General features: G+C 71.5%; 53 protein-coding genes (2 of these 53 only partly in view). 35 read left to right on the top strand and 18 right to left on the bottom strand.

All coding sequences use genetic code 11. The features are described 5' to 3' along the window. Positions 1-1,238, bottom strand: the 5' portion of a protein-coding gene (locus ABD140_RS07970) for a histidine kinase (protein WP_344238361.1). It extends 487 nt beyond the left edge of the window; 1,238 of the gene's 1,725 nt are visible here — the first part of the coding sequence; its start codon is at positions 1,236-1,238; its stop codon lies beyond the left edge, outside the window. 133 nt (positions 1,239-1,371) lie between these two features. Between ABD140_RS07970 and ABD140_RS07965 the strand changes: the two genes are divergently transcribed. The 4 genes from ABD140_RS07965 to ABD140_RS07950 all read left to right on the top strand — a co-directional run bounded on the left by ABD140_RS07965 (position 1,372) and on the right by ABD140_RS07950 (position 6,959). After that, on the top strand, positions 1,372-2,280 hold the full coding sequence (locus ABD140_RS07965) for an ABC transporter ATP-binding protein (protein ID WP_344238359.1): 909 nt from the start codon (positions 1,372-1,374) through the stop codon (positions 2,278-2,280). Next, positions 2,277-3,338: an ABC transporter permease gene (locus ABD140_RS07960; RefSeq protein ID WP_344238357.1), complete on the top strand. Its 1,062-nt coding sequence runs from the start codon at positions 2,277-2,279 to the stop codon at positions 3,336-3,338. The genes ABD140_RS07965 and ABD140_RS07960 overlap by 4 nt, the downstream gene beginning before the upstream one ends. Positions 3,339-3,741: 403 nt before the next feature. After that, entirely contained in the window at positions 3,742-4,272 is a 531-nt protein-coding gene (locus ABD140_RS07955; RefSeq protein ID WP_344238355.1) for a pyridoxamine 5'-phosphate oxidase family protein, read from the top strand. 173 nt (positions 4,273-4,445) lie between these two features. After that, positions 4,446-6,959 carry an excinuclease ABC subunit UvrA gene (locus tag ABD140_RS07950; protein WP_344238353.1) on the top strand — a complete coding sequence of 838 codons (2,514 nt, stop codon included), beginning with the start codon at positions 4,446-4,448 and terminating at the stop codon, positions 6,957-6,959. Between the two features lie 170 nt (positions 6,960-7,129). On the opposite strand, the gene ABD140_RS07945 is transcribed toward ABD140_RS07950, so the two are convergent. Further along, positions 7,130-7,507: an ATP-binding cassette domain-containing protein gene (locus ABD140_RS07945; protein WP_344238351.1), complete on the bottom strand. Its 378-nt coding sequence runs from the start codon at positions 7,505-7,507 to the stop codon at positions 7,130-7,132. A gap of 111 nt (positions 7,508-7,618) precedes the next feature. Here ABD140_RS07945 and ABD140_RS07940 point away from each other — a divergent pair, with 111 nt between their 5' ends. Further along, positions 7,619-8,284, top strand: coding sequence for a VOC family protein (locus ABD140_RS07940; protein ID WP_344238349.1), 666 nt, complete (start codon positions 7,619-7,621; stop codon positions 8,282-8,284). A gap of 66 nt (positions 8,285-8,350) precedes the next feature. Here ABD140_RS07940 and ABD140_RS07935 read toward each other — a convergent pair whose 3' ends face one another. After that, positions 8,351-9,541 carry a glycosyltransferase 87 family protein gene (locus tag ABD140_RS07935; protein WP_344238346.1) on the bottom strand — a complete coding sequence of 397 codons (1,191 nt, stop codon included), beginning with the start codon at positions 9,539-9,541 and terminating at the stop codon, positions 8,351-8,353. 196 nt (positions 9,542-9,737) lie between these two features. On the opposite strand from ABD140_RS07935, the gene ABD140_RS07930 reads away from it, so the two are divergent. The 5 genes from ABD140_RS07930 to helR all read left to right on the top strand — a co-directional run bounded on the left by ABD140_RS07930 (position 9,738) and on the right by helR (position 16,895). Further along, a complete protein-coding gene (locus ABD140_RS07930; protein ID WP_344238344.1) occupies positions 9,738-10,955 on the top strand; it encodes a sensor histidine kinase in 1,218 nt (405 codons plus the stop codon). Beyond that, positions 10,952-11,614 carry a response regulator gene (locus tag ABD140_RS07925; protein WP_344238342.1) on the top strand — a complete coding sequence of 221 codons (663 nt, stop codon included), beginning with the start codon at positions 10,952-10,954 and terminating at the stop codon, positions 11,612-11,614. Before ABD140_RS07930 ends, ABD140_RS07925 begins: the two co-directional genes overlap by 4 nt. Before the next feature lie 333 nt (positions 11,615-11,947). Continuing rightward, positions 11,948-13,675: a thiamine pyrophosphate-binding protein gene (locus ABD140_RS07920; RefSeq protein WP_344238340.1), complete on the top strand. Its 1,728-nt coding sequence runs from the start codon at positions 11,948-11,950 to the stop codon at positions 13,673-13,675. Between the two features lie 171 nt (positions 13,676-13,846). Continuing rightward, positions 13,847-14,485 carry a TetR/AcrR family transcriptional regulator gene (locus ABD140_RS07915; protein WP_344238338.1) on the top strand — a complete coding sequence of 213 codons (639 nt, stop codon included), beginning with the start codon at positions 13,847-13,849 and terminating at the stop codon, positions 14,483-14,485. 262 nt (positions 14,486-14,747) lie between these two features. After that, positions 14,748-16,895, top strand: coding sequence for an RNA polymerase recycling motor ATPase HelR (helR, locus tag ABD140_RS07910; RefSeq protein ID WP_344238336.1), 2,148 nt, complete (start codon positions 14,748-14,750; stop codon positions 16,893-16,895). Here helR and ABD140_RS07905 read toward each other — a convergent pair. Then, positions 16,882-17,943, bottom strand: coding sequence for a zinc-dependent alcohol dehydrogenase family protein (locus ABD140_RS07905; protein ID WP_344238334.1), 1,062 nt, complete (start codon positions 17,941-17,943; stop codon positions 16,882-16,884). The genes helR and ABD140_RS07905 overlap by 14 nt on opposite strands. Positions 17,944-18,207: 264 nt before the next feature. Here ABD140_RS07905 and ABD140_RS07900 point away from each other — a divergent pair, with 264 nt between their 5' ends. The 8 genes from ABD140_RS07900 (at position 18,208) to ABD140_RS07865 (ending at position 26,562) form a co-directional block, all read left to right on the top strand. After that, on the top strand, positions 18,208-18,417 hold the full coding sequence (locus ABD140_RS07900; protein WP_344238332.1) for a heavy-metal-associated domain-containing protein: 210 nt from the start codon (positions 18,208-18,210) through the stop codon (positions 18,415-18,417). Between the two features lie 75 nt (positions 18,418-18,492). Further along, a complete protein-coding gene (locus ABD140_RS07895) occupies positions 18,493-20,796 on the top strand; it encodes a heavy metal translocating P-type ATPase (RefSeq protein ID WP_344238330.1) in 2,304 nt (767 codons plus the stop codon). 156 nt (positions 20,797-20,952) lie between these two features. Next, on the top strand, positions 20,953-21,801 hold the full coding sequence (locus tag ABD140_RS07890) for a metalloregulator ArsR/SmtB family transcription factor (RefSeq protein WP_344238328.1): 849 nt from the start codon (positions 20,953-20,955) through the stop codon (positions 21,799-21,801). Next, positions 21,798-22,397 carry a dihydrofolate reductase family protein gene (locus ABD140_RS07885; protein ID WP_344238326.1) on the top strand — a complete coding sequence of 200 codons (600 nt, stop codon included), beginning with the start codon at positions 21,798-21,800 and terminating at the stop codon, positions 22,395-22,397. Before ABD140_RS07890 ends, ABD140_RS07885 begins: the two co-directional genes overlap by 4 nt. A gap of 81 nt (positions 22,398-22,478) precedes the next feature. Beyond that, positions 22,479-23,018, top strand: coding sequence for an ArsR/SmtB family transcription factor (locus ABD140_RS07880; protein ID WP_344238324.1), 540 nt, complete (start codon positions 22,479-22,481; stop codon positions 23,016-23,018). Further along, positions 23,015-24,319 carry an MFS transporter gene (locus ABD140_RS07875; protein WP_344238322.1) on the top strand — a complete coding sequence of 435 codons (1,305 nt, stop codon included), beginning with the start codon at positions 23,015-23,017 and terminating at the stop codon, positions 24,317-24,319. The genes ABD140_RS07880 and ABD140_RS07875 overlap by 4 nt, the downstream gene beginning before the upstream one ends. Before the next feature lie 186 nt (positions 24,320-24,505). Beyond that, positions 24,506-25,252: a hypothetical protein gene (locus ABD140_RS07870; protein ID WP_344238320.1), complete on the top strand. Its 747-nt coding sequence runs from the start codon at positions 24,506-24,508 to the stop codon at positions 25,250-25,252. Positions 25,253-25,818: 566 nt separating this feature from the next. After that, a complete protein-coding gene (locus ABD140_RS07865) occupies positions 25,819-26,562 on the top strand; it encodes a hypothetical protein (protein ID WP_344238318.1) in 744 nt (247 codons plus the stop codon). On the opposite strand, the gene ABD140_RS07860 is transcribed toward ABD140_RS07865, so the two are convergent. Next, on the bottom strand, positions 26,555-26,725 hold the full coding sequence (locus ABD140_RS07860) for a hypothetical protein (protein ID WP_344238316.1): 171 nt from the start codon (positions 26,723-26,725) through the stop codon (positions 26,555-26,557). The two genes, ABD140_RS07865 and ABD140_RS07860, sit on opposite strands and share 8 nt — an antisense overlap. A gap of 383 nt (positions 26,726-27,108) precedes the next feature. Continuing rightward, entirely contained in the window at positions 27,109-27,849 is a 741-nt protein-coding gene (locus ABD140_RS07855; RefSeq protein WP_344238314.1) for a DUF6461 domain-containing protein, read from the bottom strand. A gap of 541 nt (positions 27,850-28,390) precedes the next feature. Between ABD140_RS07855 and uppS the strand changes: the two genes are divergently transcribed. Both uppS and ABD140_RS07845 read left to right on the top strand, forming a co-directional pair. Then, on the top strand, positions 28,391-29,110 hold the full coding sequence (uppS, locus tag ABD140_RS07850) for a polyprenyl diphosphate synthase (protein WP_344238312.1): 720 nt from the start codon (positions 28,391-28,393) through the stop codon (positions 29,108-29,110). Between the two features lies 1 nt (position 29,111). Continuing rightward, a complete protein-coding gene (locus tag ABD140_RS07845) occupies positions 29,112-30,611 on the top strand; it encodes an oxygenase MpaB family protein (RefSeq protein WP_344238310.1) in 1,500 nt (499 codons plus the stop codon). Between the two features lie 319 nt (positions 30,612-30,930). Here ABD140_RS07845 and ABD140_RS07840 read toward each other — a convergent pair whose 3' ends face one another. Together ABD140_RS07840 and ABD140_RS07835 are read right to left on the bottom strand one after the other, a co-directional pair. Beyond that, positions 30,931-32,058 carry a hypothetical protein gene (locus ABD140_RS07840; protein ID WP_344238308.1) on the bottom strand — a complete coding sequence of 376 codons (1,128 nt, stop codon included), beginning with the start codon at positions 32,056-32,058 and terminating at the stop codon, positions 30,931-30,933. A 199-nt stretch (positions 32,059-32,257) separates the two neighbouring features. Next, on the bottom strand, positions 32,258-32,824 hold the full coding sequence (locus tag ABD140_RS07835; protein ID WP_344238306.1) for a TetR/AcrR family transcriptional regulator: 567 nt from the start codon (positions 32,822-32,824) through the stop codon (positions 32,258-32,260). Positions 32,825-32,965: 141 nt separating this feature from the next. Between ABD140_RS07835 and ABD140_RS07830 the strand changes: the two genes are divergently transcribed. From ABD140_RS07830 to ABD140_RS07790, 9 genes are all read left to right on the top strand, one after another. After that, positions 32,966-33,784, top strand: a complete 819-nt coding sequence (locus ABD140_RS07830) for an SDR family NAD(P)-dependent oxidoreductase (protein ID WP_344238305.1) — start codon at positions 32,966-32,968, stop codon at positions 33,782-33,784. Beyond that, positions 33,781-34,752: a DMT family transporter gene (locus tag ABD140_RS07825; protein ID WP_344238304.1), complete on the top strand. Its 972-nt coding sequence runs from the start codon at positions 33,781-33,783 to the stop codon at positions 34,750-34,752. Before ABD140_RS07830 ends, ABD140_RS07825 begins: the two co-directional genes overlap by 4 nt. Positions 34,753-34,756: 4 nt before the next feature. Then, entirely contained in the window at positions 34,757-35,329 is a 573-nt protein-coding gene (locus ABD140_RS07820; RefSeq protein ID WP_344238303.1) for a TetR/AcrR family transcriptional regulator, read from the top strand. 118 nt (positions 35,330-35,447) lie between these two features. Beyond that, a complete protein-coding gene (locus ABD140_RS07815; protein WP_344238301.1) occupies positions 35,448-35,840 on the top strand; it encodes a VOC family protein in 393 nt (130 codons plus the stop codon). Beyond that, positions 35,837-36,301, top strand: a complete 465-nt coding sequence (locus ABD140_RS07810; protein ID WP_344238299.1) for a sigma factor — start codon at positions 35,837-35,839, stop codon at positions 36,299-36,301. Before ABD140_RS07815 ends, ABD140_RS07810 begins: the two co-directional genes overlap by 4 nt. Further along, positions 36,184-36,711: a sigma factor-like helix-turn-helix DNA-binding protein gene (locus tag ABD140_RS07805; RefSeq protein ID WP_344238297.1), complete on the top strand. Its 528-nt coding sequence runs from the start codon at positions 36,184-36,186 to the stop codon at positions 36,709-36,711. The genes ABD140_RS07810 and ABD140_RS07805 overlap by 118 nt, the downstream gene beginning before the upstream one ends. Before the next feature lie 68 nt (positions 36,712-36,779). Then, complete coding sequence (locus tag ABD140_RS07800) at positions 36,780-37,364, top strand: helix-turn-helix domain-containing protein (RefSeq protein WP_344238295.1); 585 nt, start codon at positions 36,780-36,782, stop codon at positions 37,362-37,364. Continuing rightward, positions 37,361-38,290, top strand: a complete 930-nt coding sequence (locus ABD140_RS07795) for an ABC transporter ATP-binding protein (RefSeq protein ID WP_344238293.1) — start codon at positions 37,361-37,363, stop codon at positions 38,288-38,290. Before ABD140_RS07800 ends, ABD140_RS07795 begins: the two co-directional genes overlap by 4 nt. Then, positions 38,287-39,084 carry an ABC transporter permease gene (locus ABD140_RS07790; protein WP_344238292.1) on the top strand — a complete coding sequence of 266 codons (798 nt, stop codon included), beginning with the start codon at positions 38,287-38,289 and terminating at the stop codon, positions 39,082-39,084. Before ABD140_RS07795 ends, ABD140_RS07790 begins: the two co-directional genes overlap by 4 nt. A 21-nt stretch (positions 39,085-39,105) precedes the next feature. On the opposite strand, the gene ABD140_RS07785 is transcribed toward ABD140_RS07790, so the two are convergent. Then, on the bottom strand, positions 39,106-41,286 hold the full coding sequence (locus ABD140_RS07785; protein ID WP_344238290.1) for an excinuclease ABC subunit UvrA: 2,181 nt from the start codon (positions 41,284-41,286) through the stop codon (positions 39,106-39,108). Positions 41,287-41,361: 75 nt separating this feature from the next. Between ABD140_RS07785 and ABD140_RS07780 the strand changes: the two genes are divergently transcribed. Beyond that, entirely contained in the window at positions 41,362-42,333 is a 972-nt protein-coding gene (locus ABD140_RS07780; RefSeq protein ID WP_344238288.1) for a helix-turn-helix transcriptional regulator, read from the top strand. 75 nt (positions 42,334-42,408) lie between these two features. Further along, positions 42,409-42,981, top strand: coding sequence for a hypothetical protein (locus ABD140_RS07775; RefSeq protein WP_344238286.1), 573 nt, complete (start codon positions 42,409-42,411; stop codon positions 42,979-42,981). A gap of 148 nt (positions 42,982-43,129) precedes the next feature. Here ABD140_RS07775 and ABD140_RS07770 read toward each other — a convergent pair whose 3' ends face one another. Then, positions 43,130-43,879 carry a helix-turn-helix transcriptional regulator gene (locus tag ABD140_RS07770; RefSeq protein WP_344238284.1) on the bottom strand — a complete coding sequence of 250 codons (750 nt, stop codon included), beginning with the start codon at positions 43,877-43,879 and terminating at the stop codon, positions 43,130-43,132. A 61-nt stretch (positions 43,880-43,940) separates the two neighbouring features. Here ABD140_RS07770 and ABD140_RS07765 point away from each other — a divergent pair, with 61 nt between their 5' ends. Beyond that, the gene (locus tag ABD140_RS07765) at positions 43,941-45,314 is read left to right on the top strand and encodes an MFS transporter (RefSeq protein WP_344238282.1); all 1,374 of its coding nucleotides are present in this window, start codon (positions 43,941-43,943) and stop codon (positions 45,312-45,314) included. Positions 45,315-45,354: 40 nt separating this feature from the next. Here the strand turns inward: ABD140_RS07765 and ABD140_RS07760 are convergent, their stop codons facing one another. The 5 genes from ABD140_RS07760 to ABD140_RS07740 form a co-directional block, all read right to left on the bottom strand. After that, complete coding sequence (locus tag ABD140_RS07760; protein ID WP_344238280.1) at positions 45,355-46,008, bottom strand: response regulator; 654 nt, start codon at positions 46,006-46,008, stop codon at positions 45,355-45,357. Further along, positions 46,005-47,123, bottom strand: a complete 1,119-nt coding sequence (locus ABD140_RS07755; RefSeq protein WP_344238278.1) for a sensor histidine kinase — start codon at positions 47,121-47,123, stop codon at positions 46,005-46,007. The genes ABD140_RS07760 and ABD140_RS07755 overlap by 4 nt, the downstream gene beginning before the upstream one ends. 4 nt (positions 47,124-47,127) lie before the next feature. Continuing rightward, on the bottom strand, positions 47,128-48,153 hold the full coding sequence (locus tag ABD140_RS07750; protein WP_344238276.1) for an ABC transporter permease: 1,026 nt from the start codon (positions 48,151-48,153) through the stop codon (positions 47,128-47,130). After that, a complete protein-coding gene (locus ABD140_RS07745) occupies positions 48,150-49,004 on the bottom strand; it encodes an ABC transporter ATP-binding protein (RefSeq protein ID WP_344238275.1) in 855 nt (284 codons plus the stop codon). The genes ABD140_RS07750 and ABD140_RS07745 overlap by 4 nt, the downstream gene beginning before the upstream one ends. Before the next feature lie 88 nt (positions 49,005-49,092). Beyond that, positions 49,093-50,328 carry an erythromycin esterase family protein gene (locus ABD140_RS07740; RefSeq protein ID WP_344238274.1) on the bottom strand — a complete coding sequence of 412 codons (1,236 nt, stop codon included), beginning with the start codon at positions 50,326-50,328 and terminating at the stop codon, positions 49,093-49,095. Positions 50,329-50,606: 278 nt separating this feature from the next. On the opposite strand from ABD140_RS07740, the gene ABD140_RS07735 reads away from it, so the two are divergent. Then, entirely contained in the window at positions 50,607-52,124 is a 1,518-nt protein-coding gene (locus tag ABD140_RS07735; RefSeq protein WP_344238273.1) for a serine/threonine-protein kinase, read from the top strand. Between the two features lie 25 nt (positions 52,125-52,149). Here the strand turns inward: ABD140_RS07735 and ABD140_RS07730 are convergent, their stop codons facing one another. Continuing rightward, complete coding sequence (locus ABD140_RS07730; protein ID WP_344238272.1) at positions 52,150-52,638, bottom strand: MarR family winged helix-turn-helix transcriptional regulator; 489 nt, start codon at positions 52,636-52,638, stop codon at positions 52,150-52,152. Positions 52,639-52,676: 38 nt separating this feature from the next. On the opposite strand from ABD140_RS07730, the gene ABD140_RS07725 reads away from it, so the two are divergent. Further along, a complete protein-coding gene (locus ABD140_RS07725) occupies positions 52,677-53,516 on the top strand; it encodes an alpha/beta fold hydrolase (protein WP_344238271.1) in 840 nt (279 codons plus the stop codon). Positions 53,517-53,526: 10 nt separating this feature from the next. Here the strand turns inward: ABD140_RS07725 and ABD140_RS07720 are convergent, their stop codons facing one another. After that, the gene (locus ABD140_RS07720) at positions 53,527-54,078 is read right to left on the bottom strand and encodes a TetR/AcrR family transcriptional regulator (protein ID WP_344238270.1); all 552 of its coding nucleotides are present in this window, start codon (positions 54,076-54,078) and stop codon (positions 53,527-53,529) included. Between the two features lie 94 nt (positions 54,079-54,172). Here ABD140_RS07720 and ABD140_RS07715 point away from each other — a divergent pair, with 94 nt between their 5' ends. Further along, positions 54,173-55,309, top strand: coding sequence for an acyl-CoA dehydrogenase family protein (locus tag ABD140_RS07715; RefSeq protein ID WP_344238268.1), 1,137 nt, complete (start codon positions 54,173-54,175; stop codon positions 55,307-55,309). Positions 55,310-55,343: 34 nt separating this feature from the next. Here ABD140_RS07715 and ABD140_RS07710 read toward each other — a convergent pair whose 3' ends face one another. Then, on the bottom strand, positions 55,344-56,079 hold the 3' portion of the coding sequence (locus tag ABD140_RS07710) for a TetR/AcrR family transcriptional regulator (RefSeq protein ID WP_344238266.1). It continues 119 nt past the right edge of the window; only the last 736 of its 855 coding nucleotides appear in the window; its start codon lies off the right edge, out of view; its stop codon occupies positions 55,344-55,346.

Raw genomic sequence — 56,079 nt, 5'->3', positions numbered from 1 at the left:
GGGGTCGTTTCCCTTGCGGTGGACGCGGCTTCGGGGGCCGGCAATCTGGCCATCACCGCGAAGCCGCCGTCGGGGCATGGTCCGGCGGTGAAATCGCCGTGCAGGAGTGCGACACGCTCGCGCATGCCAGCGAGCCCGTATCCGGTGTCCGTGCCGGTGTCTCCGCCTCTCCCCCGGTCACGGACCTCGATGGCGAGTTCGTCTTCGCGGTAGTCGACGCTCACCCGGCAGGAGTCGGCGCCCGAGTGCCGCACGGTGTTGGTCACCGATTCCTGGATGATCCGGAAAGCGGCGAGGTCGACGTCGCAGGAGAGGGAGCGCGGACTGCCCAGCCAGCACACGTCCACGCGTACTCCGGCGGCCGTGGTCGTCGCGGCGAGCCGTTCCACGTCCGCCAGCCCGGCGGGATTCAGCGGCACCGGTGTCGACCCTTCGGCCGGAGCGGTGTGCTGCCGGTCGGCTTGGCGCAGCGTGCCGAGCATCCGGCGCAGTCCTGCCAGCGTCTCCCGTCCCGCCTTCTCCACCTCGATCATCGCCTCGCGCGCCCTGACCGGCTGGGTCTCCACGACCCGGGCCGCGGCGCCGGCCTGGAGCGCGATGACACCGATGCTGTGGGCGACCGTGTCGTGCATCTCGCGGGCGATGCGCAGCCGCTCGGCGACGACGGCCTGGGCGGCGGCCCGGGCGTGCAGTTCTTCGGTGTGGGCACGGGACTGGGCCATCGAGTTGCCGATGAGCCAGGCGATGACGACGGTGAGCGCCAGGAACGGCTCGGCCGCCGTGCCGGAGTCGTCCCCGGTGACCGAGCGGAGAACGAGATAGCCGCCGAGCATGCCGAGCGTTCCCGCGGCCGCGGTGAGCGAGCTCCGCCGGGGCAGCACCGTCGCGACGTAGCAGAGGGCGACGTCCACGCCGAGGAACTGCAGGGGCGGGATCTCGTCCTGGCGCCAGGCCGCCGTCGAGACGATCGTGCCGACGACCACCAGCCCGTACGCCACCGCGGTCCTGCGGTGCAGCAGCGCGCAGCCGGCCAGCACCAGAACGAAGGAGAGGAGGAGCGGCACCCAGGCCGTCGGCGAGTCCAGACCGTCCCGGGGGTAGCTGAGCGAATAGCCCGGTCGCCGCGGCATGATGACGAACTCGACGATCGGCCACACCGCCATCGTGACCCACACCAGCGCCGTCCACAGGCCTGGCGGTAGGCGCTTGAGCAGCGGCAAGGGCGGTGAGGCGGACATGCTGCGATGGTAATCCCCTGTGACGAGCCCCCACATCGACCTGTGGATGTAAGCCCGGGGACGACACCTGGACCCGGTCATTGTCATCGACGGTTGGACGACGGGACGCGTCGCTCGTCGGCACTGTTGTCCCATGATCGAAGTCAACGGGCTCACGAAGCGGTACGGCGGCACGACGGCCGTCAAAGACCTGACCTTCACCGTGCACCCCGGCCGGGTGACGGGTTTCCTCGGGCCGAACGGCGCGGGAAAGAGCACCACGCTGCGCATGATCCTCGGCCTGCACGAGCCGTCCAGCGGCACGGTCACCGTCGGTGGCCGCCCCTTCCGCGAGCGTCCCCGCGGCCTGCGCCAGGTGGGCTCCCTCCTGGACGCCCACGACGTGCACGGCGGACGCACCGCGATGGCGCATCTGTCCGCCTTGGCCGCCGGCAACCGCATTCCGCGGCGCCGGGTGGAGGAGGTGCTGCGGGAGGTCGGCCTGGTGAAGGCGGCCCGGCGCAGGATCGGCGGCTTCTCCTTGGGCATGAAGCAACGGCTCGGCATCGCGTCCGCGCTGCTCGGCGATCCACCGGTGCTGATCTTCGACGAGCCGCTCAACGGACTCGACCCCGAAGGCGTCAGGTGGGTGCGTGACCTCTTCCGGCGGCTCGCCGCCGAAGGCCGCACCGTGTTCGTCTCCAGCCATCTGATGTCCGAGATGGAGCACACCGCCGACCAGCTGGTCGTGATCGGCCGCGGCGAGCTGATCGCGGCGGAGAGCCTCGCCGAGTTCTCGGCCCGCGGCACCCGGTCCTGCGTCATGGTGGGGAGTTCCGCCCTCCCGGCCCTGGAACCCCTGCTGACGGCCGAGGGCGCGACCGTGCGCAGGGAGGACGGCCTGCTCGCCGTGACCGGTCTGACCGCGGCCCGGATCGGTGAGATCACCCAGCGGCACGGCATCCCGGTCCACCATCTCAGCGCCCGCGCCTCCTCGTTGGAGGAAGCGTTCATGGAATTGACCGCCGACAGCGCCCAGTACCTCGCAGGAGGAACCCGATGACCAACACGAACGCCAGGGCGACCGCAGGCACACCCGCTAACGACGCGCCCACCGCTGGCACGCCTATCGCCGACGCGCCCGCCACCGGAACGCCCACGGCCGGCACGCCTGACGCTGGCACACCCACCACTGGTACGCCTGACGCAGGCACGCCCGGCGCTGGCACACCCACCGCTGATACGCCTGGCACTGTTACACCTGACGCAGGTACGCCCACCGCAGGCACGCCCGGTGTCGGTGCGCTCACCGCATTCGAGCCCCGTGCCCGCTTCCGCGACCTGCTCGCCTCCGAGTGGATCAAGCTCCGATCCCTGCGCTCGACCTGGGTCGCCTACGGCGCCACCGCCTCGGCCGTGATCGCCCTCAACGCCGGCACCGCCTATGACACCTACAGCAATTGGACGCAGCAGGACTCGGAGGGCAGGGCCGCCTTCATCCGGGACGGGATTCCACTGGCAACGGCCTTCAACGCGAACGCCCTCATGATCATGATGCTGGCCCTCGGCGCCATCGGGGCCCTCATGATCATCGGTGAGTACGGCACGGGCACGATCCGTACGACGTTCGCGGCGGTCCCGGCCCGCCGTTCGGTGATGGCGGCCAAGGCGCTCGTCCTCACGGCGGTCACCACCGTCTTCGGAGCCTTCGCCGCGGGCGCCTCGTTCGCCCTGACCCAGCTGATCCTCGAAGGCCGGGACGCGGGAGTCCCGCTCAGCCATCCCGGAGCCCTGCGCGTCGTGCTGGCGTCCGCGCTCCTCGCTCCGGTGAGCGCGCTGGTCGGCATGGCACTCGGCACCGTCCTGCGGAACACCGCCGCCACCATGGTCACCGCGGGGGTTCTCCTCCTGGTCCTGCCCGTAGCCTTCGGCGACGACGGCCACTGGCAGGCGGTCGTCGGGCACGCCACGCTCTACCAGGCATGGATCCGTATCGTCGAGGTCGGTTTCGCTCCGTCGCCCTTTCCCTGGACGGCGAGCGGGGCATGGACCGTCTACGCGGTGTGGGCACTGGCCGCGGCCGTCCTCGCCATCATCAGCGTGCACCGCCGCGACCAGTGATGCGACCGGCACGTCCCACTCCCGCAGCCAGCGCACCGCCCTCGCAGCCCCCGCAGCTCGCGCACGGCACCGGCGGCCGGGGCCACCGCACCCGAAACGACCGAGAACCGTCCCAGCACCGCCCCAGCGCCGTAAGAAACCGGCGTACGCCAGAGCGCCGGCAGGGATCGACGCACTAGGAGCGGAGCAGCAGGACGGCATGTCCGTCGCCGTGTGCCTCGGTCCGTCCGCTGAGTCTGCGGTCGAGACGTGTTTAGAAGACGGACGTCGGCCGACCAGGCGTCACCCAAGAGAACCAGATGAAAACCTGACACAAGATGTCAGTCTTCAAAGCGATCATGGGTTCTCCGGTCGACGCCGATGGTGAGCGCGGCCCGAGCCCTACGGACGGACAAGGAACTCCATGCGCGAAACGAAAGAAGAGCTCGAAGAACTGCAGGCCCTGCTGGACGTCTCCTTGTCCCGCTCTTCCTCGCATCTCCGCTCGATCATCGGCACCGGGAGCACTCTGAACGCAGAGCAGCTCACCGGGGCACTCACCGGCATGCGCACCCTGGCCCTGTCCACCGTGACGGCGAAGGGCGAACCGCGGATCAGCGGTGTGGACGGGCACTTCCTGCACGGCAAGTGGCACTTCGGTACGGCTCGCGGCGCTGCCAAGGCCCGCCATCTGGCCGCCCGCCCGGCCGTCAGCGCCGCGCACATGCGCGGTGAGGACCTGGGCGTGTTCACGCACGGCACGGTGGAGATCCTCAACCCCCGGCACGGCGAGCCGGCCGCGGATTGGCCGGATCTGCTCGCTTACTTCAAGGACTTCTACGGCGCCGACTTCTTCGACTGGGACAACGGCGTGGTCTATTACCGGCTGCATCCGCATTGGATGAGCGTCTACGCATCCAATATCGCCGAGCTCACCGCGGTGTCCCCGTCCTGATCCGCGGCACGGCCGTATCGGGACGGCCGCGTGCCGGCCGGCAGATCTGGTGGAGCGGCCGCCCAGCGCCGTGGTGACGCACGGCCGTCGCATGGTGGCGTGACCGGTTAGTTCGGCATGAGCGGGGGCCTGGCCGGCCATGTCCTACTGCATTGCGAGAGGGGAGACGAAGGTTGACTGCATTCGTACGGGACGTCACGAGCACAGGGTGCGAGACCATCGACGTGGTGGGAGCTCGTACCAACAACCTGCGGGACGTGTCGGTGAGCATTCCCAAGGGACGGCTCGTGGCCTTCACCGGGGTGAGCGGCAGCGGCAAGACCTCGCTGGCCGTCGACACTCTGCACAACGAGGCCCAACTGCGGTATCTGGAAGGGCTTTCGCCGTTCGTGCGGCAGTACATCACCCAGCGCAACCGGCCGAAGGTCGACCGCATCCTGGGACTCGGCGCGACGCTCGCGGTCGACCAGCGCCGCCTGAACCGCAACCCCCGCTCCACGGTCGCGACGATCACCGGCATCGACGGGCACCTGGGGCTGCTGTACTCGCGCCTTCCGGGGATCGTCGCGGCGGCGGAGAGCGGGGACGGGCACCTGACGACGGCTCACTTCGACCGCAACACACCGGAAGGGAGCTGTGCGGACTGCCACGGGGTGGGCGGGCGATGGCAAGCACAGGAGGATCTGATCATCACCCGCCCGGAGCTTCCGCTCTTCGAGGGCGCCTCGCCCTGGTACGCGAAGTGGCGGTCGGGGGAGCACGCCTTCGTGCCGGCCCTCGCCGAGAAGCGGGGCGTGGACCTCGGACGGCCGTGGCAGTCGCTGCCTGAGGAGTTCCGCCGCTGCGTGCTGTACGGCACGGGCGAGGAGAAGGTCGAGGCGACCGTCGACATACCGAACAAGAAGGAGACGGCCCTGATGACCTACACCTCGAGCCAGCCGCTGCGGGGCGCGCTCGCCGAGGTGGAGCGGGTGTTCGTGAACGCCCAGTCCTCCAGTGCCAAGCAGCGCTACCTGCCGTACATGCGCAAGCATCCCTGCGGCACCTGCGGCGGCAGCGGATACGACCGGGTGGCCCGGTCCGTGCGGCTCGGCGGGCTGACCTACCCCGACCTGCTCGCGGTGGAGGTACGGGAGGTGCGCGAGTGGGCGGAGCGCGTGGCGGACGACCTGGACGCCCGGCAGCGCGAGGTGGGCGAGCCGCTGCTGCAGGATCTGGGCCGCAGGCTCGGCATCCTCGAACGGCTCGGTCTGGCCCATCTCCAGCTGTCCCGGAGCGCGGCGACGCTGTCGGGAGGCGAGTTGCAGCGGACCCGGCTCGCCGCGCAGCTCAGCACCGAGCTGAGCGGCATCGTCTTCGTCCTGGACGAGCCCGGGACCGGGCTGCATCCGGCGGACAAGGCGCACCTGCTCGACATCGCCCTGGAACTGCGCGAGGCCGGCAACACGGTGCTCCTGGTCGAGCACGACCCCGAGCTGATCGCCCGAGCCGACTGGGTGATCGATATGGGGCCCGGCGCGGGCCGCCTCGGCGGCGAGGTCATGGTGTCGGGGCCTCCCGCCGATGTGGCCGCCCACCCGGAGTCGCTGACCGGGCGCTATCTGGCCGGTGAGGGGCCGCGGCTGCGCCGGACCGGCCGCCCGACCGAGGACGGCGCCGGCTGGCTGGAGCTGCACGGCCTGCGTGCGCACAACGTGGCCGCGGACTCGGTGCGTTTCCCCGCTGGTCGGCTCACCTGCCTGACCGGGGTGAGCGGCAGCGGCAAGAGCAGCCTGCTCGGCGCGCTCGGGACGGGCGTGGAGGCCGCCCTGAACGGGACCGCGACCGACACGGTGCGGGAGGTGACCGGCCTCGAGGGATTCGGCTGGGTCGCCGTCGTCGATCAGGAGCCGCTCGGGCGAACGCCGCGGTCCAACCCGGCCACCTACAGCAAGGCGTTCGACATCGTCCGCAAGCTGTTCGCCGAGACCGACGCGGCGCGCGGGCGCAGAGTCAACGCCTCCTGGTTCAGTTTCAACACCGCGGACGGCGGCCGCTGCGAGACCTGCACCGGTTACGGCCGCAAGCTGGTCGACATGCACTTCCTGCCGGATGTGTGGGTGGTCTGCGACGCGTGCGAGGGTCGGCGCTACAAGCCGGAGGCGTTGGAGATCAGGTATCGGGGGCTGGCCATCGATCAGGTGCTGGAGCTGACCGTCGCCGAGGCCGTAGAGCGGTTCTCCGAGCCCCGGCAGCTCGCGGAGACCCTGGGAGCCTTGAGCCAGGTCGGGCTCGGCTATCTCCAACTCGGCCAGAGCGCCACGGAGTTGTCCGGGGGCGAGGCGCAGCGGCTGAAGCTGGCGTCCGCGATCCAGCGCGGTGCCGCAAGCCGCAAGGCGGGCCTCGTCGTTCTCGACGAGCCCGTCTCGGGCCTGCACCCGTCCGACGTCCAGCGTGTGGTGAACGCGCTCGACACGTTGCTCGACTCGGGCAACACCGTCGTCGTGGCCGAACATGACATCTCCGTCGCCGCGTCCGCGGACTGGCTGATCGACCTGGGCCCGGGAGCCGGTCCGGACGGGGGCATGCTGGTCGCGGAGGGCGCCCCGGACACCGTCGCGACGATGGACACCCCGACCGCCGGTTACCTCCGCCGGTACACGGCGGGCCTGCCGCTCCTGAAGGTGCGGGAAAACGCGCGCAGCTGAAGGGCCAGAGCGCCCTCTTGCATCACGTCCTGCGCTTGTTCTCGGAATGAAGAGCCCCCCGTTGGCGGGCGGGGCGGGAATTCCCGTGTCACTCGTTGCGGCGGTCTCGGAGCCGGTGATCCGGCTGAGGAGGGGAAGGGCGGTGGCGATGACAAAGCCGAGCAGCAAGATCACCGAGGCCGGACACTGAAAGGCCGCCGGCTCCCGCATCGACTGGCAGCCGGGCCGAGATCCCGTCGGGAGACCAGGGCGCGGGCCAGCGCGACCCGCTGCGCCTGCCCTCCGGACAGCTCTCCGGGCCGCCGCCGTTCCAGACCGTCCAGGCCGAGCTGGCCGAACCACGAACGGGCCTCTGCAGGTGGGCGGGCCGCCGGGCATCGAGACAGGCGGCCGCGTCCCGCCCCGGCATCAGCGCCGGCACGACCTTGGTAACAGCACCGTCTGCAGGTGCGGCTAGGCCTCGGCTGGCTCGGCCTCGGCCGGTTCGGCCGGCCACGTCTCGACCTCGGTCGCGCCGAGCCCGGTGCTGACGTAGCGCCTGCGATCACCGGCCCCGGCTCCGGGTCCCCGGCGACCGCCTTCCCGTCGCGGGCGAGCCGGCTCGGTGCCGGGTACGGATCGTTTGATGGGTCGCGGGTGGGCGGGGAAGGATGTGACCCATGGTTCTCGCGCGATTCAAAGATCTCGCCCTCGACGCGGTCGATCCCGCCGTCCTGGGCGCCTTCCTGGCGGCGGCGGCCGATCTGGCCTGGGTCCCCCTGGACGACGGGGACGGCAAACTGACCGGTTCCACTCCGCAGCACACCATCTGGGTCAACCGGGTGCCCGAGCCCAAGACCGTCAAGAACCGTGTGCATCTGGACCTGTACGCGCGCTCGGTCGCCGGGCTGGAGGCGCTCGGCGCCCGGAAGGTCGAGGAGCTGCCCGAGTGGACGGTCATGCAGGACGTGGAGGGCGGTGAGTTCTGCGCCTTCCTGCGCGACGACCCGCCTCGCGACCGGATCCACGGGCTCGTGGTGGACTCCGCGGACCCGCGCGGGCAGGCCGCCTGGTGGGCGTCCGTCTACGGTGCCGACGTCACGCACCATGACGGCTGGTCGACGGTCGAGAACGTGCCCGGCCTGCCGATCAGGACCTTCGACTTCGTCCCCGTCCCCGAGCCGAAGACCGTCAAGAACCGCGTCCACTGGGACGTGTGCGCCGACGTCGCCGACCTGACCGCCGCGGGCGCCCGCGTGCTGCGCGAGCGGGACGAGGAGATCGCCTGGACGGTCATGGCCGACCCGGAGGGCAACGAGTTCTGCGTCTTCGACCCCGCCGACTGAGACCCGTCGGTGCGGGTGCGGGAGACGACGGCCTTGGGGATGCCGTTCATCCATCGGCAGAGCCCCTTACGGCTGGACGGCGTTCTCCTTCCGGCCGAGGGGACCTCCCCCGTTCGCGATCCGGGGGGCCGGAAGCCGGAGAGGCGGTTCGCTCGCGGCCCGGGTGCGCAGGCGGACCGCCATGAGGAGGAGGAAGGCCAGACCTGCCAGGAGGTAGGAGTTGGCGACGGCCGTCAGCACGCCGTGGAAGCCGTACTCGTCCGGGCCTCCGTCGCGCGGGGTCCACCACGGCGGGGCCAGGAGGAGCAGGAGGAATCCGCCCAGGGCGGGGATCCGGTCACCGGCGCGGACGAGGACGGCGAGGGCGGGCAGGGCCCACACCCAGTGGTGGCTCCAGGAGATCGGGGAGACGAGGAGGCCGGTCACACCGGTCACCGCCGCCGCGGCCAGCCAGTCGCCGCGGCGCGCCCAGGCGGCGGCGACCGCCAGGCCGAGGACGCCGAGCACGAGGGGAACCGCCTGGTACCAGGCGCCGACCTCGTCGACCCCGCCGAGGATCCGGACGGCGGCGGCGTAGGGCGACTGGTTGCTGATGTAGGGGACGCCGAGCCGCGAGGTGTCGTAGAAGGTGTGCGACCAGTACAGCCGTGAGGCGTCCGGGTTGACGAGATAGGCCGCGGCCGTGCACAGGACGAAGGCGCCCGCGGCCGTCATCGCCGCCCTGACGCGTCCGGCGGCCAGGAGCAGGACGACGAAGATCGCCGGAGTGATCTTGATCGCCGCGGCGACGCCGATCCCGAGGCCCGCCCGGCGCCCCTCGGACACGCGCCGGACGTCGGCGAGCACCAGGGCCAGCAGGAACAGGTTGACCTGGCCGAGGAACAGCGTGTGCCACACCGGCTCGAGCAGCAGCCCCAGGGCCACCGCCGCGGCGACCGTCCTCCCGGTCGGCCGGCGGCCGGCCAGCCTCAGCGCCGACACGCACGCCCAGGCGAACGCCGCGACCGCCGCCGACTGCCACGCCATGCGGGCCGCGGTCAGCGGCAGCTCGGACATGGGGGCGAACAGCACGGCCAGGAAGGGCGTGTTGGTGAACCAGAGCCCGGAGTGCCGCTCGCCGTAGAGCTGGGTCCCGTCCGTCACCGCCTGGCCGCCCAGCCAGTAGATGTAGTGGTCCAGGGAGCGGTACGCGGCGGCGAACACCACCACTCCCACGATCTCGATGGCGAGGAGCCAGTACGGGGCATGACGTTTCACGGCACCGCTTCCGTCGTTTAAATCCGGCAGAACGGTCAAAACGGTGTCGTGATCAGCACCCGTCGGGCATCGGGCCACGGGTGACATTAGGCGCGGCGGAAGGTGATCCGCGGGCTTACGTCCACGGGCTTACGCCTGCGGGCTTACGTCCACAGGCCGATGCCGAGGAGGACGGCGCGTCGCTACGATCACACGCATGCCCCCCGTCGAACCACGCGAGCCCTGGTACCGCCGCTCACGCCCGGCCGTGACGGAGCTGCTGGCGTGGTGCGGGGGAATGCTGTATCCCCCCGTCCTGTTCCTGACGGTCGCCCGGGGCCGGCAGGGGTTCGACCCCGTGCTGGTCGTCCCGGCTGCTCTGCTGACCCTGCTGGCGGTCTCCCTGGTGCGGCGCGGGCCGCTGCCGGCGGTGGCGCTGCTGGCGGTCGCCTGGACGGGCGCGGTGCTGGCGATGCCGAAACTGGAGATCGCCTTCCTCGCCGTGGCGATCACGGACGGAACCCTCGCCTACCTCGCGGCGACCCGCCCGCGCCGCGTCTCGCTGCCGGCTCTGACGGTGCTGCTCGCCGCGCAGACCGCCTGCGCCCATCTCACGGCCCCCATCCCGGCGATGCCGAGCACGCTCGGGCTGCTGGCCCTGGCCGCCGCGGTCGCCTGGATGGCCGGCAACTCGGCACGCCAGCGCCGCCTGCACGCCGCGCAGCTGGCCGAGCAGGCCGCGGCCCAGGCCGTCACCGCCGAACGGCTGCGCATCGCCCGGGAGCTGCACGACATGGTGGCCCACAGCATCGGCGTCATCGCCATCCAGGCGGGGGTGGGCGGCCGGGTCATCGATACCCAGCCCGCGGAGGCGCGCAACGCGCTGGGCGTCATCGAGGCCACCAGCCGCGAGACCTTGTCCGGCCTGCGGCGGATGCTCGGCGCGCTGCGCCGCGCCGAACCCGGTGACACGCAGGCGCCGCGCGGTCCCGCCCCCGGCCTGGCCGACCTCGAGGGACTCATCCGGACCACCGGGGACGCGGGGGTCCGCGTGGAGACGAGCCTGCGTGGAGAACACCGCCCCCTGCCCGCCGAAGTCGACCTCGCGGCGTTCCGCATCGTCCAGGAATCCCTCACCAACGTGGTGCGCCACGCGAACACCGACCGCTGCCGCGTATCGATCGACTACGCGGACGAAGAACTGGTCGTGGAGGTCGTCGACGACGGCCACGGCCCCTCCGGCGGCGGCGCCGGATACGGCCTGACCGGGATGCGCGAACGCGTCGCCCTGCTGAGCGGCGGCCTCACCACGGGCCCGCGCCCCGAAGGCGGTTTCCGCGTCGAGGCCCGGCTGCCGATCCCCGCGCGGACCGGAGCGGCGGCGGCCGACCGGAGGGAGACCCAGGACGCCGAAGTGGAGGGCGGAACCCGATGACGATCCGTGTCGTGCTCGCCGACGACCAGCCGCTGGTCCGGGCGGGGCTGCGCGTCCTGTTCACCGACACCGACGACCTCGACCTCGTCGGAGAGGCCGGGACCGGAGCGGAGGCGGTGCGCCTGGCGCGCGAGACGTGTCCCGACGTCGTGGTGATGGACATCCGCATGCCCGGCATGGACGGCATCGAGGCCGCACGCGCGATCACCGCGGACGGCGGGACGACCCGGGTGGTCATGCTCACCACGTTCGACGACGACGAGTACGTCTACGCCTCGCTGCGCGCGGGCTCCAGCGGCTTCCTCGTCAAGGACATGGCCCTGGAGGACATCCTCACGGCGATCCGCGTGGTGGCCGCCGGGGACGCCCTGATCGCCCCCAGCGTGACCCGCCGCCTGATCGAGGAGTTCGCCGCCCGGCCCTCTCCCGCGCCGCCGAACGCCCACCGGTCCCTCGACAACATCACCGAACGCGAACGCGAGGTCCTCACCCTGGTCGGCCGCGGCCTGTCCAACGCCGAGATCGCCACCGAGCTGACGATCAGCACGGCCACCGCCAAGGCCCATGTGGCCCGCCTGCTCACCAAACTCGACGCCCGCGACCGCGTCCAGCTCGTCATCCTCGCCTACGACACCGGCCTGGCCTCCTCCCCTCCCTGACCCGTCCGCATCACCCCTCCCCCCGCCTCGGCACAGAGCGGCGGCACAGAGTGGTGACACGGAGCGTCAGGGCAGAGCGGCGGCAGGGTCCTCGCCGATGGCACCCCCGGGTTCCCGCCGCGGCGGCGGCAGGCCGCCGAGCATGTTCGCGAACCCGCTGCTCACAGCCCTGAACGCACCGCCGGAGCCGATGCACCGGCCGGCATCGCCGCTGTTCCAAGATCCTGCCTCCGCGGCCCGTCGGCACAGGGCAACGAAGAAGTAAGTGACCCCTTGTCCGCAAATTGAGATGGGTGTATCAATTGAGACGATTATCTCGTTCAAGGAGGAATGATGGGTCTGAACGGTGGAGCCCTGCTCGCCCGCGTCCTGGCCGAGGTCGCGCCGGTCGTGTTCACCCTGCACGGCGGCCATCTGGACTCCTTCTTCCGCGCGTGCGGCACGGAGGGCATCGAGCTGCTGGACTTCCGGCACGAGGCGGCCGCCGTCAACGCCGCCGACGGCTACGCGCGGACCACCCGCGGGCTGGGGGTGGCGGCGGTGACCAGCGGTCCGGGCTTCACCAACGCCTACGCGGGACTGGCCAACGCCTACGCCGACGGGGTGCCGCTGCTGCTCGTCACCAGCGCGCCGCCGCTGCGCGAGACCGAGACCAACGAGCTGCAGGGCGGCATCGACCAGATCGCCGCCGCCACCCCGGTCACCAAGTGGGCGCACCGCATCACCACGCCGGAGCGGATCCCCGACCTGGTCGGGCTGGCGGTGCGGCACGCGGTGTCGGGACGGCCCGGCCCTGTCCTGCTGGAGCTGCCGATCGACGTGGCGTTCACCCCGGTGGACGAGTCGCGGCTGAAGCCGGCGGGAGCCCCCGCCGTCGGTCCGGCGCCGGCCGCCGCGCCGGAGGCGGTACGCGAGGCCGTCGACCTGCTGCGCTCCGCCGAGCGGCCCGCGATCGTGGTCGGTGAGCAGACGCTGTGGTCGCACGTGGAGGAGCCGCTCGTCCGGTTCGCCGAGACCACCGGCATCCCGGTGTTCGCCACCGGCCCATCCTGGCGCACCCTGCCGATGCGGCACCCGCTCAACGCCCAGAGCGTGACCTCGCTGGCGGTCCTGCCGCTGATCGGCGCGTCCGGCCCGGACACCGTCCTGCTGCTGGGCGCCCGCATGGGCATGTTCACCGGCGGGGGCCCCGGCGTGCTCGTCCCCGCGGACGCCAGGCTGATCCAGGTCGACGCCGACCCCGTCGAGATCGGCCGCATGGCCCCGGTCGACGTGGCGATCACCGGCGACTGCGGCCGCGCCCTCGACGCCCTGCTCGCCGCCGCCGAGCAAGGTGCCTGGCCCGACCGCTCGGCGTGGGCGGAGCAGGCCGTCGGCGCCCACAAGGTGATGGAGGACCTGTTCGCCGACGCGCCTGAGGACATGGACGGCCGGCTGCACCCCTTCCGCGCCGCCTGGGAGGCGCTCGCCGCCCTCGACCCCGGCGCGATCGTCGTCACCGACGGCGGCGAGTCCGCGGCGTGGGCGGAGTCCGCGCTGACCGCGACCGAGCCGGACCTGCTGTTCCGGCTCGGCTACCAGGGCCACCTGGGCGTCGGGCAGGGCTGGGCGATCGGCGCGCAGCGCGCCGAGCCGGAGCGGCGGGTCGTGCAGATCACCGGCGACGGCGCCATCGGCTTCCACATCCAGGAGCTCGACACGATGGTCCGGCACGAACTGCCGATCGTCACGATCGTGTTCGCCAACGACACGTGGGGCATGTCGATCCACGGCCAGGACGCCGTCTTCGGGCCCGGCAACGACGTCATCACCCGGCTCGCGCCGACCCCGTACGAGAAGGTCGCCGAGGCCTTCGGCGCGTACGGCGAACGCGTCGACAAGCTCGCCGACCTCGGTCCCGCGGTCCGCCGCGCGCTGGACACCGGCCGCCCCGCCCTCATCAACGTCGCCGTCTCCAACGACGTCGTCCATCCCGTCACCACCGCGCTGCTCGGCGACCTGACGGCCACCGACGAGATCGTCATCCCCTACTACCAGAACCTCCCGAGAACAGGCGCATGAGCACCTGTATCGACGACCGCCGCCGCCCCCTGCCGGGGGCGGCCCGCACGTCCGGAGCCGGGAGTCCTCCGGCCGGACGGCATCCATGCCGCACCGGCCCCGGACCGGCGACGGATGAGCAGAGAGGTCCGCGCGGACGTCTCCGAAGAAGCGCAAGGGCATACTTATGCCATGAGCGCAGGGCAGGCGACCGGGACACAGGCGACGAGCCTGCGGGAGCGCAAGAAGCAGCGGGCCAGGGACGCGCTCTACGAGGCGGCCCTGGAGCTGCTCGGCGAACGCCCCTACGACAAGGTCAGCGTGGACGACATCTGCGCCCGCGCCGAGGTGGGCCGGGCCAGCTTCTACCGCTTCTACGGCACCAAGGTCGGCCTGGTCACCGAGTTCAACCGCAGGCTCGCCGTCCTCGTCCGCGAGGCCATCGACCGGCGGGCCGCCCGCGGGCAGCACCCGCCCGGCGCCGTCGAGCGGCTCCGCATTCTGCAGGAGACCCTGGCCGAGCACTGGACCATGGCCGACCGGGGCGCGCGCACGATGGCGCTGGCCTTCGTCGCCGAGGGCACCATCGCCATGGTCGGCGACGCCGCCGACACCGTCTACCGGCCCCTGCTCGACCTCGTCATCGCCATCGTCACCGAAGGCCAGGCCTCGGGCGAGCTCACCACGCCCCTGGCCCCCGGCCTGGCGGCCTGGCTCATCATGACCGCCCTCGCCGCGGCCACCTCCACCTGGCTCACCGGGCAGTCCCCGGGCGATCTCCACCGGACCACCGCCGACGCCCTCAACGCCCTGCTGTTCGGCATGTCCTGACACCCGGGCTTCCCGCGCCGGTGGCGGCATATGCGGCACCGCCGCAAGGGAGAGGGGAGAATCCACTCCTCTCCACTTCTAACGTATAGCGCACCCGGGGGCTTGCCACAAGACCCCGGTCATGCCGCAGAATCATCGACCGAGGCCGGAGCCGTCGGGGCGCCTCGCCGTGCACCACGGCGGAAAGCCCCGCGCCCGGCCATGCACTTCGGGCGCCGGAGACCGGGCCCGAGACGATGGAACCGAGATCAGAACGGATGCCGTGAAACCTTCCACCACCAGCGTGTTCGACCTTCCCGATCACCTCCGCCCCAAGGCCGACCCGGCGCTGATCGCCGACGACGAGCGGCACTTCGCGGCCATCGCGGAGAGCCTCGAACAGGCGACCGCCGAGCTGACCGGACGCCTCGACGTCCTGCGCAAGGCACCCGGCGGCAAGGGCCAGGCGGCGCTGGACCGGGATCTGGAGATCCACCGGCTGACCACGCGCCTGCGCACCCTGCGCCGCTTCGGCCTGGACCTGTGCCTCGGCCGCATCGTCGGCGCGGACGGCGCCGAGCCGGTGTACGTCGGGCGGCTCGGCCTCACCGACGAGGCGGGCCGCCGGCTGCTGCTCGACTGGCGCTCCCCCGCGGCCGAGCCGTTCTTCGGGGCGACGCACGCCGACCCGATGGGGCTGGCGAGCCGCCGCAGGTACCGCTGGACCCGCGGCCTGATCAGCGACTACTGGGACGAGGTGTTCACCGCGGACGGGTTCGAAGGGCACGCCGCGCTCGACGACCAGTCCGCCTTCATCGCCAGCCTGAGCGGCCACCGGTCGGCCCGGATGCGGGACGTGCTCGGCACCATCCAGGCCGACCAGGACGCCGTCATCCGCGCGGGCTCCCGCGGCGCCCTCGTCGTCGACGGCGGCCCGGGCACGGGCAAGACCGTCGTCGCCCTGCACCGGTCCGCCTACCTCCTCTACTCCGACCCCCGCCTCGGCCACCACCGCGGCGGCGTGCTGTTCGTCGGTCCGCACCAGCCCTACCTGGCCTACGTCTCCGACGTCCTGCCCAGCCTCGGGGAGGAGGGCGTGCAGACCTGCACCCTGCGGGACCTCCTTCCCGAGGGCGCCGAGGCGCTGCCCGAGGCCGACCCGGAGGCGGCGCGCCTGAAGTCGTCCGCGGACATGGTGAAGGCGATCGAGAAGGCCGTCGCGTTCTACGAGAGGCCGCCCGCCAAGGGGATGACGATCACGACGCACTGGTCCGACGTCCGGCTGGGCGCCGAGGACTGGGCCGAGGCTTTCCAGGCGCCGGATCCCGGCACCCCGCACAACGAGGCGCGCAACCAGATCCTGGACGAACTGGTCACGATCCTGATGGACAAGCACGACGGCGACGTCCCGGCCGAGCCGCTCCGGAGGTCGCTGCTGCGGAGCAGGGAACTGCTCATGGCCCTCAACGGCGCCTGGCCGATGATCGAGGCGACCGACCTCGTCGGCGATCTGTGGTCGGTCCCCGCCTACCTGCGGATGTGCGCGCCCTGGCTCGGCCCCGACGACGTCCGGAGGCTGCAGCGCCGGGAAGCACACGCGTGGACGGTGTCCGACCTGCCGCTCCTGGACGCGGCTCGGCAGCGGCTCGGAGATCCGGAGGAGTCGCGGCGCAAGCGCCGCCAGAAGGCGGCTCTGGCCACCCAGCGCGAGCACATGGCCAGGGTCGTCGACACCCTGATCGAGGCCGACGACGACGGCGAGGGCCTGGTGACGATGCTGCGCGGGGAGGACGCCCAGGTCAGCCTGGTCGACGAGAGCGAGCTGTCCGGGGCCGACCCGGACCTGCTCGCCGGCCCGTTCGCGCACATCGTCGTGGACGAGGCGCAGGAGCTGACCGACGCGGAGTGGCAGATGCTGCTGCTGCGCTGCCCGTCCCGGAGCTTCACCATCGTCGGTGACCGCGCCCAGGCCAGGCACGGGTTCACCGAGACCTGGCGGGAGCGGCTCGAGCGGGTCGGATTCGACCGGATCGACCTGACCTCCCTGACGATCAACTACCGGACGCCGGAAGAGGTCATGGCGGAGGCCGAGCCGGTCATCCGGGCCGCGCTCCCGGACGCCAACGTGCCGACCTCCATCCGCAGCGGGGGCGTCCCCGTCGCGCACGGGTCCGTCGCGGAGCTGGACCCGCTCCTCGACGCCTGGCTCGCCGAGCACGCCGACGGGATCGCCTGCGTCATCGGCGATCCCGGTTTCCGGCCGAGGCCCCGGGTCCGTTCGCTGTCCCCGGAGCTGTCGAAGGGCCTCGAGTTCGACCTGGTCGTCCTCATCGACCCGGAGAGGTTCGGCGAGGGCATCGAGGGCGCGGTCGACCGCTATGTCGCGATGACCCGGGCGACCCAGCGCCTCGTCATCCTCACGAGCCCCTGACGCCGGCCCCGGGCGCCTCCTCGGGCCAGGGCCGGAGGAGCGCCTTGACGGCGCGGCGCTCGTCCATGGCGCGGTAGGCCTCGGCGGCGTCCTCCAGGGGCAGGGAGAGGTCGAAGACACGGCCGGGGTCGATCCGGCGGGTCAAGATCAGTTCGATGAGCTCGGGCAGGAAGCGGCGGACGGGTGCGGGGCCGCCGTGCAGGTGGACGGCGGCGAAGAAGAGCTCGCCGCCGGGGAGCCGGACGTCGTGGGAGACGCCGACGTAGCCGACGTATCCGCCGGGACGGGTGGCGCGGATGGCCTGCATCATGGACTCCTGGGTGCCGACGGCCTCGATCGCGCTGTGCGCGCCGAGGCCGCCGGTGAGGTCCTTGAGCCTGGCGACGCCCTCGTCTCCGCGTTCGGCGATGATGTCGGTGGCCCCGAACTCCCGGGCGAGCCGCTGGCGGTCGGCGTGCCGGCTGAACGCGATGATCCGCTCGGCGCCCAGCTGCCGGGCCGCCAGCACGCCGAGCAGCCCGACGGCGCCGTCGCCGACGACCGCGACGATCCTGCCCGGACCCGCCTGGGCGGCGTCGGCGGCGAACCAGCCGGTGCCCAGCACGTCGGAGGCGGCGAGCAGTGACGGGATCAGGTCGGGGTCGGGCATGCCGGAGGTGGCGACCAGGGTGCCGTCGGCCAGGGGGATGCGGGCGTACTGCGCCTGGGTGCCGATGGCCCCCATGGGCTCGGCGTGCACGCAGCGGGACTGGTAGCCCGACCGGCAGATCTCGCAGGTGTCGTCGGAGGCGAAGAACGACCCGACGACGAAGTCCCCCACGCCGATGTCCTTCACGTCCGGGCCGGTCTGCTCGACCACGCCGACGTACTCGTGGCCCATCGGGGCCACGCCTTCGGTCTTCTCGACGCCGCGGTACGGCCAAAGGTCCGACCCGCACACGCACGCCGCCGTCACCTTGATGATCGCGTCGGTCGGCTCGATGATCCGCGGGTCGTCGCGGTCGACCACGGCGACGTCGCCGGGGCCGTTGAGGACCACTCCACGCATGGAAGATCTCCCTGCTCGGTGTCGGTGGCGCGCTCCGCCCTTCCGAATGGACATTCCTCATTTATCGGTCGAAAGCTCACAACCCGCAGGAATCTTTGCCCACACGGGGCCGCCCTTTGGGGCGGGGCGCCGCCCCGGGGGGGTGTGACGGACCTCTCAGATACCCCTAGGGGGTAGGGGTTGTGCACAGGCGGAACGGGGGGCAGTATGGGCGACGCGAGATACCCCCAGGGGGTATGAAGACCGGAGAGGGAGACGATCCTGATGAGCAGCAGCACGACCTACACCGTCGGCGGCATGACCTGCGGTGGTTGCGCCGGCAAGGTCAAGGGCCTGATCGGCGGCGTCGCCGGGGTCACCGGCGTCGAGGTGGACCTGCCCACCGGACGGGTGACCGTGACCGGCGCGGCCCCGGTCGACGACGCCGCGGTGCGCGGCGTCGTGGAGAAGGCCGGTTACCAGATCAAGGATTGACCGGATGCGACGGCCGGCGGACCCGCCGGCCGTCGCATCCGCCGAACCCACCCCGATGACCAAGAAGGAGGAACGATGACTTCCGGCGCCGCGCCCGGGCGGATCGAACTGGCGATCGGTGGCATGACCTGCGCGTCGTGCGCCGCCCGCATCGAGCGCAAGCTCAACAAGATCGAAGGTGTGACCGCGACGGTCAACTACGCCACCGAGAAGGCCAAGGTCGAATACCCCGAGGGGGTGAGCGTCGAGGAGCTGATCGCCTCGGTCGAGAAGGCCGGCTACACCGCCGAGCCTCCCGCGCCGCCCCGGGCGGAAGGACCGGATCCCCAGGCCGGTGCGGAGGACGAGGGGCTGCGCTCGCTGCGGCAGCGGCTGCTGACCTCGCTGGTCCTGGCCGTCCCGGTGATCGCCATGGCGATGGTGCCCGCGCTGCAGTTCGACAACTGGCAGTGGCTGTCCCTCACACTGGCCGCCCCCGTGGTGGTGTACGGCGGATGGCCGTTCCACCGGGCCGCCTGGGTCAACCTGCGGCACGGGGCGGCGACCATGGACACGCTGGTGTCGGTCGGCACGCTGGCCGCGTTCGGCTGGTCGTTGTGGGCGCTGTTCTTCGGCGCCGCGGGCGAGCCGGGGATGCGGCACGGCTTCGAGTTCTCGATGACGCGGGGCGACGGCTCCATGAACATCTACCTGGAGGCCGCCGCCGGGGTCATCGCCTTCATCCTGGCCGGACGCTACTTCGAGGCGCGCTCCAAGCGCCGTGCCGGCGCGGCCCTGAAGGCGCTGCTGGAACTGGGCGCCAAGGACGTGGCCGTGCTGCGGGACGGACGCGAGGAGCGCATCCCCGTCGAGAGGCTCCAGGCGGGCGACCTCTTCGTGGTCCGCCCCGGGGAGAAGGTCGCCACCGACGGGGTGGTCGCGGAGGGCTCGTCCGCCGTGGACGCCTCCCTGCTCACCGGCGAGTCGGTGCCGGTCGAGGTCCGGCCGGGCGACACCGTGGCGGGCGCGACGGTGAACGCCGGCGGCCGGCTCGTCGTCAGGGCGACCCGGGTGGGCGCCGACACCCAGCTCGCCCAGATGGCGCGGCTGGTGGAGGAGGCACAGAACGGCAAGGCGCAGGTGCAGCGGCTCGCCGACCGGATCTCCGGCGTGTTCGTCCCGATCGTGATCACGCTGGCCGTGGCGACCCTGGGCTTCTGGCTGGGCAGCGGCGCCGGCGGGGCGGCGGCCTTCACCGCGGCGGTCGCGGTGCTGATCATCGCCTGCCCGTGCGCCCTCGGCCTGGCCACCCCCACCGCCCTGATGGTCGGCACCGGCAGGGGCGCCCAGCTCGGCATCCTCATCAAGGGCCCGGAGGTGCTGGAGTCCACCCGCGGGATCGACACCATCGTGCTGGACAAGACCGGCACCGTCACCACCGGCAGGATGGCACTGGTCGACGTCGTCACCGCCGACGGCGTGGACGCCGCCGAGGTGCTCCGCCTGGCGGGCGCGCTGGAGGACGCCTCCGAGCACCCGATCGCGCAGGCCATCGCCCGCGGCGCCGTCGAACGCGTCGGCACGCTGGGCACCGTGGAGGACTTCGCCAACGTCGAGGGCCTGGGCGTGCAGGGCGTCGTGGACGGCCACGGCGTCCTGGTCGGCCGGCCGCAGCTGCTGGCCGAGTGGGCCCAGCACCTGACCCCCGAGCTGGAGCGGGCGATGGCGCAGGCGCAGGCACTCGGCCACACCGCGGTCGCGGTCGGCTGGGACGGGCTGGCCCGCGCGGTCATCACCGTCGCCGACCAGGTCAAGCCCACCTCGGCCGAGGCCATCGCCCGCTTCCGCGAGCTGGGGCTGCGCCCGGTCCTGCTGACCGGCGACAACGAGACGGTGGCGCGCACGGTCGCCGAGGCGGTCGGCATCACCGAGGTGATCGCCGAGGTGCTGCCCGCCGACAAGGTGGACGTGGTCAAGCGCCTGCAGTCCGAGGGCCGCACCGTCGCGATGGTCGGCGACGGAGTGAACGACGCGGCCGCCCTGGCCCAGGCCGACCTGGGACTGGCGATGGGCACCGGCACCGACGTGGCCATCGAGGCCTCCGACCTCACCCTGGTCCGCGGCGACCTGCGGGCGGCGGCCGACGCCATCCGCCTGTCGCGCCGCACCCTGGCCACGATCAAGGGCAACCTGTTCTGGGCCTTCGCCTACAACGTGGCGGCCCTCCCCCTGGCGGCGACCGGCCTGCTCAACCCGATGATCGCGGGTGCCGCGATGGCCTTCTCCTCGGTCTTCGTGGTCGGCAACAGCCTCCGCCTCCGCCGCTTCGCCTCCCTCACCGCCGCCGACCCCGCCGTGACCGCCTCCCCCGCCGTCCCGAAGGAGACGGTGACCAGCTGATCCACGCCGAGGACCCCTGGTGATCGCGCCCGCCGCAGGGCCGTGATCGCCAGGGGTTCTTCGGCGTTCCGCCCCAGGGCGGCCCTGGAGGCGGCGATCCGGCCGGATGGATATATTCCTTGACACGAATATTCGCCATGGAGAATACTTCTGGCCATGGACGCACTCCTCACCGCGCTGGCCGATCCGGCCCGCTGGCGGCTCGTGAACCTGCTGGCCGAGCGGCCCCGGCCGGTCGGCGTTCTCGCCCGGCTCGCCGAGGCGCGCCAGCCGCAGACGACCAAGCACCTGCAGGCCCTCGAGCGCGTCGGCGTCGTCATCTCCCAGCGCGCCGGCCAACGCCGCATCTACGCGCTCCAGCCCGGCGTCCTGCGGGACCTGGCGGCCGCGCTCGGCCGGCTCGCCGACGCCGCGGACCAGGCCGGTGGAGCGCGCGAGACCTACGACCGCTACGGGCTCAGCCTGCAAGCGGAGCGTCTCGCCGCGGAGGAGGCGGGGTGGGCCGACGGCCGCTCGTTCGGGTTCCTCCGGTCGCTGGCGGGGCGCCCCGAACGGGTCTGGCGCCATCTGACGGAGACCTCCCTGCTCGCCCACTGGTGGACGCCCGACGACCTCCGCGTCTCCGAGCTCGTCTTCGAGGCGCGACCGGGCGGGCGGATCGTCCACGAGTACCGGGACGCCGAGGACACCGACGGGACCGACCCGGTCGCCGGACGCGCGGAGGGAGCCGTCGAGGACGTGCGCCCCGTCGAACACCTCGCCTACCGGCTCTCCCCGCTGCTTCCCGACGGCGGACTCGCCTTCACCGCTCACATCGACATCGACCTGCGGCCCACCGCCGCCGGTACCGACCTCGAAGCCCGCTGGCGGATCGCCGACAGCACCGTCACCTCCGCGGACTTCATCGCGGGCATAGAAATCGGCTTCGGCCAGAGCCTCGACAAACTTGCGGCGACCCTCGCCGCGGACCCCTTCACCACCGACGACACCAGGAGTGCGACATGACCGAAACGACCGGCCGCAGGGTGACCGCGAACCTGGTGCTCTCCCTCGACGGGCGCTACAACGGTCCCGGCGGTGCTCATGACTTCGGGACTTTCGCCCCGTATGCGATCACCGAGGTGGCGCGGGACCACATGACCCGCATCTGGCAGGACGCGACGACGGCGCTGCTCGGTCGGATCAACGCCGAGGGATTCCTGGGGTACTGGCCGTCGGTCGCCGCGGACGAAGACGCCGACCCGCGCGATCGCGGCTACGCCAAGTGGCTGGTCGACACCGAGAAGGTGATCCTCTCGACCACCCTGACCGAAGCACCGTGGGAGCGCGCCCGCGTGGTGAACGCCCCCGCCGCGGACGTCGTCACCGACCTCAAGGCCACCGGCGAGGGCGACATCCTCGTCAACAGCAGCGCGAGCATCATCAAGGCGCTCCTGTCGGCGGACCTGCTCGACCGGCTGTATCTCATGGTCTTCCCCGAGATCGTCGGAGGCGGTCAGCGTCTGTTCGACGACGGCCTGCCCGCCACGAAGTGGACGCTCACCAGCCAGGAGACCGGCGAGCTGGGTGAGATCGCCCTGGTCTACGACCGCGCCCGCTGAGCACCGACGGCCGCACCTCCCCGCGCCGCTCGCGGACCCGACCCCTTGCGTAATGGTCAAGAATCGTTGACCATTGTCCGCATGCCCACCGATGATCTCCCCGAGACGTTCCACGTCACCACGGACGAGCAGCTGCGCGCCGTCTCCAATCTCACGCGCCACCGGATCATGGCCATGCTCCGCTTCGAGCCGGCGACGATCACGCAGATCGCCCAGCGGATGGGCCTTGCGAAGGGCAGTTCCAGCTATCACGTGCGGCTGCTGGAGCGGGCCGGCCTGGTGAAAGTGGTGCGGACGCGGAAGGTGAGAGGGGTCACCGAGCGGTACTACGCGATGGCCGCGCGGTCGATCGCGCTGCCGGATCCAGGGCCGGGGCAGCCGGACGTGCTGCTGCGGAACGCGGTGGCGGACCTGGAGGCGTCGCCGGCGGAGGGCGAACGGCACGTACGGATGGCGCATCTGCGGCTCACCGAGGAGCAGTTCGCGGAGTTGGGAGCGCGGCTGGAGGCGCTGGCCGATGAGTACCGGGCGCTGTCCGATCCATCGCTTCCAGACGTGTCGCTCGTCTTCGCGCTGTTCCGGCCGATGCCGCACCGGCAGGTCGAGGAGGGCGCCGAATGACCTCGGAGCCGATGAACGACCGCGTGAAGTTGCCGGCCGGCTTCGGGCGCCTGTGGACCGCCCAGACGGTGTCCTCGCTCGGTGACGGCGTGACGCATGCCGCGCTGCCGCTGCTGGCATTGACGTTGACCCGGGATCCGATGGCGCTGGCCGTCGTCACCGCCGCCGGAACACTGCCCTGGCTGCTGTTCGGAGTGCTCGGCGGTGCGCTGGTGGACCGCTGGGACCGCCGCCGCACGATGTGGGTCACCGACGCCGCGCGTGCGGCGCTGCTCGCCATACCCGCCGCGGCCGCCGTGCTCGACGTGCTCAGCATCCCGCTGCTGGCGGCCACCGCGTTCCTGCTCGCCCTCGGCGGGCTGTTCTTCGACACGGCCGCCACGGCCTACCTACCGGATCTGCTCGGCCGCGACCCCGCCCGGCTGGAGCGCGCCAACTCCCGCCTGCGCGGCACCCAGACCGCGGCGTCCGGCTTCGCCGGGCCGCCCGCGGGCAGCGCGCTGCTCGCGCTCGGACGTTCGGTTCCGCTGCTCGCCGACGCGGTGTCGTTCGCGCTGTCCGCGCTGCTCGTCCGGTCGCTGCCCACCGTGCCGCGCCCGGCCTCGAACGCCCGCGATTCCCTGCTCCGCCAAGCGCGGGCCGGGGCCTCCCACGTCTTCCAGGACCGGCTGCTGCTCGGTCTCGCACTCCGTCCGGCGGTCGGGAACATCGCCTTCATCGCCGTGGAGACCGTCTTGGCCCTCTTCGCCCACGAACGTCTCGGCGTCGGTGCCCTCGGCTTCGGCCTGCTCCTCACCGCGGAGGCCACCGGCGGCCTGCTCGGCGCGGGCATCGCCTCCTTCCTCGGCCGGCGCCTGGGCACCGGCACCGCGCTCACCTGCACCGCCGCCATCGAGGGCCTCGCCATCCTGGGCCTGGCCTCCGCCCCCGACCCGTACGTGGCCGGGCTCGCGCTCGCCGTCTGCGGCGCGGGCATGGGCGCCACGATGGTCCTCGGACCCTCCCTCCGGCAGGCCATCGTCCCGGCCCACCTGATCGGCCGAGTCGCCTCCACCTCCCGCATGCTCGCCATGTGCGCCGCCCCGTTCGGCGCCTTCCTCGGCGGCTGGCTGGCCACCGCCTACGACCTGCGCACCCCGCTCTACGCCGCCGCCGGCCTCCTCCTCACCATGACCGCCGTCACCGCCACCATGACCACCAACCGCCGCGTCGAAGCAGCACTGCGCAACGCACGCCCGAGCGCCGACCCTGCCGACCAGCACCCCGCCGAAGAGCTCACCGTGCACACCACATCCAGGTGATGATCACCACTTGCCGACCCCCCCACCTCCCGAAACCGAACGGCCAGTGGCGGCAGTAAGACCGCGACCGAACTGAGCCGTTCCTCTCCCGCCCTTTACCGACGGCGGGAGGGATTGAGGGCTTTTCCATAGACACCCTGAGGGATATGTCCGATTAGTCACAATCCCATCTTCTGGAGGGGATGCATGTTCAAGGAAGCACTCGGCATCACCACCCTCGGTGGCGCCCTACTGGCTGCGCCGGTGGCGGCCGCGTCAGATCAGACCTCCGGCAGCGCCGCGTCGGTACCCGGGCGTCAGCCCGAGCCCATCCAGGTGGACGTCGACGTCAAAGCGGCACCGGGAGCCAAGAGCGTCGTCACCGTCGTCGTCACCGACGCGGACGGCACTCCCCTCTCCGGGCGCTTCACGTGCATTCCGAGAACGGACGAACCCGGGGTGACGAGTCCGTGTAAGAACACTAACAGCAAGGGAACCGCCGTATTCAACGCCGATAGCGACGGCACGTACCGGGTCACCGTCAAGGCGACTCAAAGTTACGAGGGATTCAAGGGAGAAACGTTCAAGGCCAACAAGGGCGCAGCAAACCCCAAGCCCGAGGGCGATACCGAGGACGGGCCTGAGCTCGAGCCCATCCATGTGAAAATCGACGTCGTCTCGATACCGGGAGCAGAGACGGCCTCTGTCTTCGTCGATGTCAAAGACGAAGACGGCACTAATCTCCCCGGGCGCCGGGTATGCGTTCCGAGGGTGGACGACCCCGGGCCGACGACCCAGTGCAAGAAAACCCGGGATGACGGGGTCGCCGTATTCTTCGTCGATCCCAAAGGCACATACCGGGCCACCGTCGACGCGACCAAGAAGTACGGTGGATTCAAGGGGAAGCAGTTCAAGGCCAACACCAGCGCCGGAAACGTCGGCTATCTCAGGTGACGGGAGAGGGTTGCGCGGCCACCGGGCCGCGCAACCCCGTGTTCGCACTTCCTCCTGCACCCGCGCTTGTCCGAATGCACTGCGGATAGCGCCGGTGACACGGGAACCGTCGTCGGATGTGGTGCCGACCTCGCTACAGGGCCTGCCGGGCTTCCCTGGAATCCTCCACGGATCGCGCTCGGCGCATGCCGGGTGAAAGACGGAACCGACAGCGACGAACCTCTGCGGCCTCCTCGCCGGGCAGCTCGCAGGGCTCGAACCGCACACGGGCGCCGGTAGCCGCCCGCCCCCGCGTCGCCTCGATCTCGTAGCCCGGCCCGCGCAGGCCGTCGAAGACCTTCACCGCGGCGCTCCGCCTTGTCACTGCTGCCAACGGCCTCGAACCGGACGTGCCGGAAGGAGAACTCATCACTCTCTTCGGTCCGAACGGGGCGGGCAATACCGCAACCGAACCGAGCCGTTCCTCCATTTCTCCTTACTGACGGCGGGAGGGATTGAGGGCTTTCTGATAAGCGACTCGGGAGATATGTCCGATTAGTCACAATTCCATCTTCTGGAGGGGATGCATGTTCAAGGAAGTACTCGGTGCCACCACCCTCGGCAGCGCTCTACTGGCTGCGCCGGTGGCGGCCGCGTCAGATCAGACCTCCGGCAGTGCCGCATCGGTACCCGGGCGTCAGCCCGAGCCCATCCAGGTGGACGTCGACGTCAAGGCGAAAACGGGCGCCAAGAGCGTCGCCACCGTCGTCGTCGCCGACGCGGACGGCACTCCCCTCTCCGGGCGCTTCGCGTGCATTCCGAGAACGGACGAGCCCGGGGTGTCGCCCCAGTGCAAGAACACCAACAGCAAGGGAACCGCCGTATTCAACGTCGACAGCGACGGCACGTACCGGGTCACCGTCAAAGCGACTCAAAGCTACGAGGGATTCAAGGGAGAAACGTTCAAGGCCAACAAGGGCGCAGCAAACCCCAAACCCGAGGGCGACACCAAGGACGAGCCTGAGCTCGAGCCCATCCGGGTGGAAACCGGGGTCACGGCGATACCGGGATCGAAGAGCATCGTCCGCACCGTCGTCACCACCGAAGAGGGAGATTTTCTCTCCGGGCGCCGGGTATGCGTTCCGAGGGTGGACGATCCCGGGCCGACGCCCCAGTGCAAGAAAACCGACGATTTCGGGAGCGTCGTATTCAACGTCGACGGCGGCGGTGAATACCGGATCACCGTCGACGCGACCAAGAAGTACGGCGGATTCAAGGGGAAGAAGTTCAAGGTGGACACCAGCGCCTCGAACGTCGGCTATCTCAAGTGACGGGAAGGGGCTGCGCGGCCATCGAGCCGCGCAGCCCCTTATCGGTTTCACCGACTTGTTTCGTCCTCCTGCGGCGGGCCAGGAAGGCCTCTACTGCGGCGGGCGTGCGGGTGGCGTGGAAGGAGTCTCCGCCGAGCGGCCAGGAGGTTCGGTCGTCGTCCACCGCCCGCGCGTCCTGCGCCTACGGACCGAAGTGCTCCTTCACCTCGTCGAGCGGCATGTCGAGGACCGCGCTCGCCGCATGCCGGGTGAGGATGGAATCGGCGGCGACCGCGACGAACTCGGCGGTGTCCTCGGCAGGCGGCTCTCGCGGCTCGAACCGTATGCGGGTGCCGGTAGCTGTCCGGCACGGTCGACACGGAAGGTGCGTCGGTCGTCGCGGTTCACGTCCCAGACCACCAGGAACCCCTTGCGGTCGGCGGCCACCGGCGAATGCGGTGCGGCGGGGCGATGAGGCCGATGGCCTTCGTACCTTCCGCGCACACCGCCGCCGCCCGATGCGTGTGCGATGTACCGGGTAACGTGCCCCGAGGCTTCGGTCCTTCCCTAGTGGACGGCTTCGTACATCTCAATGATCGAAGCGGGGATGGCGCCGTGCTCGTTGACCTTGATGCCGATACCGCGGGCCCAGTCGCGGATTTCGGACTCCTCGGAGGCGGTCCTACGGAACGGTCCGCGTCGTCGCGCCTCGTCGTCCATGGGGATCAGCACCGTTCGGTAGCGGGAGCCGCGCAGAAACTCCTCGGTGACCCGTAGACCGGAAAGCTTCTCGATGAGGGCGAGTTCGCCCGAGCCCCAAAGAGCGGCGAGCGGGCCCGAGGCGTCCGGCAGGCCCAGATGGGCGAGCGCCGCGTCGAGAGCGGCGGGCTCGGCGCCGTACCTGGGGCCGCCGAGTGACTGGAATGCCGTGCGGAGCTCTCTGTCCACGTACCAGGCGAAGCCAGGGTCGCCCGCCCCGTTCAGGTAATGAGCCATCACCATGGAGCCCTCGGACGCGGCGGTGAAGTCAGCGGCGCTCATCAGGCCGCCGAGCTCGAACAGAAGCGTCCACGGACCGTCCGTGCCGGTGGCCTCGACGATGCCTGCCGGCATGAAGTCGCTCAGATACCGGTCAGGGGTGGCCTCGAGATAGGCGTGGAAGTGGTCGACGAGGGCGCGGAAGCCGTCCGCCTGATCCTCGTCCGTGGCGTGCAGACGCTCCAGCACAACCTCGGGAGGCAGCTGGAACAGGGCAAGGCCGTAGAAGTCGACGGGGAATGCGGCCCACCAGGCGTAGTCGTCGATCAAGCTCATCCCGGCATCCTGGCGGGCCGATCGGACATTTCGGCCAACTTTCGGAATGTGAGTGACCGCGGGCCAGAGTGATATCCGTTGGATTTCGCCACCTGCCACGAGGACCCCGGTGGAGGCAGGGGGTCGTGGCGCATCGCGTGGGCGTCGGGCCTGACGCCCACGGCACCGCGCGCTTGCGCCACCGCTCCAGAATCGAGGCCGTCGTGGTCGCCGCCGAGCATCACCGCAAGCAGATCGCCGACGCGTTGCTACGCCACATGCTCAAGCCCCCGGCTCCTCGGTCCTGGCATGTCTGGAGGTGTGTCGCGGGTGACGGCTGTATCGGGTCGCGGAGCGGTGACATAACCCTGACCGGTGGGAAATCGCTCAAAGCTACGAGGGCTCACTGTGGGTGAGTTATGTTTTCTCCAGCGTGCCGCCAAGCCAGAACCATGAATGCGGACGGACGGGGCCTGTCCGGTTGCGTTCGGCTCAGGGGCCGGTGTGGGCGGCGCGCTGGAGAACTCGGGCATCTGCGGCGGGAGGCTGTGACACGGTGCTGGGCTTGCCTCGCCATGTGGCGTGCGTGATGGACGGGAACGGACGGTGGGCGGCGCAGCGGTCGCTGCCCCGGACGGCGGGGCACAAGGCCGCGGAGACCGCGGTGATCGACGTCATCGAGGCCGCGTACGCGGCCGGTATCCCCTGGCTCAGTCTGTTCGCCTTCTCCACGGAGAACTGGCGCCGTCCCGACGGGGAGGTCGACTTCCTGATGGGGCTGGTGCGGCGGACCATCCGCAAGCACGCCCTGTCCCTGCACGCGCGGGGGATCCGGTGCCGCTTCCTCGGCGACTCCGACCTCAGGATCCCCCCGGATCTGGCGCGGGACATCGCCGACCTGACGACGCTGACCCGCGACAACACGCGGATGACGCTGACCGTGGCGTTCGACCACGGGGGGCGCCGCGACATCGTGCGGGCCGCGCGGTCCCTCATCCGCAACCGGGTGCCCGCCGAGCAGGTCACCGAGGAGAGCTTCGCCCACCACCTGCCCTATCCCGACACACCGGACGTGGACCTGGTCATCCGCACGTCGGGCGAGCACCGCATCTCCAACTTCATGCTCTGGCAGGTGGCCTACGCCGAATGGACCTTCCCGCAGGTGCTGTGGCCCGACTTCCGGGCCACCCACTTCTGGGAGTGCCTGGACTCCTACCGGGAGCGCGAGCGTCGTTTCGGCGCCGTCCGGCTACCGACACCGACGGGAAAGGGATGACATGACCGAGACGGCAGGCACCACCGCGGGGAGCGTCCCCGGCGACGAGGACTCCCTGCTCCAGCGGCTGTGCAACGAGGCGCGGTGGGGGCTCGCGGCGACGCGCGCCAGCATCCTGGAGGCGGCGCACCCGCAGATCGGGGCCGCCCTGATCGACCACTCGACGTTCGTGGTGCACCCGTGGCGGCGGCTGCGCAACACCGTGGTCAGCACCCAGCGCATCGTCAGCGGAGACGAACGGGTCCGCGACAAGGAGACGGCGCGCCTCAACCGGCTGCACTCCCGGATCTCCGGCACCGACGCGCAGGGCCGCCCCTACGACGCGATGGACCCCGAGGCGCGGGCCTGGGTGGTGGCGACGCTGTTCGAGTCCACCGTCATGATGTGCCGCCTGGGCGGCGAGCCCCTCGACCAGGCCGCGCAGGAGCAGCTGTACGCCGAGTTCCGCGCCTTCCTCGGTCACATGGACGCAGACGGCGGACGGCTGCCGGACACCCTCGCGGAGTTCTGGCCCTACTACGAGAAGACCATCGCCGAGGGCCTGGAGAACACCCAGGCGGTGCACGCCGTGCTCTACCGGCTGTTCGCCGAGGTGCCCGCGCCGCCGCTGCTGCGCGACCACCCCGCGACATGGGCGGCGGTCCGCGCCCTGGCCGGACCGCTGGCGACCGCGATCACCGTCGCGTCGCTTCCCGAGTCCTACCGGCGGCAGGCCTACCTCACCGCGCTGCCGGGTGCGCGGGTGCTGATGCACGGCGCCTACCTGACGGCCGGACTCGCGACCCGCTGGCTTCCCTCCTCCTGGACCCGAACCGAGGTGCTCCTGGACGCCTTGAACCTCGACCCTCCGGCAGGACAGGGCTCACCCGTGGTGGAGTCGCTGCGCGACCACGCCGGAAAGGTAGGCGCCCTCCTCCGCCTCATCACCCCCGTCCCCGCACGTCCCGGCCCGGGCGGCTCCGCGCGCCCCGGTCGCCCCGGTCGCTCGGGTCGCTCGGGTCGCTCCGGATCCGACGGATCCGCCCGGCGGTCGGCCGAACGCTTCTTCGCCCAGGTGCTGGACCAGACCGGCGACGGCTACCTCGACTGGCCCGACCTCGCCGCCATGGCCAGGGAGATCGCCACCCGCCTCGACCTGGACGGCCCGGCCGAGGACCGCCTCTTCGCCGCCTACGCCGCCTGGTGGGAGGAACTGCGCACCACCCTGGACGCCGACGGCGACGGCCGCATCGACGCACACGAGTACGCCACTGCCACCACCCTCGCCGGCCGCGCCCTGATCGAGATCGCCGACGTCCTCTTCGACGCCACCGACACCGACGGCAGCCAGACCATCAGCCCCGAGGAATACCGCGCCCTCTTCCGCACGACCTTCGACCACGACCCCGCCGCGGCCGCTCCCGCCGACCTCTCCCGCAGCGCCTTCACCCGCGAGTTCCTGGCCTTCATGGCAGGCCGCCACCACTCAGCCGCCTACGAGAACCTCCTCACCCAGACCTGACCCCGCCCTGATCCGTCCACCACCACGGCCCGGGCCCGGCCAAGGCGCCCGGCGGCGCCCGGCCAGGGAGCCCAGCGGCGACGCCCTGCCAGCGCTCGGTCCGCAGCGGCAGCACGACCGACTGCGGGGATGTCCCGACTGCGGGGATGTCCCGGCTGCGGCGCTGCCGCAGGCTCCTCGCACTCGGCTGGCTGTTCCTTCTCGCCTTCGACGAAGGAAGAACCCCCGGGTGCCGCCGAACCGACAGCTGAACACCTGATCCAGTTGCTCGCCTGAACGAACCGTCCCTGCCCGCGGTCGCGGCGGCCGTGAAACGCGCTCAGCGCAGTTCTTCTTCGGCGAGGTGGAGGAGGACGTCGATCAGGCGTGCCCTGAGGGGGAGGTCCGCAGCGAGGTGGTCCGGGGTCCGGACATCCCAGGTGGTGGTCTGGAGGGCGAGGTCCTGAGCGCGGGGTTCGTCTTCGGTGATGAGTGCCAGGGCGAGGTCCATGGTGGGACTCGGCCCCTCCAGGGCGGTGCGGAAATCGGTGAAACGCTGGAGGTGCGCCGCGGCCGCCGACGGGTTGAGCGTGGCCAGAAGGAGTAGCTGGGCCTGGTGTGCTCGCGGCGATCGCCGCCACAAGGTCAGCAGGTCGGGAACGGCGGCGGCAACGGCACGGGTCGTCAGGGCTCCCGGGTTGTCGCCGTCGGGCTCGGAGAGCGTCCAGGTGTTCTGGGAGGCGATGTAAAGGAGGCATTGGAGGAGTTCGAAGCGGCGCTCAGGGAGGAGGTTCGGCGAAAGGGCGATCTCCACCAGGAACGGGATGGTGCGCTCCGTCGCCGCGTACACGGTGCCCTGGTGCACGATGGCGCTGAAGTACGCGTCCATGGCGTCCGACCAGCCCTCATCGTTGGCGGCCAGCGCGTTGAGGATCTCAGGCGTGTCGTCCGCGGAGCCGTATGCGTGGTCGAGCGCAGACCAGTCGATGTCGTCCAGTCCGGTGAGCGTGATCGGATCTCCCTCGCCTGACGGCGATGGGGGCCCTTGGTCCAGCAGCCGGGGAGTCACGGCGCTCTGAGCTCGGGGCGGGGTGTGAGCGAAGGACGCCAGACGGGACTCCCGCACGTCCTCCGCCGTCCGGTCGACGAGCAGCCCGTCGAGGGAGCCGAATTCCGGCGGGCTCGGATGGCGGACGCCGTAGGCGTCCTTCAGCCGCGCGACGAACCGGTGCTCCTCGGCCTTCCACCATTCGACGTCGTCATCGGGATACGGGCCGTCATCCCACGCCAGGACGCGCCAGCCCGGCTCATCGCCCCAGCGGCCGCGGTAGGTGCAGGGGGCGAGCAGGACCTGGGCGTAACCCCGCTCGATGAAGACCTCCGCGATGCGCCGGGCAGTCGACTCGTCCGCGACCGCGATGTCGGCGGCTTCGCTCCAGCGCCAGAGAACCTGCACGAATTCGGCCATGTCGCAGCATTCTAGGCACAGGCCCAAGAGGCTCCAGACCTACAGCGCACCGTCTCGCACCCCTCTCAGCGCTCCACTCCGACGCGTCCGGAATGCCTGCGCCACGCTCGGCTCGGCGACCCGATGTTCGGGCTTGCCGGGTTCTCATGGGGTGATGGCGGCATTGCGGGGCTCGCGGCCGTTGCCACCGGACCTCGGGTCAGGGGCGCGGGCCGGCGCCGTGCAGCAGGGTGTCGATGATGCGGGCGGCGAGGGTGTCCGGGTCGGCGTTGTCGGCGTCTCCGTGCAGGGACTCCCCGATGAGCGCGTAGTAGACCCGGCGTACCCAGTCGAGGTCGGCCGCTTCGTCGATGAGTCCGTCGGCCCGGGCTCGCTTCAGTACGACGGTGCAGCGGCGGTTGATGTCCTGGTGGAGGGCGGCGGCCTCGCCGTTCGGGTCCGCCGGCAGGCCCAGGGCGAACGCCCAGGCGCTCTTGACCTGGAGCACGTTGGCCGTGATCCGGTGCATCGCCACCAGCGGCGGCGCGGTGTCCGGCCTGCCGTCGTCCACGGCCTGGGCGAGCTGGCGGGCCGCGGACGCCGCCAGCGCCTCGATGAGCGCCTGCCGGTTGGCGAACCGCCGGTGGATCGTCGTCCGGGCCACTCCCGCGGCCGCGGCGATCTGCTCCATGGAGGCGCCGGGGTCCTCGGCGAGCACCCGCTCGGCCGCCTCCAGGACCGCGCGCACGCTGCGCTCCGCGTCCGCCCGCAACGTTCGTTCCGCCATCTCGCCTCCCGCTGGACCATCTGACCAGGAACACAGTACATGCAGGATGCAATCTCAAACTAATCTGCATCAAGGCTGTTGCATTTCGTCGAAGTACTAGTACTCTCCACTCTCAGTTGGCGTCGATCAAAGGAGTCACTCGTGCACAGCACCGCCCTCATCACCGGAGCATCGTCCGGCCTCGGCGCGGAGTTCGCCGCGCAGCTCGCCGCCCGGGGGCACGACCTGGTCCTGGTGGCGCGGTCCGGCGACCGGCTCGCCGCCCTCGCCGAGCGCCTGATCGCCGAGCACGGCGTCCGCGCCCATGTGCTGGTCCAGGACCTCGCCGAGCCGGACGCGGCCCGCCGCGTCGCCGACCGGCTGGCCGCCCGCGGCCTGAGCGTCGACCTGCTGGTCAACAACGCGGGCTTCGGCACGTGCGGCCGCTTCGAGGAGATCTCCGGCGCCCGCGACCACGACCAGCTGATGGTCAACGTCGTCGCGCTCGTCGACCTCACCCACGAGCTGCTGCCCGGCATGCTGGAGCGCGGTCGCGGCTCGATCGTCAACGTCGCGTCCAACGCCGGCTTCCAGCCCTCCCCGTACTTCGCCGTCTACGGCGCGTCCAAGTCCTTCGTGCTGAACTTCGGCCTCGCCCTGCGCCAGGAGTACCGGAAGCGCGGCATCCGCGTGCTCACCCTGTGCCCCGGCCCGGTCGAGACCGCCTTCTTCGACACCATCGGCACCCGCCGGGCGGCCGTCACCGGCTCCATGACCACCCCTGAGCCCGTCGTGCGCGCCACTCTGCGCGCGCTCGACCGCGACCGCGGCTATGTCATCCCCGGATTCGGCAACGCCCTGGCCGCGCACCTGACGCCCCGCCGCCCCCGGACCGTGGTCGCCGCCATCGCCGAACGCATCACCCGCAAGGTCCTGGCCCCGTCGACCGGCGCCGGGGCGCCGCGGGAGCACGCGGCATGAGATCCCTCCCAGCTCCCGCCGCCGCGGCCTCGGCAATGTTGCTCGTCGGCACCTCGACGGCCGTCTCCGCCACCATCGCCGACTACCCGGTCTTCGCCGGACAGGCACTGCGCTATGCGCTCGCCGCGGCGATCCTGCTCGCCGTCGTACGCCACCGGCGCCTGCCCCGCGTCCGCCTGACGCCACGTGACGTCCTGCTCCTGGTCGCGCTGGCCGCCACCGGCCTGGCCGGGTTCAACCTCTTCCTCGTCGAAGCCACCCGGCACGCCGGCCCCGCCATGATCGGCACCGTGGTCGGAGCCGTCCCCCTCGTCCTCGCCCTCGTCGGCCCGCTGCTGGAACGCCGGCGCCCCGCTCCGCGCACCGTCGGCGCCGCGGTCGTGGTCGCGCTCGGCGCAGCCGTCGCCGCCGGTCTCGGTTCGGGGAGCCTGCAAGGCCTCCTGCTGTCCCTGGGCGCGCTCGCCGGCGAGGTGGCCTTCTCCCTGCTCGCCATCCCGCTCCTGCCCAAACTCGGCCCCCTGCGGGTCGCCGCCTATCCCGCCGCCCTGTCCGTGCCCATGCTGCTGGCCGCGAGCCTCGCCCTGGACGGCACGAACGCCCTGCGGCTGCCCACGTCCGGCGAAGCGGCCGCCTTCGGCTACCTGGGCGCGATCGTCACCGCGGCCGCCTTCTTCCTCTGGTACGACGCGCTGCGCCGCCTCGGCGCCGACCGTGCGGGCCTCTTCGCCGGCCTCGTACCCGTAGGCGCGCTGCTCACCGCCGTCGCACTCGGCCTCGGCCAGGCGGGCCCCGCCGACGTCACCGGGGTACTGCTCGTCGCGGCGGGCGTCGTCACCGGCCTCCGACAGTCCGGCCGCGGCAGCCGAGAGCCAGAAGCAGCCGGTGAGCCGACGGACCACGGCCGGCACCGCGGAGCGCCTGATGCGCGCCGGTGCGGCAGCGCCAACACGGCACGTGCCGTATCGTAGTGGGATGACCACCAGCCGTTCCGACGCCCGCACCAGGACGATCATGCAGGCCACCCTCGATCTGGCACGGGAGTCCGGTTACGCCAGGCTCAGCATGGAGGCCGTGGCGGCCCGTGCCGGCGTCGGCAAGCACACCGTCTACCGGCGCTGGCCCTCCAAGGGCCTGCTCTTCCTCGACTCCCTCCTGTCGCAGAACGAGCCGGACCTGGGCTATCCCGACACCGGCGACGTCATGGCCGATCTGCGCAGCCAGATCCACGCGGCGGTGGACCTGCTGGGCGGTCCCCCGTGGGGCCCGCTGTACCGGGCGCTGCTGGGCGAGGCCCAGCACGACCCCACCGTCGCCGCCGGTCTCAACGAGCGCTTCATCCGCCCGCAGGCGGACCGGACCGTCGCCCGCCTGCGCACCGCCCGGGAGCAGGGCCAGCTCTCCTCCGACTTCGATCTCGACCTGGCCATGGCCGTCCTGTCCGGTCCCCTGTACTTCCAGCTCCTGATCACCCAGGAGCCCCTGACCCACGACTACGTCGACCGCGTGCTCGACGCCCTCTTCGCCGGCATGGCGCCCAGGCCCTGAGCCGGACCGCTCCCCGCTTCCGGTGCACGCGCTCGTTACCTTCTCCCGCCAGCGCCCGTCATGGGTGTGACGACGGAAAACGAACGGCCGTCGCACCGACGAGTGAAGCGAGGACGGAATGCTGACCGACATCATGTACGTGACGGTCTACGTCACCGATCAGGACCGCGCACTGGAGTTCTACGCCGAGGGGCTCGGCCTGGAGAAGCGGATCGACTTCTCGGGGCCCGACGGACGCTTCCTCACCGTCGGCGTTCCCGGCAGCCCGGTGCAGATCCTCCTGTGGTCGCACGCGGCGGCCGCGGGGAAGCCGGGTGACGGGGACCGGGGCACCGCGCCCGGACCGCTGATCCTCGAATCCGACGATCTGCGCGAGGACTTCGAGATCATGCGCCGACGCGGTGTCGTCTTCGAGGAGTCCGCGCCCGAGGAGTACCCGTTCGGGATCCGCGTCGAGGCGGTGGACCCGGACGGCAACCGGATCTCGCTCCGCCAGCAGCGGAAGCCGTGACCGCCCACCCGTCCGGCCTCGTGGCCGAGGCGTTCGAAGCCCAGCGCGATCGGTTGCGCGCCGTCGCGTACCGCGTGCTGGGCTCGCACGCCGACGCCGAGGACGTGGTCCAGGAGGCCTGGATCCGCCTGGCCCGCCAGGACGAGGCGACCATCGCCAACCTGGCGGGCTGGCTGACCACCGTGGTCGGCCGCATCAGCCTGGACCTCCTGCGTTCCCGCCGGGCCCACCCCGAGACCCCTTACGGGCAGGAGTCCGCGGACCTGGTGGTGACGCCCGCCGACGGCCCCGCGCCGGACGACAGGCGGCGCTGGCCGACACGGTCGGCCTCGCCCTGCTGGTCGTGCTCGACTCGCTCACCCCGAGCGAGCGCCTGGCGTTCGTCCTGCACGACATGTTCGCGGTCCCGTTCCAGGAGATCGGCCGGATCCTGGGAAAGTCCGCCGACGCCTGCAAGATGATCGCCAGCCGCGCCCGCCGCAAGGTCCGGGCCGCGGACCGGTCGGCGGGCCCCGGCCGCGAGCACCACGAGGCCGTCGAGGCGTTCCGCGCCGCCGCCCTCGGCGGTGACTTCGAAGCGCTCCTGCGCGTCCTCGACCCGAACGTGAAACTGACCGTCGACACCCCCGACGGCGTGGTCGTCACCCTCGGCGCCACCGCGGTCGCCGCCGGTGCCCGCATGTTCTCCGGCCAGGCCGCCCGCCACCGGCCCGTGCTGGTCGACGGCGTTCCCGGCCACATGTCCTGGCGCCCCGACGGAACCCCTCTCTCCGTCATCGCCTTCACCGTCGCCGCGGGCCGGATCACCGGCATCCGCATCGTCGTCGATCCGGCCAAGCTCGCCTCGATCCGGCTGTCCGCCCCGGCCTGAGCCGGTGCCGCGCCGCGGCACCGGCCGGGGGTGTTCATTCTCATTATCGATAATGATAACGTTCTGGTGTGAGAGATTCCCAGAAGCGCTGGGCGGAGCTGGCCCTGCATCCGGTGCGGATACGGGTGCTGCGGGCGGTCAGCGGCGTGCGCCGCACCACCCGCGAGATCGCCGACCTGCTGCCGGACGTGCCGCAGGCGACGCTCTACCGGCACCTGGCCGCGCTCGCCAAAGGCGGCCTGCTCGAAGTGGTCGAAGAACGCAGGGTCGGCGGGACGACCGAGCGCGTCTACGCGCTGCCGCCCGGCGGGGCGATGCTCAGCGGCGAGGCGCTGGCCGAGGCGACGAGTGAGGACCACGAGCGTTACTTCACCTCGTTCGTCTCCAGCCTGCTCGCGGAGTTCTCCCGTTACCTGGCGCGCGAGCAGATCGATCTGGTGGCCGACGGCGTCGGCTACCAGCAGATGGTGCTGCACCTGGACGACGAGGAGTTCGCCGAATTCGCCCGCGGTTTCACCGAGCTCGTCCAGCCGCTGACCCGCAACGAACCGAGGCCGGGGCGGACACCGCGACTGCTGGCGACCGTGCTCTTGCCCGTGGACACACCGGCCGCGAAGAAGGACGACATGACGACCGAAGAAGAGACGACATGACAGAGACCACGATGACCGGCGGACGCCTCCGGATCGAGGCGAGGAACCTGACCAAGCGCTTCGGCGACATCACCGCCGTGGACGACCTCGGCTTCACCGTGGAGCCCGGACGGATCACCGGATTCCTGGGGCCCAACGGCGCGGGCAAGACGACGACGATGCGCATGATGATCGGGCACATCACCCCCACCTCCGGTTCGGTCACCATCGGCGGGAAGAGGTACCACGAGCTCGCCGATCCGTCGGCCACCGTCGGCGCCGTCTTCGACGCCGCCTCCTTCCACCCCGACCACTCGGCCCGCGACCACCTGCGCGTGTACGCCGCGATGGGCGGCCACCCCGATGGACGCGTCGACGAGCTGCTGTCCCTGATGGACCTCACCGGAGCCGCACGCCGCAGGACGCGCGGCTTCTCCACCGGCATGCGCCAGCGGCTCAACCTGGCGACCGCGCTGCTGGGCGACCCCCGGGTCCTGCTGCTGGACGAGCCGAGCAACGGCCTGGACCCCGCCGGCACCGCCTGGCTCCGCTCCTTCCTGCGGCACCTCGCCGGGGAGGGCCGCACGGTTCTCATCTCCAGCCACGTGCTCGGTGAGATCCAGCAGGTCGCCGACGACGTCGTGGTGATCCGCCAGGGACGGATGGTCGCCGCGGCACCGCTGGCGGAACTGTCCGGCACGGCGCCGGCGGTCCTGGTCCACTCGCCCGACGCGGAAGCCGTGGCCCGGATGCTCGTCCAGCAGCCGTTCGCCGGATACGAGACGCGCGTGGAGCGGATCGGGCCGGAGCAACTGCGCGTGTGGGGGCCGGATCCGGCGAGCCTCGCCGACCTGGCCGCCGCGCACCGCCTCCGGATCCACGGCCTGACCCCCGAGGAGCCCGACCTGGAACGGCTCTTCCTCGACCTGACAGGGAGCATGCGATGAACCGACTGATCAAGGCCGAGTTCCGCAGGCTGCTGGCCACCCGGATGTGGTGGGGCGCCCTGCTGGTCGGCGGGCTCCTGGGCGGCGGGCTGATCGGCATGCTGACCCTGGTCGGCCCCGAGAACTTCGACCCCCCGATGCCGGGGCTGCACACCGAGCAGGGGGTGCGGACGGTCCTGGGGTTCCTCGGCTACACCGCGTTCGTTCCCGCCGCGATCGGCACCCTGGCGGTGACGTCGGAGTACCGGCACCGGACGATCAACTTCACGTTCCTGTTCGCGCCGCGCCGCTGGCAGGTGCTCGTCGCCAAGATCGTCGCCCACGGCGCGGCGGGCGCCTGCTACGGGCTGGTCCTCGCCGCGACCTCCGCCCTGGCCTTCTTCGGAGCCGCGGCGGTGAAGGGCGTGACGCTGGGCATGCCCGCCACGGGCATCATCGAGCTGCTCGCCAGGACCGGCCTGGCGATGGTCGCCTACACGGTGCTCGGGATCGGCATGGGCGCCCTGATCCGCAACCAGGTCGCGGCCCTCGCCGTGGTCATCGGATACCTGTACGCGGGCGAGACGCTCCTGATGATGATCCCCGGCATCCGGCACCTCTACCCGTGGCTGCCCGGCGGCGCCGCCGCGGCGCTGACCGACTTCACCGCGATCTCCGACGCCCTCTCGCAGCAGATGTCCACCGACCCCATCCGCCTGCTCTCCCCGGTGGCGGGCCTGCTCGTCCTCCTGGCGTACACCGCCCTGGCCGGCACCGCCGCCGTCCTCAGCCCGATGCGCCGCGACGTCGCCTGACCACGGGAGTCCCGGAGGCGGTCATGGCCGAGGGGCGCCTTCGAAGACGAGGTGCCCGCCGTCCTGCCCGGCCTCCGGGCCGATTTCGACGAGCCAGTCGGCTCTGCGGATGACGTCGAGGTGGTGTTCGACGACGATGACGGTGTTCCCGGCGTCGACGAGGCGCTGCAGGTTCTCCACGAGGGTGTCCACGTCGCTGAGGTGGAGGCCGGTGGTCGGCTCGTCGAGGACGTACAGGTCGGCGTTCGCCCCGTTGCGGAGTGCGGTGGCGATTTTGAGCCGCTGGTTCTCGCCGCCGGAGAGGGTGGGCAGGGTCTGGCCCAGGCGGAGGTAGCCCAGGCCGACGTCGATGATCCCGGCCAGGGCCGCGGTGATCTGAGGGTCGTCGAACGCGCCGACCGCCTCGGTGACGGTGAGGTCCTCGGTGTCGGCGATGGTTCGTCCGCGGACCCGGTGGGCCAGGGCTTCCGGGGAGTAGCGCCGGCCTTGGCAGGCTTCGCAGACGACGGTGTGGTCGTCCATGAAGGCGAGGTCGGTGCGGATGCTTCCGGTGCCGTTGCACTCGGGGCAGGCGCCGGTGGAATTGGAGCTGAACAAGGCGGCGGGCGCGTTGGTGGCGCGGGCGTAGATCGAGCGGAGACGTGGCCCTATGCCGCTGTAGGTGAGCAGCGTGGAGCGTCCGTTGGCGGCGATCGCGCGCTGATCGATGCTGGTAGCCGGGTGCTGGTCGAGGAGCTCGGCCATCAGGCTCGACTTGCCCGAACCGGCGACGCCCGTGACGACGGTGAGTACGCCGAGAGGGATGCCGACGGTGATGTCCTTCAGATTGTTGCGGCGTGCGTGCTCGATCAGCAGCCGTCCACGTGCCCGCCGTCGGCGCGGCCCATCGGCGGTGGCGCGGGTGAGGGCGCGGCCCGTGGGGGTGTCGGCGGTGAGGAGCTCGGTGAACGGGCCGTGGAAGACGAGTTCACCACCGTGTTCGCCCGCGCCGGGACCGATCTCGATGATGGCGTCGGCCTCGCGCATGACGTCGGGGTCGTGTTCGACGACCAGCACGGTGTTCCCTTTGTCGCGCAGCCTTTTCAGCAGGGCCGTCATGTCCCCGACATCTCTGGGGTGGAGCCCTACGGTGGGCTCGTCGAACACGTAGAGCACTTCGATGAGGCTGCTGCCGAGGTGGCGGATGGTCTTGATGCGTTGGGACTCCCCTCCGGAGAGGGTGGTCGTTCCGCGATCGAGGCTGAGGTAGCCGAGGCCGATGTCGTCCAGGGCGGTGAGCCTGGTGTGCAGGCTCTCGACGACCGGTGCCACACGGACGTCGTCGATCGTGGCGATGAGCGCAGCCAGGTCGCGGATCTCCATACGGCTCATCCGGGTGATGGTCTCCCCTCCCACGCGGACGGATCGGGCCTGCTCGTTCAAGCGCGCGCCGTCGCACTCCGGGCAGGTCTTTGCACGGGTGAACCTCTCCAGCACCGCCTGCTTACGGTCCGACAGCGCGTCAGAGGTGCGTAGGTAGATGCGCTCGAAGCGTTCTACGACTCCCTCGTAGTCCTTCGGGGGCCTGGTGCCGAGCTTCGCGGCCGCTTCCCCGCCGTACAGCAGTGCCTGGCGCTGCTCCTTGCTCCATTCGCGCAGCGGGGTGGCCGGATCGAACGAGCCGATGTCGGCGTACTGCCGGTACCAGTACTGGCCGTCCCCGAACCCGGGCAGCAGGATCGCCCCCTCCTTCAGGGACCTGTCCAGGTCGAGCATCCGATCGACGTCGCTAGTGAGGACCCGTCCGATGCCGTCGCAGGCAGGGCACATGCCTCGGGGGTCGTTGAAGGAGAACCGGTTCGACTCGCCGATGTGCGGAGTACCGATCCGGGAGAACAGCAGCCGCAGGTACGTCCAGGTGTCGGTGGTGGTGCCCACGGTGGAGCGGGCGTTGCCGCCCAGCCTGCGCTGGTCGATGATCACCACTGGGGAGAGGCCCTCGATCGAGTCGGCCTCCGGGCGGGAGTGGCGGGGCAGGCGGTTGCGCAGGAACGGCGGGTAGGTCTCGTTCCACTGGAACGCCGCCTCCGCGGCCACGGTGTCGAACACGAGCGACGACTTGCCCGACCCGGACACGCCCACGACCACCGTCAACGTGTTCCGGGGGATGTCGAGGTCGATGCCCTTCAGGTTGTGGGTCCGCGCGTTCCTGATCTTGATCATGTTCCGGCTCATCACCCCTGTGTACGCCGAGATGCGGCCGGATCACGGCCGCGTCTCGGCGTACTGTGGAAGGCGATGGCCGATGTGACCAAACGGATGCTGGACCTGCTGGCGCTGCTGCAGACCGGCCGCAGGTTCGCCGGAGCCGAGCTCGTCCGGCGGCTGGAGACCAGCCCCCGCACGCTGCGCCGCGACGTCGAGCGGCTGCGCGAGTACGGCTATCCCGTCATGACCCGGCCGGGGCCGAGCGGTTTCTACCAGCTGGGCCCGGGGACGCGACTCCCTCCGATGATCTTCGACGACGAGGAGGCCGTCGCCCTCCTGATCGGTCTCGCGCTGGCCGCGGCGGCCGCGCCCGGGACCGCGCCGGAAGACGACACCCGCGGCATGGGCGCCGCGGCCGACCGCGCCTACGGCAAGGTCGATCAGCTGCTCCCGGCGCGGCTCCGGACCAGGGCGCAGCTCGTACGGGCGTCGATGGAGGTCTCCCCCAGCCCCTCCCCGGCGATCGACACGGCCGCGTTCGCCGCCATCGGCGAGGCCTGCACCCGCCACGAGCAGATCGGATTCGACTACCGCGGCCCGGACGGCACGGTCACGACCCGGAAGGCGGAACCGTACCGGCAGGTCCTGACGCGCGGTCGCTGGTATCTCCTCGCCTGGGATCTGGGCAAGGACGACTGGCGGACGTTCCGCATCGACCGCATCCACGACCTGACACCCACCGGCCGGCGTTTCTCCCCCCGCTCCCTGCCCGCCGACGACGGCCGCGCCTACCTGCACGCCGCGCTCACCCGTCCCCGCCACCGGGCCGTCGCCACCGTCGAAGCCCCGGCCGAGACGGTCGCGGACAAGCTCAAGTTCGCCGACTGCACGATCGAACCCCTGGCCGACGACCGGTGCCGCGTCACCGCGTTCGTCGACTCCTTCCCCTGGCTCGTCATCAACCTCGGCCTCATCGGCGCCGAGTTCCGCATCCACGCTCCTGCGGAGTTCGCCGACCTCAGCCGGGAGCTGGCCGGACGCCTTCTGCGAGCCGGATCCTGACGGCGGAGACGAAGGGGGACGGCGGGACCGTCAGACGATACGTTTATCCGACCATCCCCCATATGGAGGCCGACCTTGTCCGTGTCCCCCACCCGTATCGTGCTGGCTACCGCCTTGGCCGCCGGTGTCGCCATCGCGCTCCCCGCATCCGTCTCGGCCGCGCCCAAGCAGTGCGCCGTCGGCAAGTGGCGGCTCATCAGCTACTCCCTGGTCGCCAAGACCGAGACCACGAGCACCGTCAAGGGCGGCGCGGGAACCAAGCTGACCATCACGCCGAAGAAGTTCAGCTACGACTTCACCGGTTCCAAGAAGGTCGTCGTGAAGACCGTCCTCGACGGCGCCCCCATCACCATCAAGCGCGCCTACCGCAAGCACCTGGCCTTCAAGTCCGTCCTCAAGGGCACCAAGAAGGGCGACTTCTCCCTCAAGCGGAAGTCCGCCTCCGGCAACGCCGTCGTCGACTCGACCCTCGGTGGCGTGCCCGCAGGCCACGAGAACCTCGTCAAGACCTACCGCAAGGGCGACTATGACCTCTTCGTCCTGCCTCACGGAAAGTACACCTGCGCCGGCAAGTCCCTGAAGTTCCAGACCAAGTTCACCGACGAGACCGGCACGTCGACCATCTCCGCCCACTACCGCCGGGTCTGACCCGCCAGCACCGCCGACGACGGACCGGAAAACGTGGTCAAAGGCGGGCTCACCCGTCCCCGCCACCAGGCCGTTGGCTGCCGACCCCCACCGACAATCAATGGCAGGCGAGGAGCCATGATGACGGTGTCGCCTGCGGTCGCGCACGTCAACGGCTGAGCAGATAGCGCCGGGGTGTGGTGCCGACCGTGCGGCGGAAGGCCGCCAGGAACGCGCTCGCCGTGGCGTATCCCACGCTGTGCGCCACCCGTGATACCGGCTGCCCCTCGGCCAGCAGCGGTAGGGAGGCGCGCAGGCGTACCTGGGTGCGCCATTGGTCGAAGCTCATACCGGTGTCGCGGACGAACAGCCGTGTCATCGTTCGTCTGCTCACGCCCGCTGCGCGGGCGTGTTCCTCCAGGCAGCGCGGGTCGGCCGGGTCTGCCAGCAGGGCGGCCGCCACTACCCGAACCCGCTCGTCGGTGGGCTGCGGGACGGTGATGGGCCGTGTGGGCAGCGGGCGCAGCAGGTCGGGCACCACGGCCTCGGCGCGCGCTCGCGCGTCGTCGGTGAGGTCGGTGCGGGCCAGGTACCCGATCAGCTCGGCGAGCATGCCGTCGACACCGACCGCCGTGGGCTCGGACCAGTCCACCGGGCAGTGCTCCGGTGCCAGGTACAGGCTGCACAGCACCGCTTCGCGGGTCGCGCCGGTCGTGTGGGTGACGCCTGCGGGCAGCCACAGCGCCCTGGTGGGCGGCAGGACCCAGTACACCTCTTCCACGCCGACGCTCAGGACGCCTCGCCGGGTCCAGGCGATCTGGTGGTGGGTGTGGCTGTGCGGGGCGATCCATTCCCCCGAGGCCAGCGGGAAGCGGCCGACGATGATCGCGCCTATGTCCTCCATGTGCCTGTCCTTCATGCGACATAGTCTGGCCTCATCGCGGATTGTGGCCAAATACTGCGGATCGTAGCCTCGGCAGATGCCGATGATCGTGTTGTGCCTCGTCCAGTTCATGCTCGTGCTCGACGACACGGTCGTGAGCGTCGCTCTGCCCAGCATCCGCGATGACCTGGGGTTCAGCGCCTCCGGGTTGCCCTGGGTCGTCAACGCCTACTTCCTGGCCTTCGGCGGGTTGCTGCTGCTGTGCGGCCGGATGGCGGATCTGCTGGGCCGCCGCCGCGTGTTCCTCATGGGCGTGGCGCTGTTCGGAGCGGCCAGCCTGGTGTGCGGGCTCGCGCAGCAGCCCTGGCAGCTGGTGACCGGGCGGTTCGTGCAGGGCGCGGGTTCGGCGATGGCCGGCCCGGCGGCGATGTCGATGATCACGTTGCTGTATCCGGGACCGGAGGAGAGGACCAGGGCACTGGGCATCTGGGGCGGCATCGCGGCGCTGGGCGCGACCGCGGGCCTGGTGATCTCCGGAGCACTGACCGACCTGGTGTCCTGGCGGGGGATCTTCCTGATCAACCTGCCCGCCGTCGTCGTCGCCCTGGTGCTGCTCCCCCGTCTGGTCCCCGAGTCCCGCGCCCCTGGCCGGCCCCGCCTCGACGTTCCCGGCGCGGTCCTGGTCACCGGTGCCGCGGTGTCGCTGGTGTACGGGCTGCTGCGCTCCGGCGAGAACGGCTGGGGCGATCCGGTCGGCATCGGCGCCGTTGCACTGTCGGCTGCCCTGGCGGTGGCCTTCCTGAGGGTCGAGTCACGGGCGGTGGCGCCGCTGGTGCCCGGATCGTTCCTGGCCTCGCGGACGCGGGCGGTCGCCAACGGCGCGACCCTGCTGTTCTCGATGGCGATGTACGCGATGTCGTTCCTGTTGATGATCCAGGTGCAGACCGCTCTGGGGTACAGCGCGCTCCTGGCCGGCCTCGCCTACCTTCCCTACGGCGGCGGCATCCTGGCAGGCATGTGGCTGTCCTCCCGCATCTCGTCCAGAGCCGGGACGCGGTGGACGCTTCTGCCGGCGTTCGCGGTCAACATCGCCGGTCTGCTGTTGCTGTCCGGTATGACGGCAGGCGACTCCTACGCCGCCCACGTCCTGCCCGGCATGCTCCTCCTGAGCGTCGGCAATGGGCTGAGCCTGCCGGTCATGGCCGCCGCTGCGGTCGAGGGCACCACCGAGGAGGACGCCGGTCTCGGCTCGGCCCTGTTCACCTGCGTCCAGCAGATCGGCGGCGCCGTCGGGGTGGCCGCGCTGGTCGTCATGGGCTACTCACACGGACTCACGGCGGGCGCGGTCTGCATCGCGCTCGCTGCCGTGCTCATCGCCGTGCTGCTGCCGCCACGCGCCGGTGGCCCGCGACGGCCTGGCGAACATCAGGCTGACGACCCGAGCATGCCGACAGCAGTTCCGCAGTCATGAAGCGCCGGGAAGATTCGCGGACCGACCCCTCCGGCCGCCCTCAGGAGGACTCGACGAGACGTGTCTCCCAGGCCCAGGCGGCGACCTCGACGCGGTTGCGAAGCCCGAGTTTGGCCTGGACGCCCGACAGGTGGGTCTTGACGGTGCTGAGGGAGATGAAGAGCTCCGCGGCGATCTCCTGGTTGGTGCGGCCGCGGGCGATGGCGCGGACGACCTCGAGCTCGCGGGCCGACAGCGGGGACGAAGGGGAACGGCGGGACGCGGCCGGGGCCGTCAGGTTGCTCAGCAGGCGGAGGGTGATCGAGGGGGAGATCAGCGCGTCGCCGTTGTGGGCGGCGCGGACGGCCTCGACGAGCAGGCTGGGGCCGGCGTCCTTGAGGACGAAGCCGACCGCGCCGCCGCGCAGCGCCCCGTAGACGTATTCGTCGAGGTCGAAGGTGGTGACCACGACGACGCGGAGCGGGTCGGCCACGTCCGGCCCGGCCAGCGCGCGGGTGACCTCGATGCCGTCCAGGTGCGGCATCCTGATGTCCACCAGGCACACGTCGGGACGCAGGCGGCGGGCCAGGGCGATCGTCTCGGGTCCGTCCGCGGCCTCGGCGACGACCCGGATGTTGGGCTGGTCCTCGAGGATGAGCCGAAGGCCGCTGCGGATCATCGCCTGGTCGTCGGCGACCAGCACCTTGATGGTCATTCGGGATGCTCCGAGGAGAGGGGAAGTGCCGCGCGCACCGACCATCCGGCGTCCGGGAGAGGCCCCGCCTCCAGGGTGCCGCCGAGCCGCTCGACGCGTTCGCGCATCCCGATCAGACCGTAACCGCTGCGCTGACGGGACCGGGAAGGCCTCGGGGAGGCATCGTCGGTGACCTCGATGGTGATCTCCTCACAGGCCCTGCCGACCTCGACGGTGACCGACCGGGCTTGCGGGGCGTGGCGTGCGACGTTCGTCAGGGCTTCCTGGACGATCCGGTACACGGTACTGCTCACCTCCTGCGGCCAGTCGTCCGTGTCGTCGGGTTCGGTGAGGCGGGCGGGCGGGCCCTGCCGGTTGAAGCGTTCGACGAGCGTGCTGAGCCGTTCCGGTCCGGGCGAGGTCGGCGGGGCGTCGCCGGTGTCGCGCAGCAGGCCGACCGTGCGGCGCATCGCGTTCAGTGCCTCGGACCCCGCGGCCTCGATACCGGCCAGCGCGCCGGCCGCCCGCTCCGGGTCCCTGCGGGCGACGAGTTGCGCGGCCTGGGCCTGGAGCAGGATGCCCGTGAGGTGGTGGGCGACGATGTCGTGGAGTTCCCGGGCGAGTTCCAGCCGCTCGTCCTGGCGTACCTTCTCGGCGGTGGCCCGGGCACGGTCGGCGAGGTACCTCCGGCTCCACCCGAAAGCGACGGCGCAGGCCCAGCCCGCAGTCGTCCACACCGGCACGGCGGCGGACGCCCACAGCCACGTGCCGGCGGCCACCAGGGCGCCGCCCGCCGCGACGGCACAGGCCTGCCGCGGCGGGGAGATCCTGACCACGGTGCCGGTGAGCACCGCCAGGGCGAGAACGGTGATGGGACCGGGCTCCTGGGGCAGGTCGGTGAAGTGGGCGGTTCCGATGGCGGCGGCGGTGACGGCCAGTCCCGCGAACGCCGCCTTCTCCCGCCACCGTCGGCGCAGGAGCGCGAGCCCGCACACCACGGCTCCGACGACGCCGTTGAACAGCCAGGAGACGCCGCCCCAGCTGACGCTGAGGCTGTAGGCGGTGAAGGCGATCCCGAGGGCGAACACGACGGCAAGCCCGACGTCGACCCCGTTCACCCGATCCGTACCGTTCATGGCTTCAGTCTGTCCCGCGCCGGAGACGCCAGAGACCGAACGCCGCCAGCAGAGCGCTGAGCAGCAGGCAGAATCCGGCCTCGAGCCACTGGAACGTCCAGTACCGTGCGGCCGGGTGGTAGTCGATCTCGAGGTGGAGATCGAGCCTGCCCAGGCAGGCGGCGGTGTCGCCGAAGGTGCCGCCGGTGCCTGTCTTCGGCGGGTCGTCGAGGCAGGCGCCGAAGACGTCCTCTGCGAGCGGGCTGCCGTCGGCGGTGAGCAGCGGGCTCGTGCGGCTGATCCACGCATCGGGATGGTCGGGGAGCGTGATCCCTCCGATGACCGCGCCGCCGCTGATGTTCCCCAGGTTCCGTGCCTGGTTCACGGCCTCGGTCGTCATGGCCAGGGTCGTCCGCTCGGGCGTCATGAGGTGGGGCCGGACGACGTTGGGCACGAAGAACTGGAAGGCGATCAGGCCGGCCATCGTGATGGCCATCGCGGGCAGCGTGCGGCGGATGAGGAGCCCGACGACGGTGCCGAACACGACGGCGAACACGGCGTAGGCGGCGGGGGCGAGGTGCCGGGCGCCGAAGGTGATGGTGCCGAACCGGTCCCCCGCCACCTCGTCGACCGGCGCCGCCGCCCAGGTGAGCAGCATTCCGGCGGCTCCCGCCATGATCATTCCGGCCAAGGCGACGAACGCGAGCCGGGTCGCGAACCAGCGGGGGCGGGACACGCTCTGGTTCCACACCAGGCGGTGGGTGCCCGCCTCGAACTCCCGCGCGACGAGCGGCGCGCCCCAGAACCCGCCGATGAGCGCGAGTGCCAGGCCGAGGCCCAAGGCCAGGAATATCAGCGGTGCCCGGTATTCGACCTGGAACTGGCCCAGCGCCTGTCCGCAGTCGCCGCTACCCCCGCAGCGGGCGAGGGCGGCGTCGTGCGCGTCGCGGATTTCCATGCCGAGGTACAGGAGGTATGCCGCGCCCAGCGCCAGCGCGACGGCGCCGACGCACGCCTGGAAACGGAACTGCCGCCAGCTCAACCAGATCATCGCTGGACCTCCCCTGCTGCCCGCGTCATGTAGGCGAGGACGAGTTCCTCGAGCGTGACGGGCGCTGCGTGCTGCGGCGGCACGGCGCCGATCCGCACGATCGCGTGCTCGCCGTTCGCGCGGATGACCTCCCCGCCGACGGGCGGCCCGCCTCGCGTCGGCACCCGGCGATGGACGGCGAGGAGTTCCCGGACGTTCCCGGTGAGCTGCACGCGGGAGTCGCCCAGCAGGATGATGTGGTCGCAGACCTGCTCGACGTCCCCGAGCAGGTGTGACGACAGCACCGCGCTGGCACCGAGCTCCGCGACGAACTCCGTCAGGCTCTTCAGGAACCCCTCGCGCGCCAGCGGGTCCAGCGCGGCGGCGGGCTCATCGAAGATCAGCAGGTCGGGGCGTTTGGCCGCCGCGACCGTCAACGCCAGCTGGGCCCGCTGCCCGCCCGACAGCCCGCCCGCCTTCTGCGCGGGATCCAGCCCGGCCCGCGTGATCCGCCGCTCGGCCAGCCTCGCGTCCCACGACGGGTTCATCCGCGCCCCCATGCGCAGGTGTTCGGCCACGCTGAACGTCCCGTACACCGGCGCGTTCTGCGCGACGAACCCCACCCGCGCCAGATGCGCCGGGTTCGCCGCGGGCCGCTCGCCCAGCACCCGCAGCCTGCCCGACGTCGGTTCGAGCAGCCCGCAGGCCATGTGCAGCAACGTCGACTTCCCGGCCCCGTTCGGTCCGACCAGCCCGACCACGCTCCCCTGGGGAACCGAGAAATCGGCACCGTCCAACGCGGTACGCCGCCCGTACTTCTTCGTCAGCCCCTCGGCGTGCAGCACCGGGGGCAAGATCTCCTGATGTGGCATGACCCCATCCTGGAAAAACGCCCCCTCCCCGCCATCACGCCAAAGTACGGCCCCCGCCGTTTCCGACCGTACTTTCGGCCATTTCTTCTCAAAGAGCGCTGGGGAACGTCTCGGGTTCGGTCTCGCCCGGGGGCTCGCCGTGGAGGGGGCGCAGGGCGGTGGTCTCGTCCAGCCAGAGGAAGGCGTCGTAGCGGCGGCCGGGTGTGGTGGTGACGTAGTTGCGGTGGCGGTCGCGGGCGGGATCGTAGACGACGCCGATGGCGCGGTGCTTGACCGGGGTGTCGTACCAGGTGGGACGGGTTTCCGGGGGCGGGGCGACGAAGAGGGCGCGGCCGGGGGCGGCGGTGTGCAGGAGGTCTTCGAGGGAGTCGGGGCGGGCGGGGGGCACCGGCATGATCTCGGCGGGGGCGTCCCACTCCCGGCCCGCGATCACCGTGCCCCGGTGGGTGCCGAAGCCGACCAGGACGACGGCGTCCGCGCCGCGGCGTTCCCGGACGAGCTGCCCGAGGTTGGTCATGCCGGCGGCGGCCATGTCGGTGGCGCGGGCGTCGCCGATGTGGGTGTTGTGCGCCCAGACGACGCCCTTGGCGCCGCCGTGGAAGTCGGTCAGCCGGTCGAGGGTGTCGGCCATGTGGACGTCGCGCAGGTTCCAGGAGTCCGGGCCGCCGCGCATCATGGCCCGGTAGTACTCCTCGGCCCCGGCCACGACCTCGGCGTTCTGGCGGGCGGCGAAGCCCTCCTCGTCGCCGGGGGCCTCCCGGCGCAGGGCCGCCAGCATGCCGACGACCTCGTCCTCGCAGGTGTCGGGGAGCAGCCGTGTCGCCAGGCCGTACCGCTGCGGATCATGCCCGTACGCCTCGAAGCAGTGCAGCGCCCGCAGCACCGTCTCGGTCTGCTCGGGCAGGTGGCTCTGGGCGTAGCCGCGCACGGCCTGCAGCGAGTCCCACAGGCTGTAGACGTCCAGGCCGTGGAAGCCCGCACGACGCTCCTGCGGCAGCGCGTCGTTCCAGCCGCGCAGCCACCGGCAGAACTCCCTGACCTCCTCGTTGGCCCACATGAACGTGGGCCAGCGGGCGAAGGCGTACACGGCCTCGTCGGGCGAGCCGTCCCCGGTGACCGCCCGGTGGATCCGGTCGCAGTCGGGCCAGTCCCCCTCGACACCGATGAACCGGAAATCCTTCTCGATGATCAGGCGCCGGGTGAGCTCGGCCCGCCAGGCGTAGAAGTCGTGCGTGCCGTGGCTGGCCTCGCCGATCAGGACGTGCCGCGCGTCGCCGATCCGCTCCAGCAGCGGATCGAGGTCACCGGACGTCTCCAGTGGCAACGCCGAACGCCTGATCTCCGCTACATGCGCCACGATCCCCCCGAAAAAACTTTCGTGCCGATAAGGCCGGTATGCCCCCTCGTAGGGGAGGAAACAGCCTCCTCCTCCTTCTTGGTCCGCACTTTCCGCCCGGATGAGGTCCCGCCGGACACGGACAAGGCACGGCGCGCTCCCGGACCTGGCCTCAAGCGGACAGAACCTGGAATCGCGAGCGCAAGATCGTCGGCTTGGAGCAGGTTTCTGTATGGCGTTTCCCCGAGTCGCGAAGGCGGGTGCGGATGATCTCCGGTCGCTACAGGGTGCTGGAGGAACTCGGGCGCGGCGGAATGGGCGTCGTTCTGCGCGCCGAGGACCGGACGCTGGGCCGCGAGGTGGCGATCAAGCAGATCCTCGCGCCCGACGGCCTGTCCCCGGCGGCGGCCGAGGCCCGCAGGCAGCGGATGATGCGGGAGGCGCGGGCCGCCGCGCAGATCCGGCACGGCAACGTCGTCACCGTCTATGACGTACTGGTCGAGGACGGCGTCGTCCACATCGTCATGGAGTACGTCCCGGGCCGGTCGCTCGCCGAACTGGTGGCGGTGGAGGGTCCGCTCGCTCCCGCGCGGACCGCGCGGATCGGTCTGGCGCTCCTGGAGGTCCTCACGGCCGCGCACGCCCTGGGCATCGTGCACCGCGACGTGAAGCCCGCCAACGTGCTGGTCCTCCCCGGGGACCAGGTCAAGCTCGCCGATTTCGGCATCGCGTTCCTGGCGGGCGACCCGACCCTGACCTCCGACCGCGCCATGATCGGCTCGCCCGGTTACATGTCGCCGGAGCAGGCGCGAGGACGGTCGGTGTCGCCCGCCACCGACCTGTGGTCGCTCGCCGCCACCCTCTACTTCGCCCTCGAAGGCCGCGGCCCGTTCGACGCGGACTCGGCCGCCGCCGCGATCGCCGCCGTCGTCGGAGACCCTCCGGCGCCGCCCCGCAACCCCGGCCCCGAGCTCGACGAACTGCTGTTCAAGCTCCTCACCAAGGACCCTGCGGACCGTCCCGACGCGGCCTGGGCCCATACGCTGCTGGCCCGCGCCGCGGGAACCCCGCACGCCCCGCCACCGGCTCCTCCGGCCCCCCGTCCGCAGCCGGTGCCCGCCCCGCAGGAGAGAGTGCCGGTCCGGATGGAGACCGGCCCGGGCCCGACGCATCCGCCGGACGACGCCTTCGTCGTCCGGATCAAGGCGGGCACCGTCGTGCGCAAGGGCAAGGGCGGGCGCCTGGTGTGGGGTCTGGTGATCGCCGTCGTGTTCCTGATCTGGTTCGCGGAGGCGCAGAAGAACGACACGTCGCCGACCGCCGACGACTTCGCCTTCGGCGTGGGCATGACGGCGCTGCTCGGCGGATTCCTCATCGCCCTGCTGTACGCCCTCCAGGCCATCTGGATGTTCCTGTTCGAGCTGATCGCACCCCGTCGGCTGCGCATCTCGGCCGAGGGCATCGACCTCGTCCGGGGTCTGCGCCATGTCCACTACACCTGGCCGCGCATCGCCTCCGTCGGCATCGTCCCCGGCACGGGACCCCGACCCCGCGCGGCCCTGGTCCTCCGCCCTCTGTTCGACTACACCACCACCGACCCGTTCGCCGGGCAGCGCCTGTCCTGGACGAACGCCCGCTCCCCCTGGCGCGAGAAGGAGACCGACACCATCGGCCTGTGCTGCCTCGACGAGCTCAAGACCACCCCGGGCCGCCTCGAGGCGGCCCTGCGCCACTTCGCTCCGCGGCCCGGCACCCCCTCACCTCCCCTCTCCGGACCGTGGTGATCTCCTCGGCCGCCGTGCGCCGGGGCTAAGCGTCGTGTTCGTCCGAGGGGCCGGGCGCCTCAGGCGGGTTCGCGATGATCGCGTCGCGGACCGCGGTGAGGAAGCGGTCGACCGTCTCCAGTTCAGCGGGGGTGAAGCCGTCGGTGGCCTCGATCAGCCGCCGGATGAGGGGGCCGAAGAACGACCAGCCGAGGGCGACGGCGGACTCGTCGACCTCGAGGAGGACGCGGCGGCGGTCGGCGGGGTCGGGGGCGCGGCGGACGAGGCCCAGGCGCACCAGCCGGTCGACCAGGGCGGTGACGGCGGGCGAGGCCAGGGCGAGGCGGCCGCCGAGCCAGCCGGGGGTGGCGCGGAGGCCGGCGCGGTCGGCGTCCAGCAGGTGGATCAGGGCGCGCAGGTCGGTGGGATGCAGGCCGTGCAGGGCGGCGAAGCGGTCGCTGACGAGGCTCAGCTCCACCGTGACGGCGCGGAGCAGGTGGACCAGCGGCATCCGTGGATCATCGACTTCACTCACTCGAGAAGTATATCGTTCAGTGAGATAAAGGAGGATGTATGACGGATGCCTTCTTCGCCGCCTATGCGGCACTCCTGAGCCGATGGCCCGCCGAGGTCGAGTCGTCCCACCTCGACTCGCCTTACGGACGCACCCGCGTACACGCGTGCGGCCCGCGCGAGGCCCCTCCCGTACTGCTGATTCCCGGGGGCGGCGCCACGTCGCTGGTCTGGACGTCCGTGGCCGGCCCGCTGGCCCGCGACCACCGGGTGTACGCGATGGACCTGATCGGCGACGCCGGTCGCAGCGTGGCGCGGGGGCGGCGGATGCGGACGGTCGCGGACGCCATGGACTGGCTCGACACCGTGCTGGACGGGCTCGGCCTGGCGAAGACGCACCTGTGCGGCCATTCGTACGGCGGCTGGCTCGCACTGGCCTACGCCATGCACGCACCGCACCGGGTGGACCGCCTCGCCCTGCTCGACCCGACCGACTGCTTCGCCGGCATGAAACCCGCGTATCTGCTGCACGCGGCGCCTTCCCTGCTCCTGCCCTCCCCCGCTCGCGTCCGCTCCTTCCTGGGCTGGGAGATCGCAGGACTCCCCGTCGACCGGGAATGGCTGGAGCTCTCCGCCCTGGCCGCGCGGTTGCCGCGCCCCCGGATCGTGCTGCCCAAGCGTCCGCGCCCCGAGGAACTGCGGCAGGTCGCCACGCCGACGCTGGTCCTGCTCGCCGAGCGAAGCCGCACCCATGACGCCTCCCTCCTCGCCGACGCCGCCCGCCGCTCGATGCCCTCCGTGACGGTGGACGTCGTCGCGAGCGCCTCACATCACAGCCTCCCGACCGGGGCGTCGGCGGAGATCGCGGGAAGGCTGTCGAGCCTCCTCGGCGCCGGCTGAGCCGCGGGTCTCAGGGGCGGGGGACGAGGAGGCGGGACAGGGCGGCGTAGGCGGCCGAGTCGTCCAGGCCGGTGCTCGCCTTGATCTCGCCGCTGTGGACGGCCTCCATGACCAGGGCCGCGACGGCTCCGGCGAACGCGGCGTCACGGCCCGGTGAGACCTCCAGCACCAGCTGCTTGACGCGGGCGGCGGCGAAGCGGGTGTTCCGCCGGTAGATCTCCCGGGCGGGGGCGAAGGCCGTCAGGTCGGCGAAGAAGGCGGGTGAGGCCGCGGCGAGCTCGGTGGAGATCGCGCTCAGGTAGCGCTCGACGCGCTCGCGCGGGTCGGCCTCCTCCGCCAGCCGCGCCTCGACGCGGTCGGTGGCGCGGCGAAAGAACGCCTTGACCACCGTGACGATGATCTGCTCCTTGCTGTCGGCCACCGTGTACAGGGTCGACTTCGAGCAGCGCAGCAGCGCGGCGAGGTCGGCCACGCCCAGGTCGGCGAAGCCGCGGGCCAGGAAGATCTCGATGAGCCGTCCGAGCAGCTCCTCCCGCCGCCGTGTCCGGGCTCCCGTCTCCATGGACCGGACGCTACCAGCCTTCGCCCCCGAGCAGTACCAGAAGAAGTTCTGCAGTACTGTGATGGGTACCATTCGGGCAGCGAAAGGAGCACCGATGCCCGCCGTACGCCTGCTTCCCTCCTCCGAGGCCGAGGACCTGCTCGCCCTGACCCGCGACCTGTGCGCCAAGGAGCTCCTGCCCCGGGTGGCGCGGGCCGAACGCGAGGAGGAGTTCCCGCGCGAGGTCTTCACCCTGCTGGGGCGGGCGGGACTGCTGACGCTCCCCTACCCGGAGGAGTTCGGCGGCGGAGGCCAGCCGTACGAGATCTACCTGCAGGTGCTCGAGGAGATCGGCAGCGCCTGGGCCAGCGTCGGCGTGGGCGTCAGCGTGCACGCCCTGTCGTGCTTCCCGGTCTTCGCCTTCGGCAGCGACGAGCAGCGCCGTCGCTGGCTGCCGGACATGCTCTCCGGCGAGAAGCTCGGCGCCTACTGCCTCTCGGAGGCCCACGCGGGCTCCGACCCCGCCGCGATGCGCGCCCGGGCCGTCCGCGACGGCGACGCCTACGTGCTCAACGGCGCCAAGGCCTGGACGACGCACGGCGGCCGCGCCGACTTCTACACCGTCATGGCCCGCACCTCCGACGACGGCGCCCGCGGCATCTCCTGCTTCCACGTCCCCGCCGGAACCCCGGGCCTGGAGTTCGACAAGCCCGAGGAGAAGATGGGCCTGACCGGCTCCACCACCGCCACCGTCCGGCTGGAGAACGTCAGGATCCCCGCCGACCACCTCATCGGCGCCGAGGGCCAGGGCCTGGCCATCGCCCTGGCCTCCCTGGACGCCGGACGGCTCGGCATCGCGGCCGTGGCCACCGGCCTCGCCCAGTGCGCCCTGGACCACGCCGTCGCCTACGCCAAGGAGCGCGAGGCCTTCGGCAAGCCGATCATCGCCCACCAGGGCCTCGGCTTCCTGCTGGCCGACATGGCCGCCGCCGTCGAGTCCGCCCGCGCCACCTACCTGTCCGCCGCCCGCTTCAAGGACGCCGGCCACCCCTACGCCCGCCAGGCCTCCATCGCCAAGCTCACCGCCACCGACAACGCCATGAAGGTCACCACCGACGCCGTCCAGGTCCTCGGCGGCGCCGGCTACACCCGCGACTTCCCCGTCGAGCGCCTCATGCGCGAGGCCAAGGTCATGCAGATCTTCGAGGGCACCAACCAGATCCAGCGCCTGGTCATCAGCCGCGGCCTCTGAGGCCGCCCCGTCCGGCGCGGCCGACGTCCTTGCGTCAGGCCCCGCCGGACCTGCGCCGACGGTAGGCGCGCTGGCGGCAGGAGGGCGAGCAGTACGCCCGCGGGCGCCCGGAGGCGGGCTGGTCCACGGGCGTGCCGCATACCGTGCACACCCCCGTTTCGTCACGAGATTCGTAACGCTCATGGATCATCAGTGAGATGCCGTCCAGGAGTCGCGCGAGACCGAACTCGAAGGGGTCCTCCGGGTCGTCGAAGCCGCCCTCCTCCCACAGGCGGGTGATCGTGGGGTAGGCGGGGAGCCGTTCGAACAGCGCGTCGCGGCCGCCCCACCACTCCTCGTGGCTCACCCCGCTGCGGCGTTCGGCCTCGGCCGCCTCCACCAGCAGCAGCGCCTCGGAGTCGAGGAACCTGCCGACGAGGCCGACCACCGCGATCACCTCGGCGGGGGTCAGGCCGGTGTCGACGACCGCGCTCAGCATCCGCTCGTACCGGGCGATGGCGTGGGGGCCCGGAATGTGGCGGCCACCCCGGACCTCCGCCAGCCACGGGTGCCTGCGGCGCAGCTCCCACCCCTCCCTGGCGCACGCCTCCAGCCGCGTCCGCCAGTCGCCCTCCTCCGGAGCTGCGCCGGCCTCGGCCGCCACCTCGTCGCACATGAGGTCGATGAGCTGGTCGCGCCCGGGGACGTGCCGGTAGAGCGACATCGTGGTGAAGCCCAGCCGCTCGGCGACCTTGCGCATCGACAGCCCGGCCAGGCCCTCGGCGTCGGCC

Source organism: Actinocorallia libanotica (assembly GCF_039525175.1).
Taxonomy (GTDB): Bacteria; Actinomycetota; Actinomycetes; order Streptosporangiales; family Streptosporangiaceae; genus Actinocorallia; species Actinocorallia libanotica.
Note: the sequence above shows the minus strand (reverse complement) of the source record. Positions and strands in the feature narration are given on the sequence as shown.

What these genes read in the sequence shown, in the direction of transcription:
- ABD140_RS07965 (WP_344238359.1), top strand. Translation starts at nt 1,372, where the DNA reads ATGATCGAAGTCAACGGGCTCACGAAGCGGTACGGCGGCACGACGGCC.
- ABD140_RS07960 (WP_344238357.1), top strand. Translation starts at nt 2,277, where the DNA reads ATGACCAACACGAACGCCAGGGCGACCGCAGGCACACCCGCTAACGAC.
- ABD140_RS07955 (WP_344238355.1), top strand. Translation starts at nt 3,742, where the DNA reads ATGCGCGAAACGAAAGAAGAGCTCGAAGAACTGCAGGCCCTGCTGGAC.
- ABD140_RS07940 (WP_344238349.1), top strand. Translation starts at nt 7,619, where the DNA reads ATGGTTCTCGCGCGATTCAAAGATCTCGCCCTCGACGCGGTCGATCCC.
- ABD140_RS07930 (WP_344238344.1), top strand. Translation starts at nt 9,738, where the DNA reads ATGCCCCCCGTCGAACCACGCGAGCCCTGGTACCGCCGCTCACGCCCG.
- ABD140_RS07925 (WP_344238342.1), top strand. Translation starts at nt 10,952, where the DNA reads ATGACGATCCGTGTCGTGCTCGCCGACGACCAGCCGCTGGTCCGGGCG.
- ABD140_RS07920 (WP_344238340.1), top strand. Translation starts at nt 11,948, where the DNA reads ATGGGTCTGAACGGTGGAGCCCTGCTCGCCCGCGTCCTGGCCGAGGTC.
- ABD140_RS07915 (WP_344238338.1), top strand. Translation starts at nt 13,847, where the DNA reads ATGAGCGCAGGGCAGGCGACCGGGACACAGGCGACGAGCCTGCGGGAG.
- ABD140_RS07905 (WP_344238334.1), bottom strand. Translation starts at nt 17,943, where the DNA reads ATGCGTGGAGTGGTCCTCAACGGCCCCGGCGACGTCGCCGTGGTCGAC.
- ABD140_RS07900 (WP_344238332.1), top strand. Translation starts at nt 18,208, where the DNA reads ATGAGCAGCAGCACGACCTACACCGTCGGCGGCATGACCTGCGGTGGT.
- ABD140_RS07895 (WP_344238330.1), top strand. Translation starts at nt 18,493, where the DNA reads ATGACTTCCGGCGCCGCGCCCGGGCGGATCGAACTGGCGATCGGTGGC.
- ABD140_RS07890 (WP_344238328.1), top strand. Translation starts at nt 20,953, where the DNA reads ATGGACGCACTCCTCACCGCGCTGGCCGATCCGGCCCGCTGGCGGCTC.
- ABD140_RS07885 (WP_344238326.1), top strand. Translation starts at nt 21,798, where the DNA reads ATGACCGAAACGACCGGCCGCAGGGTGACCGCGAACCTGGTGCTCTCC.
- ABD140_RS07880 (WP_344238324.1), top strand. Translation starts at nt 22,479, where the DNA reads ATGCCCACCGATGATCTCCCCGAGACGTTCCACGTCACCACGGACGAG.
- ABD140_RS07875 (WP_344238322.1), top strand. Translation starts at nt 23,015, where the DNA reads ATGACCTCGGAGCCGATGAACGACCGCGTGAAGTTGCCGGCCGGCTTC.
- ABD140_RS07870 (WP_344238320.1), top strand. Translation starts at nt 24,506, where the DNA reads ATGTTCAAGGAAGCACTCGGCATCACCACCCTCGGTGGCGCCCTACTG.
- ABD140_RS07865 (WP_344238318.1), top strand. Translation starts at nt 25,819, where the DNA reads ATGTTCAAGGAAGTACTCGGTGCCACCACCCTCGGCAGCGCTCTACTG.
- ABD140_RS07845 (WP_344238310.1), top strand. Translation starts at nt 29,112, where the DNA reads ATGACCGAGACGGCAGGCACCACCGCGGGGAGCGTCCCCGGCGACGAG.
- ABD140_RS07840 (WP_344238308.1), bottom strand. Translation starts at nt 32,058, where the DNA reads ATGGCCGAATTCGTGCAGGTTCTCTGGCGCTGGAGCGAAGCCGCCGAC.
- ABD140_RS07835 (WP_344238306.1), bottom strand. Translation starts at nt 32,824, where the DNA reads ATGGCGGAACGAACGTTGCGGGCGGACGCGGAGCGCAGCGTGCGCGCG.
- ABD140_RS07825 (WP_344238304.1), top strand. Translation starts at nt 33,781, where the DNA reads ATGAGATCCCTCCCAGCTCCCGCCGCCGCGGCCTCGGCAATGTTGCTC.
- ABD140_RS07820 (WP_344238303.1), top strand. Translation starts at nt 34,757, where the DNA reads ATGACCACCAGCCGTTCCGACGCCCGCACCAGGACGATCATGCAGGCC.
- ABD140_RS07815 (WP_344238301.1), top strand. Translation starts at nt 35,448, where the DNA reads ATGCTGACCGACATCATGTACGTGACGGTCTACGTCACCGATCAGGAC.
- ABD140_RS07795 (WP_344238293.1), top strand. Translation starts at nt 37,361, where the DNA reads ATGACAGAGACCACGATGACCGGCGGACGCCTCCGGATCGAGGCGAGG.
- ABD140_RS07790 (WP_344238292.1), top strand. Translation starts at nt 38,287, where the DNA reads ATGAACCGACTGATCAAGGCCGAGTTCCGCAGGCTGCTGGCCACCCGG.
- ABD140_RS07785 (WP_344238290.1), bottom strand. Translation starts at nt 41,286, where the DNA reads ATGATCAAGATCAGGAACGCGCGGACCCACAACCTGAAGGGCATCGAC.
- ABD140_RS07780 (WP_344238288.1), top strand. Translation starts at nt 41,362, where the DNA reads ATGGCCGATGTGACCAAACGGATGCTGGACCTGCTGGCGCTGCTGCAG.
- ABD140_RS07770 (WP_344238284.1), bottom strand. Translation starts at nt 43,879, where the DNA reads ATGAAGGACAGGCACATGGAGGACATAGGCGCGATCATCGTCGGCCGC.
- ABD140_RS07765 (WP_344238282.1), top strand. Translation starts at nt 43,941, where the DNA reads ATGCCGATGATCGTGTTGTGCCTCGTCCAGTTCATGCTCGTGCTCGAC.
- ABD140_RS07760 (WP_344238280.1), bottom strand. Translation starts at nt 46,008, where the DNA reads ATGACCATCAAGGTGCTGGTCGCCGACGACCAGGCGATGATCCGCAGC.
- ABD140_RS07755 (WP_344238278.1), bottom strand. Translation starts at nt 47,123, where the DNA reads ATGAACGGTACGGATCGGGTGAACGGGGTCGACGTCGGGCTTGCCGTC.
- ABD140_RS07750 (WP_344238276.1), bottom strand. Translation starts at nt 48,153, where the DNA reads ATGATCTGGTTGAGCTGGCGGCAGTTCCGTTTCCAGGCGTGCGTCGGC.
- ABD140_RS07745 (WP_344238275.1), bottom strand. Translation starts at nt 49,004, where the DNA reads ATGCCACATCAGGAGATCTTGCCCCCGGTGCTGCACGCCGAGGGGCTG.
- ABD140_RS07735 (WP_344238273.1), top strand. Translation starts at nt 50,607, where the DNA reads ATGATCTCCGGTCGCTACAGGGTGCTGGAGGAACTCGGGCGCGGCGGA.
- ABD140_RS07725 (WP_344238271.1), top strand. Translation starts at nt 52,677, where the DNA reads ATGACGGATGCCTTCTTCGCCGCCTATGCGGCACTCCTGAGCCGATGG.
- ABD140_RS07720 (WP_344238270.1), bottom strand. Translation starts at nt 54,078, where the DNA reads ATGGAGACGGGAGCCCGGACACGGCGGCGGGAGGAGCTGCTCGGACGG.
- ABD140_RS07715 (WP_344238268.1), top strand. Translation starts at nt 54,173, where the DNA reads ATGCCCGCCGTACGCCTGCTTCCCTCCTCCGAGGCCGAGGACCTGCTC.